This window comes from Allobosea sp. 05T433 (assembly GCF_056396065.1).
Genome location: NZ_JBFTKS010000012.1, coordinates 1 through 56,862, shown reverse-complemented (window position 1 = coordinate 56,862; position 56,862 = coordinate 1). Strand labels below are relative to the sequence as shown.

At 66.0% G+C, this 56,862-nt stretch carries 48 protein-coding genes and 1 pseudogene (1 of these 49 only partly in view); 26 read left to right on the top strand and 23 right to left on the bottom strand.

The annotated features are described in order from the left end of the window. A protein-coding gene (locus AC1DGP_RS17885) for a type 1 glutamine amidotransferase (RefSeq protein ID WP_476832369.1) crosses the window boundary here: on the top strand, window positions 1-151 show its final stretch. The gene continues 728 nt to the left of window position 1, outside the view; the window shows 151 of its 879 coding nt (coding positions 729-879); its start codon lies off the left edge, out of view; the stop codon is at window positions 149-151. Between the two features lie 100 nt (window positions 152-251). Continuing rightward, a complete protein-coding gene (locus AC1DGP_RS17880) occupies window positions 252-1,964 on the top strand; it encodes a mucoidy inhibitor MuiA family protein (protein WP_476832368.1) in 1,713 nt (570 codons plus the stop codon). A 171-nt stretch (window positions 1,965-2,135) separates the two neighbouring features. Here the strand turns inward: AC1DGP_RS17880 and AC1DGP_RS17875 are convergent, their stop codons facing one another. Both AC1DGP_RS17875 and AC1DGP_RS17870 read right to left on the bottom strand, forming a co-directional pair. Then, complete coding sequence (locus tag AC1DGP_RS17875; protein ID WP_476832367.1) at window positions 2,136-2,588, bottom strand: carboxymuconolactone decarboxylase family protein; 453 nt, start codon at window positions 2,586-2,588, stop codon at window positions 2,136-2,138. Between the two features lie 11 nt (window positions 2,589-2,599). Beyond that, window positions 2,600-3,028 carry a cupin domain-containing protein gene (locus AC1DGP_RS17870; protein WP_476825564.1) on the bottom strand — a complete coding sequence of 143 codons (429 nt, stop codon included), beginning with the start codon at window positions 3,026-3,028 and terminating at the stop codon, window positions 2,600-2,602. 95 nt (window positions 3,029-3,123) lie between these two features. Between AC1DGP_RS17870 and pdxR the strand changes: the two genes are divergently transcribed. The 4 genes from pdxR (at window position 3,124) to catB (ending at window position 8,061) form a co-directional block, all read left to right on the top strand. Beyond that, entirely contained in the window at window positions 3,124-4,542 is a 1,419-nt protein-coding gene (gene pdxR, locus AC1DGP_RS17865) for a MocR-like pyridoxine biosynthesis transcription factor PdxR (RefSeq protein ID WP_476832366.1), read from the top strand. A gap of 209 nt (window positions 4,543-4,751) precedes the next feature. After that, complete coding sequence (locus tag AC1DGP_RS17860; RefSeq protein WP_113517094.1) at window positions 4,752-6,044, top strand: adenylosuccinate synthase; 1,293 nt, start codon at window positions 4,752-4,754, stop codon at window positions 6,042-6,044. A gap of 31 nt (window positions 6,045-6,075) precedes the next feature. Continuing rightward, window positions 6,076-7,296, top strand: a complete 1,221-nt coding sequence (locus tag AC1DGP_RS17855) for a histidine kinase (protein ID WP_476832365.1) — start codon at window positions 6,076-6,078, stop codon at window positions 7,294-7,296. 132 nt (window positions 7,297-7,428) lie between these two features. Further along, window positions 7,429-8,061, top strand: coding sequence for a type B chloramphenicol O-acetyltransferase (gene catB / locus AC1DGP_RS17850; protein WP_441504381.1), 633 nt, complete (start codon window positions 7,429-7,431; stop codon window positions 8,059-8,061). Window positions 8,062-8,165: 104 nt separating this feature from the next. On the opposite strand, the gene phbB is transcribed toward catB, so the two are convergent. The 3 genes from phbB to AC1DGP_RS17835 are packed head-to-tail and all read right to left on the bottom strand — an operon-like array spanning window position 8,166 to window position 10,325. Then, window positions 8,166-8,888 carry an acetoacetyl-CoA reductase gene (phbB, locus tag AC1DGP_RS17845; RefSeq protein ID WP_441487967.1) on the bottom strand — a complete coding sequence of 241 codons (723 nt, stop codon included), beginning with the start codon at window positions 8,886-8,888 and terminating at the stop codon, window positions 8,166-8,168. 33 nt (window positions 8,889-8,921) lie between these two features. Continuing rightward, entirely contained in the window at window positions 8,922-9,137 is a 216-nt protein-coding gene (locus tag AC1DGP_RS17840; protein WP_441487966.1) for a DUF1737 domain-containing protein, read from the bottom strand. A gap of 9 nt (window positions 9,138-9,146) precedes the next feature. Beyond that, window positions 9,147-10,325 (bottom strand): acetyl-CoA C-acetyltransferase, encoded by a 1,179-nt coding sequence (locus tag AC1DGP_RS17835; RefSeq protein WP_441504380.1) that lies wholly within the window; start codon window positions 10,323-10,325, stop codon window positions 9,147-9,149. A 299-nt stretch (window positions 10,326-10,624) separates the two neighbouring features. Here AC1DGP_RS17835 and phaR point away from each other — a divergent pair, with 299 nt between their 5' ends. Then, window positions 10,625-11,221: a polyhydroxyalkanoate synthesis repressor PhaR gene (gene phaR / locus AC1DGP_RS17830; protein ID WP_476832364.1), complete on the top strand. Its 597-nt coding sequence runs from the start codon at window positions 10,625-10,627 to the stop codon at window positions 11,219-11,221. A 95-nt stretch (window positions 11,222-11,316) separates the two neighbouring features. Here phaR and AC1DGP_RS17825 read toward each other — a convergent pair whose 3' ends face one another. Then, the gene (locus tag AC1DGP_RS17825; protein WP_441487963.1) at window positions 11,317-13,008 is read right to left on the bottom strand and encodes an EAL domain-containing protein; all 1,692 of its coding nucleotides are present in this window, start codon (window positions 13,006-13,008) and stop codon (window positions 11,317-11,319) included. Between the two features lie 177 nt (window positions 13,009-13,185). On the opposite strand from AC1DGP_RS17825, the gene AC1DGP_RS17820 reads away from it, so the two are divergent. Further along, window positions 13,186-13,386 carry a hypothetical protein gene (locus AC1DGP_RS17820; protein ID WP_476832363.1) on the top strand — a complete coding sequence of 67 codons (201 nt, stop codon included), beginning with the start codon at window positions 13,186-13,188 and terminating at the stop codon, window positions 13,384-13,386. A 196-nt stretch (window positions 13,387-13,582) separates the two neighbouring features. On the opposite strand, the gene rpmF is transcribed toward AC1DGP_RS17820, so the two are convergent. Next, window positions 13,583-13,768 carry a 50S ribosomal protein L32 gene (gene rpmF, locus AC1DGP_RS17815; protein ID WP_043233137.1) on the bottom strand — a complete coding sequence of 62 codons (186 nt, stop codon included), beginning with the start codon at window positions 13,766-13,768 and terminating at the stop codon, window positions 13,583-13,585. Between the two features lie 119 nt (window positions 13,769-13,887). Beyond that, window positions 13,888-14,607: a monofunctional biosynthetic peptidoglycan transglycosylase gene (mtgA, locus tag AC1DGP_RS17810; RefSeq protein ID WP_476832362.1), complete on the bottom strand. Its 720-nt coding sequence runs from the start codon at window positions 14,605-14,607 to the stop codon at window positions 13,888-13,890. An 80-nt stretch (window positions 14,608-14,687) separates the two neighbouring features. On the opposite strand from mtgA, the gene AC1DGP_RS17805 reads away from it, so the two are divergent. Together AC1DGP_RS17805 and AC1DGP_RS17800 are read left to right on the top strand one after the other, a co-directional pair. Continuing rightward, a complete protein-coding gene (locus AC1DGP_RS17805) occupies window positions 14,688-15,623 on the top strand; it encodes a polyprenyl synthetase family protein (RefSeq protein ID WP_441504378.1) in 936 nt (311 codons plus the stop codon). A gap of 329 nt (window positions 15,624-15,952) precedes the next feature. Continuing rightward, window positions 15,953-17,065: a branched-chain amino acid ABC transporter substrate-binding protein gene (locus AC1DGP_RS17800; protein ID WP_441488337.1), complete on the top strand. Its 1,113-nt coding sequence runs from the start codon at window positions 15,953-15,955 to the stop codon at window positions 17,063-17,065. A 722-nt stretch (window positions 17,066-17,787) separates the two neighbouring features. Here AC1DGP_RS17800 and AC1DGP_RS17795 read toward each other — a convergent pair. The 3 genes from AC1DGP_RS17795 to AC1DGP_RS17785 all read right to left on the bottom strand — a co-directional run bounded on the left by AC1DGP_RS17795 (window position 17,788) and on the right by AC1DGP_RS17785 (window position 22,274). Continuing rightward, window positions 17,788-19,524, bottom strand: coding sequence for a cache domain-containing protein (locus tag AC1DGP_RS17795; RefSeq protein ID WP_441504377.1), 1,737 nt, complete (start codon window positions 19,522-19,524; stop codon window positions 17,788-17,790). 33 nt (window positions 19,525-19,557) lie between these two features. Then, entirely contained in the window at window positions 19,558-20,538 is a 981-nt protein-coding gene (locus tag AC1DGP_RS17790) for an ABC transporter substrate-binding protein (protein WP_441504510.1), read from the bottom strand. Window positions 20,539-20,783: 245 nt separating this feature from the next. Further along, entirely contained in the window at window positions 20,784-22,274 is a 1,491-nt protein-coding gene (locus tag AC1DGP_RS17785) for an amidohydrolase family protein (protein ID WP_441504376.1), read from the bottom strand. Between the two features lie 310 nt (window positions 22,275-22,584). Here AC1DGP_RS17785 and AC1DGP_RS17780 point away from each other — a divergent pair, with 310 nt between their 5' ends. The 6 genes from AC1DGP_RS17780 to yddG all read left to right on the top strand — a co-directional run bounded on the left by AC1DGP_RS17780 (window position 22,585) and on the right by yddG (window position 29,738). Beyond that, window positions 22,585-23,607 carry an amino acid ABC transporter substrate-binding protein gene (locus AC1DGP_RS17780; protein WP_441487957.1) on the top strand — a complete coding sequence of 341 codons (1,023 nt, stop codon included), beginning with the start codon at window positions 22,585-22,587 and terminating at the stop codon, window positions 23,605-23,607. Between the two features lie 85 nt (window positions 23,608-23,692). After that, window positions 23,693-24,865 carry an amino acid ABC transporter permease gene (locus tag AC1DGP_RS17775; RefSeq protein WP_441504375.1) on the top strand — a complete coding sequence of 391 codons (1,173 nt, stop codon included), beginning with the start codon at window positions 23,693-23,695 and terminating at the stop codon, window positions 24,863-24,865. Window position 24,866: 1 nt separating this feature from the next. Beyond that, window positions 24,867-25,988 carry an amino acid ABC transporter permease gene (locus AC1DGP_RS17770; protein WP_441504374.1) on the top strand — a complete coding sequence of 374 codons (1,122 nt, stop codon included), beginning with the start codon at window positions 24,867-24,869 and terminating at the stop codon, window positions 25,986-25,988. A gap of 48 nt (window positions 25,989-26,036) precedes the next feature. Beyond that, entirely contained in the window at window positions 26,037-27,311 is a 1,275-nt protein-coding gene (locus AC1DGP_RS17765) for an NAD(P)/FAD-dependent oxidoreductase (protein ID WP_441504509.1), read from the top strand. 194 nt (window positions 27,312-27,505) lie between these two features. Then, window positions 27,506-28,717 (top strand): alpha/beta hydrolase, encoded by a 1,212-nt coding sequence (locus tag AC1DGP_RS17760; RefSeq protein WP_476770478.1) that lies wholly within the window; start codon window positions 27,506-27,508, stop codon window positions 28,715-28,717. 169 nt (window positions 28,718-28,886) lie between these two features. Further along, window positions 28,887-29,738, top strand: coding sequence for an aromatic amino acid exporter YddG (gene yddG / locus AC1DGP_RS17755; RefSeq protein ID WP_441504372.1), 852 nt, complete (start codon window positions 28,887-28,889; stop codon window positions 29,736-29,738). A 6-nt stretch (window positions 29,739-29,744) separates the two neighbouring features. Here the strand turns inward: yddG and AC1DGP_RS17750 are convergent, their stop codons facing one another. From AC1DGP_RS17750 to argH, 4 genes are all read right to left on the bottom strand, one after another. Beyond that, window positions 29,745-32,423: a TIGR02302 family protein gene (locus tag AC1DGP_RS17750; protein WP_441504371.1), complete on the bottom strand. Its 2,679-nt coding sequence runs from the start codon at window positions 32,421-32,423 to the stop codon at window positions 29,745-29,747. 130 nt (window positions 32,424-32,553) lie between these two features. Then, window positions 32,554-33,846, bottom strand: a complete 1,293-nt coding sequence (lysA, locus tag AC1DGP_RS17745; RefSeq protein ID WP_476832361.1) for a diaminopimelate decarboxylase — start codon at window positions 33,844-33,846, stop codon at window positions 32,554-32,556. Window positions 33,847-33,853: 7 nt separating this feature from the next. Further along, window positions 33,854-34,114: an LPS translocon maturation chaperone LptM gene (lptM, locus tag AC1DGP_RS17740; RefSeq protein ID WP_441504369.1), complete on the bottom strand. Its 261-nt coding sequence runs from the start codon at window positions 34,112-34,114 to the stop codon at window positions 33,854-33,856. 165 nt (window positions 34,115-34,279) lie between these two features. Next, window positions 34,280-35,671 carry an argininosuccinate lyase gene (argH, locus tag AC1DGP_RS17735; protein ID WP_476832360.1) on the bottom strand — a complete coding sequence of 464 codons (1,392 nt, stop codon included), beginning with the start codon at window positions 35,669-35,671 and terminating at the stop codon, window positions 34,280-34,282. Window positions 35,672-35,700: 29 nt separating this feature from the next. Here argH and tlpA point away from each other — a divergent pair, with 29 nt between their 5' ends. The 3 genes from tlpA (at window position 35,701) to AC1DGP_RS17720 (ending at window position 38,448) form a co-directional block, all read left to right on the top strand. Then, entirely contained in the window at window positions 35,701-36,330 is a 630-nt protein-coding gene (gene tlpA, locus AC1DGP_RS17730) for a thiol:disulfide interchange protein TlpA (protein WP_476832359.1), read from the top strand. Between the two features lie 48 nt (window positions 36,331-36,378). After that, window positions 36,379-38,109: a carbamoyltransferase family protein gene (locus tag AC1DGP_RS17725; RefSeq protein ID WP_476832358.1), complete on the top strand. Its 1,731-nt coding sequence runs from the start codon at window positions 36,379-36,381 to the stop codon at window positions 38,107-38,109. A 90-nt stretch (window positions 38,110-38,199) separates the two neighbouring features. Continuing rightward, complete coding sequence (locus AC1DGP_RS17720) at window positions 38,200-38,448, top strand: DUF1272 domain-containing protein (protein WP_476832357.1); 249 nt, start codon at window positions 38,200-38,202, stop codon at window positions 38,446-38,448. A gap of 40 nt (window positions 38,449-38,488) precedes the next feature. On the opposite strand, the gene grxD is transcribed toward AC1DGP_RS17720, so the two are convergent. From grxD to AC1DGP_RS17690, 6 genes are all read right to left on the bottom strand, one after another. Beyond that, the gene (grxD, locus tag AC1DGP_RS17715) at window positions 38,489-38,824 is read right to left on the bottom strand and encodes a Grx4 family monothiol glutaredoxin (RefSeq protein ID WP_043233156.1); all 336 of its coding nucleotides are present in this window, start codon (window positions 38,822-38,824) and stop codon (window positions 38,489-38,491) included. Between the two features lie 46 nt (window positions 38,825-38,870). Beyond that, a complete protein-coding gene (locus AC1DGP_RS17710; RefSeq protein ID WP_113518613.1) occupies window positions 38,871-39,107 on the bottom strand; it encodes a BolA family protein in 237 nt (78 codons plus the stop codon). 12 nt (window positions 39,108-39,119) lie between these two features. Next, on the bottom strand, window positions 39,120-41,327 hold the full coding sequence (gene purL / locus AC1DGP_RS17705) for a phosphoribosylformylglycinamidine synthase subunit PurL (RefSeq protein WP_476832391.1): 2,208 nt from the start codon (window positions 41,325-41,327) through the stop codon (window positions 39,120-39,122). A gap of 167 nt (window positions 41,328-41,494) precedes the next feature. Then, window positions 41,495-41,947, bottom strand: a complete 453-nt coding sequence (locus AC1DGP_RS17700) for an acyl-CoA thioesterase (RefSeq protein ID WP_441487945.1) — start codon at window positions 41,945-41,947, stop codon at window positions 41,495-41,497. Window positions 41,948-41,963: 16 nt separating this feature from the next. Next, window positions 41,964-42,845 carry a methyltransferase domain-containing protein gene (locus AC1DGP_RS17695; RefSeq protein ID WP_476832356.1) on the bottom strand — a complete coding sequence of 294 codons (882 nt, stop codon included), beginning with the start codon at window positions 42,843-42,845 and terminating at the stop codon, window positions 41,964-41,966. A 26-nt stretch (window positions 42,846-42,871) separates the two neighbouring features. Then, the gene (locus AC1DGP_RS17690; RefSeq protein WP_476832355.1) at window positions 42,872-44,728 is read right to left on the bottom strand and encodes a M3 family oligoendopeptidase; all 1,857 of its coding nucleotides are present in this window, start codon (window positions 44,726-44,728) and stop codon (window positions 42,872-42,874) included. A 178-nt stretch (window positions 44,729-44,906) separates the two neighbouring features. Between AC1DGP_RS17690 and AC1DGP_RS17685 the strand changes: the two genes are divergently transcribed. The 3 genes from AC1DGP_RS17685 (at window position 44,907) to AC1DGP_RS17675 (ending at window position 50,405) form a co-directional block, all read left to right on the top strand. Then, complete coding sequence (locus AC1DGP_RS17685) at window positions 44,907-46,400, top strand: sigma-54-dependent transcriptional regulator (RefSeq protein ID WP_441504364.1); 1,494 nt, start codon at window positions 44,907-44,909, stop codon at window positions 46,398-46,400. Window positions 46,401-46,508: 108 nt separating this feature from the next. Continuing rightward, window positions 46,509-48,434: a L,D-transpeptidase family protein gene (locus AC1DGP_RS17680; protein WP_476775562.1), complete on the top strand. Its 1,926-nt coding sequence runs from the start codon at window positions 46,509-46,511 to the stop codon at window positions 48,432-48,434. A 201-nt stretch (window positions 48,435-48,635) separates the two neighbouring features. Continuing rightward, the gene (locus AC1DGP_RS17675; protein ID WP_441504362.1) at window positions 48,636-50,405 is read left to right on the top strand and encodes a peptidoglycan L,D-endopeptidase MepK; all 1,770 of its coding nucleotides are present in this window, start codon (window positions 48,636-48,638) and stop codon (window positions 50,403-50,405) included. A gap of 18 nt (window positions 50,406-50,423) precedes the next feature. On the opposite strand, the gene AC1DGP_RS17670 is transcribed toward AC1DGP_RS17675, so the two are convergent. Both AC1DGP_RS17670 and AC1DGP_RS17665 read right to left on the bottom strand, forming a co-directional pair. Next, window positions 50,424-51,032 (bottom strand): glutathione S-transferase family protein, encoded by a 609-nt coding sequence (locus AC1DGP_RS17670; protein ID WP_441487939.1) that lies wholly within the window; start codon window positions 51,030-51,032, stop codon window positions 50,424-50,426. A gap of 78 nt (window positions 51,033-51,110) precedes the next feature. Further along, window positions 51,111-52,112: a LysR family transcriptional regulator gene (locus AC1DGP_RS17665; protein ID WP_441487938.1), complete on the bottom strand. Its 1,002-nt coding sequence runs from the start codon at window positions 52,110-52,112 to the stop codon at window positions 51,111-51,113. Window positions 52,113-52,228: 116 nt separating this feature from the next. On the opposite strand from AC1DGP_RS17665, the gene AC1DGP_RS17660 reads away from it, so the two are divergent. The 4 genes and pseudogenes from AC1DGP_RS17660 to AC1DGP_RS17645 all read left to right on the top strand — a co-directional run bounded on the left by AC1DGP_RS17660 (window position 52,229) and on the right by AC1DGP_RS17645 (window position 56,726). Beyond that, window positions 52,229-52,834 (top strand): FMN-dependent NADH-azoreductase, encoded by a 606-nt coding sequence (locus AC1DGP_RS17660; RefSeq protein WP_441504361.1) that lies wholly within the window; start codon window positions 52,229-52,231, stop codon window positions 52,832-52,834. A gap of 147 nt (window positions 52,835-52,981) precedes the next feature. Next, the gene (locus AC1DGP_RS17655) at window positions 52,982-54,460 is read left to right on the top strand and encodes an SLC13 family permease (RefSeq protein ID WP_476832354.1); all 1,479 of its coding nucleotides are present in this window, start codon (window positions 52,982-52,984) and stop codon (window positions 54,458-54,460) included. A 111-nt stretch (window positions 54,461-54,571) separates the two neighbouring features. Continuing rightward, a pseudogene (locus AC1DGP_RS17650) lies at window positions 54,572-55,740 on the top strand (glycerate kinase family protein). Then, a complete protein-coding gene (locus AC1DGP_RS17645; protein WP_476775559.1) occupies window positions 55,737-56,726 on the top strand; it encodes a S8/S53 family peptidase in 990 nt (329 codons plus the stop codon). The pseudogene AC1DGP_RS17650 and the gene AC1DGP_RS17645 overlap by 4 nt, the downstream one beginning before the upstream one ends. The last annotated feature ends 136 nt before the right edge of the window (window positions 56,727-56,862 follow it).

The window sequence follows — 56,862 nt, the reverse complement described above, 5'->3', positions numbered from 1 at the left end:
CGCGCTCGATGCCGAGCCGACGCGGCATGATCTCGCCTGGGCTCACGGCCTCGATGAAGAGGTTCTGGACAGCGAGCGGCGCGTGACCGAATTGCGGAATTTCATCGCACATCGCGTCAAGCCTCACATGAGCATGCGCGCCAGGGCCTGAAAGCCAGGGCACATCCGCATTCCGGCCCAATTCCGCCTTGGCCGCGCCGAATTCCGACGCGCCAATCCGCCGCACTGATTTGCCTCGGGGGGAATGCCTGATGATGAGCCGACTTGCCGCCGCCCTGATCTTCGCGCCGAGCCTTGCAAGCGCAGCCGAGATCGAACTGCCGACGCGGATCGACCGGGTCACGGTCTATCCCGACGGCGCGGTGGTGACGCGGCTCGGCAAGGCCGAATTGCTGCAGGGGGCCTCGCAGGTCGTGCTGCGTGGCCTGCCGGCGGCGGTCGATCCCGCCTCGATCCGTGTCGAAGGCAAGGGTGACGGCGCCTTCGCGATTGGCGCGGTCGATATCCGCCCCGTTCCCGGCGATGCCAGGCAGGGCCTCGATGCGGTGATCGAGACCAAGCTCAAGGCCCTGCGCGAGCAGAAGGAGACGCTAGAAGGTCAGGTCAGCGCGATCGAAGCCAAACGCGGGACCATCGAGCGTTTCGGCCAGACGGGCCCCGACAAGCTCGGCCCCGACGGCAAGGCACTGCCGATCAGCGACTGGCCGGCCGTGTTCGACGCGATCGGCACCGCGCTGGTCAAGGTCAATGACGAGCTCCGCATCGCGCGCAGCCGCGTCTCCGATACGCAGGCTGAAATCGAAGCGCTGGAGCGCACAAGGCCGCAGGCCGGCCGCGGCAATGCACCCAAGCGCGACGTCGCGATCGCGGTCGAGGCCAAGGCCCCGCTCGCAGCCGAGTTCACCGTCAGCTACCGCGTCACCAGCGCGAACTGGCTGCCGAGCTATGAGGCCAGGCTGGCGACCGGCAGCGCCGCCGCCAAGCCCGAGATCACCTTCATTCGCCGCGCGGAGCTGCGCCAGCGCACCGGCGAGGACTGGACCGACGTCGCGCTGACCCTCTCGACCACGCGCTCGGCGGGCGGCACGCGCGCACCCGAGCTCGCCCCGGTGCAGGTCGCCTTCCTCGATGCGGCGGTTCTCTATGAGAGCCGCACACGCGTCAGTGCTGCGCCGGCGCCGATGGCGGCGGCCAAGGCGAGGGCCGAAGCCGAATTCGAGGCCGCGAAGTCGCGCAAGATGGCGGATTCGGCGCGCCCGGCAGAAGTCCAGACGGCCCAGGTCGAGACCAGCTCCTATCAGGCGAGCTTCATCGTGCCTGGCCGCGTCACAGTCCCCCAGGGCGCGACGTCCAAGGCCGTGGTGCTGAGCCAGGGCCAGGTCAGCCCGACGCTCCTGGCCCGCGCCACGCCGGAGCTTGAGGAGAAAGCCTATCTCGAAGCCACCTTCCTCCACGAGGACGAGGCACCGCTGCTTCCAGGCGAGGTCCTGCTGCACCGTGACGGCGCTTATATCGGCCGCGGCCGGCTCGGGCTGGTCGCGCCTGGCGACAAGGTCGAGCTCGGCTTCGGCGCAGATGACAAGCTCAAGGTCAGCCGCGCCCCGGTGCGCCGCCGGGAGAACGAGCCGACCTGGCTTGGCCAGACGCGCACGGATCTGCGCGAATTCAGGACTGTGGTGAAGAGCCTCCACGCTCAGCCGGTCAAGGTCACCGTCATGGAACGCGTGCCCTTCTCGGAGAACAGTTCGATCACGGTCGAGACCCTGCCGCAAACCACGCCGCCGACCGAGAAACAGGTCGGCGACAAGCGCGGCGTCTCGGCCTGGACCTTCGATCTCGCCCCCGGGACCGAGAAGGAGATCAAGCTCGCCTACCGCCTGAAATGGCCGGGGGACCGCGAGGTCACGTTCGAGTCCAGGCCAATCCAGCCGGCAGACATGCCGCGCCCGCTGGCGCAGAACTGACTGGATGATCGGAGCGGATCTCGTATCCGGCCCGATGATCTCAACGTCTGGGCTTGCATCGGCTTTCCCGAAAAACCGCAATCCACTTTTCGGGCCGATGCTCCAGCCTTCTGTGATTGCATCGGCCTTCCCGAAAACCGCCATCCACTTTTCGGGCCGATGCTCGAGGGTTCAGCGCCGCACCGCCGCAGGGACGGCGCGGAAACTGATCGCCATCCGGTTATAGGCGTTCATCAGGCCGATCGCGATCGTCAGATCGGCCAGTTCCTTCTCGCTGAACTGGGCAGCCGCGGCCGCAAACTCCGCATCGGGCACGGTGGTGTCGGCGACACGCGTCACGGTTTCGGCCCAGGCCAGGGCGGCCCGCTCCTGCTCGGAGAACAGGCTCGGCGCCTCGCGCCAGGCCGGCACCAGCACCAGCTTCTCGACGGCAAGGCCGCCCTTGAGCAGATCGCGCGAATGCATGTCGATGCAATAGGCGCAGCCGTTGATCTGCGAGATCCTGAGATAGACCAGGTCGACCAGGGATTTGGCGAGGCCGGACTGGCCGACATGAGCATAGACTCCGCCAAGAGCCTTCATGCCGGCAGGCGAAACGCTGGTGTAATCGAGACGCTGGGTCATGGGGTCGCTCCTCACTGGTGATCGGGAGTGGTCAGCACCTCTTCGGTGCTGTCGACGATGAAGACGGCGAGCAGGCGCGCCGGCTCGGTCTTGCTGGCATTCTCGCTGATTGTGTGGTGCGCGCCCGGCACCTCGAACCAGGTCTCGCCGGTCCGGTAGACCCGGGCCGGCTGGTCATCGACCCGGCTGCGGATCGCACCCGAGAGCACATGGGCGTAGATGAAGGCCGAACCGGCATGATGGTGCGGGGTCGAGGCCGCGCCGGGCTTGTAGGTCACCTCGACGCTGACCAGGCTCTTGCCGGGAATGTTGGGAATCGCCTGCCGGAATACCGGCTTGACCGTCTCTCCGCCCGGCCTGGGCGAATGAGCCGAGGCGATGGCGGGAAGGGCGAGCGCGGCAAGCAGGGCCGCGCCGGCTGCAGAGGCTCGAAAGCTCATCTCCGTTCTCCGTTCATTTCGATGGCAGGAGAATGGGCGCCGGATGATGCATGAGAAAGCACCAAGATCGACAGAAACGGCTATACCATGATGTGATGACCGCTCCGCTCCGCATCCAGATCGACCGCAGCGCCAAGGCGCCGCTCGCCTTGCAGATTCACGCCGCCATTCGCGATGCGATCCGGGAGGGCCAGCTCGCCGGCGGGGCGCGCCTGCCGTCCTGGCGCGATCTTGCCGCGCAGCTTGGCATCGCCCGCGGAACGGTCAGAGCCGCCTATGAGAGGCTGAGCGACGAGCAGTGGATCCTGTCGCAGGGCGCCGCCGGAACGCACGTCGCGGACAGGATGCCGGTGCTGGCGGCAGCCGAGCAACCCAAAGACAGGCCGCCCTTTCCTGAGCTGTTCCCCGATTTTGAGAACGCACCACTCGCCTTCCAGATGGGCGTTCCGGCGCAGGATGCCTTCCCCATCACCCTCTGGTCGCGTGTCATGGTGCGCGCTGCCCGGAAGGCCGCCGTCGCGCCGGTCGGTTATCCCGATCCACGCGGGCATCCGGACCTGCGTCGCGAGATCGCCGCCTATCTCGCCATCGCACGCGGCATTCGCTGCACGCCGGCCCAGGTCCTGGTAACCAACGGCTTTGCGGGTTCGCTCGGTCTCATCATCCGTACCTTACGCCTCGAGGGTCGCTCAGCCTGGTTCGAAGAACCCGGCTTTCCCCTGACGCGCAGCGCCCTCCAGCTTGCAGGAATGACGACCATTCCGGTGCCGGTCGATGGCGAGGGCTTGTCGGTCACCGAGGGCATACGGCGCGCTCCGAAGGCGGCGCTGGCCGTCGTCACCCCGGGGCAGCAGGCTCCGCTCGGGGTGACGCTGTCGCTGGCACGCCGGCTGGCTCTGCTCGACTGGGCTCGGCAAGCGGGGGCCTGGATCGTCGAGGACGATTATCTCAGCGAGTTGCAGCTCAAGGGACGCGCCGCGCCAGCGCTCGCCTCGCTCGATCAGGATGGCTGCGTCCTGCATGCGGGCAGCTTCAGCAAGACGATCAGCCCGGCGTTGCGGCTCGGCTTCCTGGTGGTTCCAGCCTCCGTCGCGGAGGCCTTCGGCACGATTGCCGCCTGTCTCGCGCCGGCTCCATCCGCCGCGCTTCAGCATGCCGTGGCCAGCTTCCTGGCCGAGGGCCATTATCTGCGCCACCTGCGCCGCATGAAGCGGCTCTACAGCGCACGGCGCGAGTTGCTGCTCCAGCAGTTGCAGGAGACCGCAGAAGGGGCTTTCGCCATCCATGCCACCGGTGGCCTTGCCGTGCGGATGGAGTTGTCGCCCGGCACTGACGATATCGACATCGCCTTGCGCGCCCTGCCCTTCGGGATCGCGCCGGTGCCGCTCTCGCCCTGGTATGCGGAGCCGCCCGAGCGCCGCGGCCTGTTGCTGGGCATCACCAATCTGGCGGAACGGCGGATTGCGGCCGATTGCGCCAGGCTGATCGAACTCGTGCGGCTCGATGGCAGGTGATCCGCGCGCGAGTGTCAGATGGTCGCAGGATCAGGCCCGATGCGCGCAACTCCGTGCGGACAGCCGCCTCTCCGGCACGCGGTCAATCTTGACCTTGCCGCAATGTTGGCCCATGAGGGCTTGCAAGGACTTGCCCCGAAACCCCGGCCTTGCGTCGGGGTTTTTCATGTGCGCGGCGCTTGCGGCAACGAGGCAGGGATACCAGTCCGATGGCGAATGTGGTGGTGGTCGGCGCCCAATGGGGTGACGAAGGCAAGGGCAAGATCGTCGACTGGCTGTCGAGCCAGGCCGATGTCGTGGTGCGCTTCCAGGGCGGTCACAATGCCGGCCATACGCTCGTCATCGACGGCGTCGTCTACAAGCTCTCGCTACTGCCGTCCGGCATCGTGCGCCCCGGCAAGCTTTCGGTCATCGGCAATGGCGTCGTGGTCGATCCCTGGCATCTCGTCGAGGAGATCGAGCGGCTGCGCGCCCAGGGCGTCGCGATCTCGCCCGAGAACCTGCGCGTCGCCGACAACGCGACCCTGATCCTGCCGCTGCACCGCGAGCTCGACCATTTCCGCGAGACCAGCAATGCCGGGCTGAAGATCGGCACGACCAAGCGTGGCATCGGCCCCGCCTATGAGGACAAGGTCGGCCGGCGTGCGATTCGCGTCATCGACCTCAAGGACCCCGCGATCCTGAAGGCCAAGATCGAGCGCCTGCTCGCCCATCACAACGCGCTGCGTCGCGGGCTCGGCATCGGCGAGGTCGATGCCTCCGAGCTGCTCGAGCAGCTGACCAAGGTCGCGCCGCAGGTCCTGCCCTATGCCGACACGGTCTGGGCGCTGCTCGATTCCGAGCGCCGCGCCGGCAAGCGCATCCTGTTCGAAGGCGCACAGGGCGCGCTGCTCGATGTCGACCACGGCACCTACCCGTTCGTGACCTCCTCCAACATCGTCGCCGGCCAGGCCGCGACCGGCTCCGGCTTGGGCCCCTCCGCGGTCGGCTATGTGCTCGGCATCGCCAAGGCCTACACGACCCGCGTCGGCGAAGGCCCCTTCCCGACCGAGCTCTTTGACGAGACCGGCGAACTGATCGGCCAGAAGGGCAAGGAATTCGGCGTCGTCACCGGGCGCAAGCGCCGCTGCGGCTGGTTCGACGCCTGCCTGGTGCGCCAGACCGTGAAGACCTCCGGCATCGACGGCATCGCGCTGACCAAGCTCGACATCCTCGACGGCTTCAAGGAGATCAAGGTCTGCATCGGCTATCGCCTCGACGGCGCCGTGCTCGAGCATCTGCCTGCCGGCCAGAGCGATCAGGCCCGCGTCGAGCCGATCTATGAGACGATCGAAGGCTGGGAAGGCTCGACCGCCAATGCCCGTTCATGGGCGGACCTGCCGGCCCAGGCGATCAAATATGTCCGCCGCATCGAGGAGCTGATCGGCGCCACTGTCGCCGTGCTCTCGACCAGCCCCGAGCGCGACGACACCATCCTCGTCCACAATCCTTTCGAGGGTTGACGGGCGAGCCCAACACGGACAATTGAGGCCAATGGCCGATTTCTATCCCATCCTGGCGCGCGCGATCGCCGGGCTGCCCGACAAGTCCCCGGAAGCGCGCCGCGCGGTCTATGACCGCGCCCGGACAGCTCTGGTCGCCCAGCTGCGGAGTCTCGACCCACCGGTCGGCGAGGCCGAGATCATGCGCGAGCGCTTGGCGCTCGACGAGGCGATGTCGCGTGTCGAGGCCGATTACGACGAGGCTGAGACCCAGCGCCCCGCCACGACGACGATCCGCCCCGCTCCGGAACCAGAGCCTGAGCCTGCTCTGCCGGCCGATATGGCCCATGAGGAGGTCGGGGCGAGCCCCGTCATCGACCCGTTCGAAAGCCGCCCGGTCGACAGCCAGGAGCCGGTCGACACGCAGCCGGTCCGCCCGCGCGTCGCTCCTCCGCGCGAACGCCGCGTCGATCCCGGTCATATCCGCACCGCCATCGTCGGCGGAGGCGTCGCGCTTGCCGTCGTCGCGATCGCGGCGACTGCCTTCTATGTCAACAAGGTCAATCCCTCCGACACAGCGTCGCAGCGCCCTCGGACCGAGGCGCAGGTCCAGCAGTCGCAGCCGGACAGCGCCGGCAAGCTGAACGACCGGGTCGGCGATGCCGGAGCGACAGGCGCAGGACCGGCCACACGGCCTGGTGGCGCGACAGCCTCGCAAGGCAGCGAGATCGCCGTCGCCCAGCGCGCCATTCTCTACACCGAGGTGCCGGAAACCCCGCAGCAGCCGAAAGCCGTCAATGGCCGGGTCGTCTGGCGGCTCGACAGCGAGAGCGCCGGGCAGGGTCGCCCGGTCGAGACCATCGTGCGTGCGAGTGTCGAGGTACCGGATGCCGGCCTGAGCCTCGACTTCACCATCCGCCGCAATACCGACAGCGCCTTCCCGGCCTCGCATATCATTGGCCTGCGCTTCACGCGGACAGGTGATGCCACGACCGACGCGATCCGCGAGGTCGGCGTGCCGCAGCTCAAGACCGACGAGAACGAACGGGGCGCACCGCTCTCCGCCATCGCCTCCGCGCTCGGCGACAATCTCTTCGTGGCCGCGCTCTCGAATGTGCCGGTGGAAATCGACCGCAATATCGAGCTGATGCAGACGCGCAGCTGGATCGACATCCCGCTGCGTTTCGCGTCCGGACGACGCGGCATCATCACCTTCGAGAAGGGTGTCTCGGGCAGCCAGACGCTTGACGATGCCTTCGGACGCTGGCGCTAGGCACTGAAGAAGAGACGCGGGCACCGATCGGTAAAGCCCCGGAGCGGTTCCCGGATTTCCCTTCGATCGCTCCGGGTAATCTACCCGCTTCAATCTCTCTGGATTTGCGCTGAACGACGGGAGCACGCCGGGATGGCGAACGCCTTTGAAAGCCCGTTCAAGGGCAGGCTTCTGTCGGAACAGGTGACCAACCCCAACATCATCGTCGGTCGGTACAGCTACTATTCCGGCTACTATCACGGGCATTCCTTCGACGACTGTGCCCGCTATCTGCGGCCCGACCTCGCCGATGTCGACAAGCTCATCATCGGCAGCTTCTGCTCGATCGGGACCGGCGCCTGCTTCATGATGGCCGGTAACCAGGGGCATCGGAACGACTGGGTCTCCAGCTTCCCCTTCTTCTACATGTCGGAAGAACCTGCATTCGCCAGCGCGCGCGACGCCTTCCGGCCGGCCGGCGACACCGTGGTCGGCAGCGATGTCTGGATCGGTGCGGAGGCGATGATCATGCCGGGCATCCGGATCGGCCATGGCGCCGTGATCGGCAGCCGCGCCCTCGTCACCAGGGATGTCGAGCCCTACTCGATCGTCGGCGGCAACCCGGCCAGGCCGATCCGCACGCGCTTCACCGAAGCCGACATCGCCATGCTGCTGGAGATGGCCTGGTGGGATTGGCCGCTGGAGCAGATCAGGGACGGCATGGATCTGTTCTGCTCCAACGACATCGCCGGGCTGTACCGGCGCTGGCAGGAAGCCTCAGCGTAAAGGCGCATCCCGCCTGCCCTCATCGCCAGGCCGAAGCCGCGTTTGCCGCGGGCGCCTCGACTTGAGGGCTGTCGGCGCGGCTCGCGCCGACAGCCCGAACACGCTCACGCCATATACTGCCCGCCATTGACCGCGAACGTCGCGCCGGTGGTGAAGGCACCGTGATCGGAAGCGAGGAAAGCGACCATCTGGGCGATCTCCTCGGGCTTGCCGAGCCGGCCGACGGGAATACCGGCAACAACGCGCTTCAGCGCCTCCTCCGGCATGGCAGCGACCATGTCGGTGCCGATATAGCCGGGCGTGATCGCATTGACGGTGATGCCCTTGTTGGCGTTCTCCTGGGCAAGCGCCTTGACGAAGCCGATATCGCCCGCCTTGGCCGCGGAGTAGTTCACCTGGCCCATCTGGCCCTTCTGGCCGTTGATCGACGAGATCACGATGATGCGGCCAAAGCTGCGCCCGCGCATGCCCTCGATCACCGGCCGCGTCATATTGAAGAGCGAATCGAGATTGGTGCGGATGACGGCGGACCACTGGTCCTTGGTCATCTTGTGGAAGAAACCGTCGCGGGTGATGCCGGCATTGTTGACCAGAATGTCGACCGGCCCGTTCTCCGCCTCGACGCTGGCGATGCCGGCAGTGCAGGCATCGTAATCGCCGACATCCCACTTATAGACCGGGATGCCGGTTTCCGCCTTGAACTTGGCCGCCGCCTCGTCATTGCCGGCATAGTTGGCCGCCACCTTGTAGCCTGCCGCCTGCAGGGTCCGGCTGATCGCTCCGCCGATACCCCGCGTCCCCCCCGTGACCAACGCGACCTTCGTCATCTGGTTGTCCCCTCTTCGTTTTGGTCTTTTGAGCTATTGTTCCGCGAGCTTCAGGTCGGGCGAATAGGGCCCGTCCACGTCCTTGATGATGGCCTGGCCGCAGATGACGCGCTGTTCCTTGGCGTCATAGGTCAGGGTCGGGGGGCCATAGAGCTCCCAGCCTCTGCTCAAGGCCTCCGAGACCCGATGACAGAAGGCTGCGTCATCGGGCCCCGTGAGATAGCGATAGAGCGTCGTCTGCTTCGCCATGGTGAAGGCTCAGCGTTCCACCGCCATGGCGACACCCATCCCGCCGCCGATACAGAGCGTGGCGAGCCCCTTCTTGGCGTCGCGCTTGGCCATTTCATGCAGGAGCGTGACCAGGACGCGCGCGCCGGAGGCGCCGATCGGATGGCCGATCGCGATCGCGCCGCCATTGACGTTGACGATATCGGGGTTCCAGCCGAGGTCCTTGTTGACCGCGAGCGCCTGCGCCGCGAAGGCCTCATTGGCCTCGACGAGGTCGAGATCGCCGATCTTCCAGCCGGCTTTCTCCAGTGCCTTGCGCGTCGCCGGGATCGGGCCCGTGCCCATGATGGCCGGGTCGACGCCGGCAGTGGCCCAGGAGGCGATGCGGGCGAGCGGGGTAAGACCGCGCCTGGCTGCTTCCTTGGCGGTCATCAGGACGAGAGCGGCAGCGCCGTCATTGAGGCCAGACGCGTTGCCGGCAGTCACCGTTCCGTCCTTCGAGAAGGCTGGCTTCAGCTTGGCCATGGCCTCCAGCGTCGCCCCGTGACGGGGATATTCGTCCTGATCGACGACGATATCGCCCTTGCGGGTCGAGACGGTGAAGGGAGCGATCTCGTCCTTGAGCCGGCCGGCTTTCTGCGCAGCCTCGGCCTTGTTCTGCGAGCCGACGGCGAACCTGTCCTGTTCCTCGCGGCTGATCTGCCATTTGGTCGCGACGTTCTCGGCAGTGGTGCCCATATGGTAGCCGTGGAAGGCGTCCCAGAGCCCGTCCTTGATCATCGTGTCGATGAATTTGGTGTCGCCCATCTTGGTGCCGTTACGCAGATGCGCGGCATGCTGCGACATCGACATCGATTCCTGGCCGCCGGCAACGATGATGTCGGCGTCGCCATTGACGATCTGCTGCAGGCCGATGGCGACCGCGCGCAGGCCCGAGCCGCAGAGCTGGTTGAGGCCCCAGGAGGTCGCTTCCTGCGGGATGCCGGCCTTCATCGCGGCCTGTCGGGCCGGATTCTGGCCCTGACCGGCGGTCAGGATCTGGCCCATGATGACTTCATTGACCTCACCGCCCTCGACCTTGGCGCGGGCGAGCGCCTCCTTGATCGCGGCAGCGCCGAGATCGTGTGCCGCCGTGTTGGCGAAAGCGCCGTTGAAGGCGCCGACCGCCGTGCGCGCTGCGCCGACGATTACGATGTCAGTATCGGCCATGGAGAGTTCCTCGCTGTTGTCGTGATGGCTCGCCAGGGACCGGCCACCAGGTTCGGCTCTCACCTTCGAAGGCTGTCGCGGCCGCGTCAAGCCGGCCAAGAGAGGGAGAGCGCGGATCGGGCGCCGGTGACCGTGCTGCATCGCAGCACGGGCTCGCCCCTCCCGCCGTTCCGCTTGGTAAGATTGATTCAAAAACGTTCAAAAAACTTGCAGCATGCGGCTGACAGGTTATCGTTGCCGGGAGGATCGTTCCGCTGGACCTGAAATGTCAGGCCCGGATCAACGCGATGCAGGGTATGATGGCCAGCGAAAAAGAACCGACAGTCATCAAGAAATACGCCAATCGCAGGTTGTATCACACGGGCACGAGCTCCTACGTCACCCTCGAGGATCTGGCGGGCCTGGTCCGCGGCGGAGAGGATTTCGTGGTCTACGACGCCAAGTCCGGCGAGGACATCACGCGCTCCGTGCTGGCCCAGATCATCTTCGACGAAGAGAGCAAGGACGGGCAGAATCTGCTGCCGATCACCTTCCTGCGCCAGTTGATCCGCTTCTACGGCGACAGCATGCAGGCATTGGTGCCGCGCTATCTCGAGTTCTCCATGGAGAATCTCACGAAGGACCAGAACCAGTTCCGCGACATGATGGGCAAGGCCTTTACCGGCGGCGCCTTCGGCGGCACCGGGCTGGACGCGATCCAGGCCCAGACCCGCGCCAATATGGCGATGTTCACGGAAGCCTTCCGGCTGTTCAACCCCTTTGCTGCCGCAGCAGCCTCCGGCCAGCCGAAGGGCGATGCAGCGCCAGCCGCCAGCAAGGGCGACGAACTCGGCGACCTGAAGCGGGAACTCTCCGAGATGCGCGACCGGCTGGACAAGCTCGCCAAGACGAAGTGAGCGGGCAATGCCCCAGGCCCGGGCTTGCCCCGGGCCCGTCCTGATCAAGAGTGTCTCGGGCCGATCGCTTGCCCGAGACCGCTCCCTGCCTCGGCTCAGCCCACCGCCCGATGCAGCTCTGAGGGCACCGCAGGCTGCCAGAGTTCGGCCTTGCCGACGAGATGCCCCTGCAGATAGGTCACGCCCCAATCGGTGAGCATGGTCGCCTGCAACTCGTCATCGACCCATTCGGCGACAGTGTCGACCATGAGATGGCGGGCGAGGTCGATCAGCGTGCGGACATAGAAGCGGTCATCGGTCGAACGTCGCAGGTTCTGCGTGAAGGCGCCGTCCAGCTTCAGGATGTCGATCGGGAAGGCGCGCAGATGCCGCAGCGAGGTGTGGCCGGCGCCGAAATCGTCGATCGCGATGCGTGCGCCCTGATCCTTGATCTTGCCGAGCAGGCGGGCCAGGCGGCGCGGATCCTCGATCGTCGCAGTCTCCGTGATCTCGACGATCAGCCGCCCGGCGAGGCCGCGGGATGAGCGGGTGCAGGCCAGGAAGGCGTCGAGCCATTCCGGATCGCCGAGCGAGCGCGGCGAGACGTTGATCGAGAGCGTCATGTTCGGATCGGCCGCGAGCATTTCGACGGCGAGCTCAAGCACGCGGTGATCGAAGAGCCGGACGAGCCCGCGCCGCTCGAGCAGCGGAATCAGCTCTGCCGCCGAGAAGAACAGCCCTTCCGATCCATGGCCGACCCGCAGCAGCGCTTCGTGGAAGGCAACCTCGCGCGTTCTGGCCTCCACGACGGATTGCAGCGCCAGCCGGACGCGGCGTTCGTTCAGTGCCGCGAGGGCCTGGATATCGAATCCGCTGTGGTCCGGCGCCGGCTCACGCAACTCGCGCTGACGTGCGATGACGACGGTATCGACCGCGCCCGCCTTGGCGCCGGCAAGGGCGTTCTCAGCGGCCGAGACCAGCGTACCGGCATGGCGCGAGAGATCCGGCGCGACGGCCGCCCCGACGCGCAGACGCACCAGCGCAATGCCGCGCCCGGTCTCGATCGCGGACTGTGCGACGGCCTTGATGAAGCGCCGCGCCGCCGGCTCGATCTGGTTCTGCGGACAGCCTGCGAGCAGGATGGCGAAGCGATTGCTGGAATAGCGCAGCAGATGGTCGCGTCGGCGCATCACCGAGCGCAGCCTTTCCTGGACCACGCCGATGATCTCATCGGTGGCCTCATGGCCGAAATCATCGTTGAGACGCGCGAGTTCGTCGATCGCCGCGATCAGCACGACTACCGGTCGCTCCGCCGCGAGATGCTCCTGCAGCGATGTTTCGAGGCGCTCGACCAGCGCTCCGCGGTCACAGACGTCGCGACTCTGCGCGGTAAGCTCGTCGGGCCGCACAGAGCGCTCGATGCGCAGCACGCCGCGCGCCATGGCAGGCTGACCGTCGATGCCGACGAACCAGCGGCCGGCATCCTCGATCCACATCTTGCGGCCGCCGAGATCGGCTGCGTAGCGGGTGCGGTAGATCGCACCTTCGCCATGGTCCTGTCCGCCGGTCGAGAAGATCGCGTCGTAGCGACTGCGGCCGCTACCCGGCTCCACCAGCCCGGCGAAAGCGAGACCGCGGCTCATCGCAGCTACCGGAATCGGTCCCAGAACCTCGGCGGCGTTCGGACCCCAGTTCAGCGAATCGCTGGCGATGTCCCAGCTGTAGACCACCTCGCCGATCGAGGAGAGCAGGCTGCGCGGGTCGACGATCGTTTCGTCACGGGTACTCAGGATCGATGGCGCAGGCATCGGTGCAGGGCCTTAGAGGCGCAGGCCGCGGGACACCTTTGGCGTCGTGCCGTCCTGGCCGAACGAGATCGGGAGATGTTTCGAAACGATGCAGGTTTCTGGCTTAACGCCCGGTTAAGGCCGGCCCCTGGATTGCAACTTTCCCTCCAGCGCAACCCTAGCGTTCCGGAGTGGCACATGCGGGATCAGCAATACGGGGCGAGAAGCCACCTGGCGCTTCCCGAGGCATCGACGATGCTGCTGCTGCAGATCGCGGCCAGTCACGCCGAAATCGGTCCGTTCGCGCGCCGGGCGCGCGAGACGCCGCAGGTCGCGGCGCGGCGCTACGAGGCCCAGGCACAGCACGCCGGAAGGAAGCGGCAGCGCCTGGTCGCGTGAGGCCAGGCCCTCTGCCGAGGAGCCGCATGACAGCGGTGTCCCGATGGATCATCCGGAAGCCGCACCGGAGACATCCATCGAGACGCGATCACAGATCGCTCCTCGGCAGAGGGCCTGGCAGGCGCCGGCGGAAACTGGCCAAAGAAAAAGCCGGCCTCGCGGCCGGCTCCTAGACTCGCAAGCCTACAACCGGGGCTCAGGCCTCGGTCTTGGCCTTCAGCACCTGGCGACCGCGATACATGCCGCTCTTCAGATCGACATGGTGCGGACGGCGCAGTTCGCCGGAGTTCTTGTCTTCGATATAGGTGGGCTGCTTCAGCGCGTCGGCGGATCGGCGCATGCCGCGCTTCGACGGCGAAGTCTTTCTCTTCGGAACGGCCATTGTACTCTCCATCGTGCCGCCGTCCGGAAGCGCAGGCCGCAGAGCCACGCCACCGCCACGACGACGGATCAATCTCGTGAGGCGATGGCCATACACGCTCGCAGAGGGGATGACTAGGCCTAATCGACATCTTTCATGCCGGAAGGCACGGCGCAATCCCCAAGCGATCCGAGCTGCGCCATACGGCGCTGGATTCGCCCGCTCGCCGATTGCAGGCCGCGGCTCGGCTTGGCGGGATTGCGCAGGATCGGATTCGGCAGCGCACCGGCGAGCCGTGCAGCCTCGCCAGTGTTCAGGCGGGCGGCAGGCTTGCGGAAATGGCGTTGGGCGGCGGCTTCCGCGCCGAAAACGCCATCGCCCCACTCGGCGACGTTGAGATAGACCTCGATGATCCGCGGTTTCGGCCAGGCGAAGTCGATCACGAGCGCGAGCGGAATCTCGAGCGCCTTGCGCAGATAGGAGCGCCCCGGCCAGAGAAAGACGTTCTTAGCCGTCTGCATGGTCAGCGTCGAAGCGCCGCGGCTCGGGCCATCCTCATCATCGAGCACGGCGTTGAGCTCGATCCAGTCGACGCCAGAATGGCTGCAGAAGCGCTGGTCCTCGGCGGCGATGACGGCGCGGATCAGCGAAGGCGAAATCTGCGTGAGCGGCACCCATTGCCGTTCCACCGGCTGAAAGCTCAGCCAGCGCGCGAGCATCAGCGTCGAGGGAGCGGGCATGAACCGAAAGATCAGCAGCCCGAGCGCCAGGACAACGGCGAGCCCGATGAGGATGCGAAAACACCACCCCAATGCGCGGCCGACAATTCCTCGCCGCCGCGTTTGCTCGTGACCCGCCATGACCGCCATGCCCCCGCAACTTGACGATTCCGCCCCCATCCGGCAAGCCCCCGCCACCGTTGCGAACGCGAGATCAGCGCATGAGTTCCGCCGCAGATGACGCCCTTCCGGCCCGTCTTTCACAGACGGCCGATGCGATCGAGGCCCTCCTCGACGGTCTGCTCCAGGCTGTTCCGGGAGCGGGCGAGATCGCGCGCCCCGAACGGCTGCTCGCGGCCATGCGCCATGGCGCGCTCGGCGGTGGCAAGCGCCTGCGGCCCTTCCTGACGGTCGAGACGGCACTGCTCTTCGGGGCCAGCGAAGCGCAGGCCTTGCGAGCCGGCGCAGCCGTCGAGCTGCTGCATTGCTATTCGCTCGTCCATGACGACCTGCCTTCGATGGATGATGACGATCTGCGCCGCGGACGACCGACGGTCCACAGGGCCTTCGACGAGGCAACCGCGATCCTGGCCGGGGATGCGCTGCAGACGCTCGCCTTCGAGGTCCTTGCCGACCCAGCCACCCACGAGTCGGGTGCGGTCCGCGCGGCGCTGGTGCTTTGCCTCGCCCGGGCGTCCGGGCTCGGCGGCATGGTCGGCGGCCAGATGTTCGATCTCGCGGCGGAGGGACGCTTCGACCCGGGCTCGAACGCGTTGGCCGAGAACGAAATTCGTCGACTGCAGGCGATGAAGACGGGGGCGCTGCTGGCGGCCAGCGTCGAGATCGGTGCGCGCCTCGGCGGCGCCGATGAGGCCGCCCTTGCCGCGCTTGGGCAATACGGCCGGGCAGTCGGCGCCACCTTCCAGGTGGCCGACGACGTCCTCGACGTCGAGGCGAGCCAGGAGCAGATGGGCAAGGCCACGGCCAAGGACCAGGACAAGGGCAAGGCGACCCTGATCAGCGCGCTCGGTCTCGCCGGCGCCAAGCGCGAGCGCGACCGGCTCTGCGAGGAGGCCGTCGCGGCCGTGTCGGGTTTTGGCGAGGAGGCCGCGATGCTGCGGGCTGCGGCATGGTTCGCAGCGACGCGGCAGAACTAGGGCCCGAGCTCCGCAGCGATGACATCCACGCAGTTTTGCGTGGGGCGGCAGCATGCAGCTCCGCATTAGGCATGGACTCTGCGCCGCAGGACATGCCCACGGACGGAGGGCAGCCGCTCGCCCGGCCGACCCGGCAATTTTGACACCCACCCCACCTGGCGGGCGCAGTGCCGCGGGCAGGCCTGCTGCCCTATAAAACCCGCGAGCGATCTCTATGCACGTTTCGCCCCTGCCCGGCCTCCCCGCGCAGTGGCAGGGTATTCGACCGCTTCACCACGAAGGCTCGCATCCAGGACAGGAACTGCGAGCCAGTTGAGGAGAGGATTGTGATGAGCAAGTTCAAGTTCTTCGTCAGTGCGGCGTTTGCTGCCACGCTGCTCGCCTCGGCGCCGGCCGCACGGGCCGATATCGTCATCGGCCTCATCGCACCACTGACGGGTCCGGTCGCTGCCTATGGCGACCAGGTGCGAAACGGCGCAGAGGCGGCGATCGACGCCATCAACAAGAAGGGCGGCGTGCTCGGCGAGAAGCTGGTGCTCAAGCTTGCCGATGATGCCGGTGATCCCAAGCAGGGCGTTTCGGCCGCCAATCTGCTGGTCGGGGACAAGGTGCGCTTCGTTGTCGGGCCGGTGACGTCGGGCGTCGCGATTCCCGCGTCCGATGTCTTTGCCGAGAACGGCGTGCTGATGGTCACGCCGACAGCTACGGCGCCGTCACTCACCACCCGAGGGCTGACCAATGTTCTGCGGACATGCGGCCGCGATGATCAGCAGGCCGAGGTCGCCGCCAACTATGTCCTGAAGAATCTCAGGGACAAGCGGATTGCGGTCATCCACGACAAGGGCACCTACGGCAAAGGCCTCGCGGATGCCTTCAAGAAGGGGATCAACGCCGGCGGCCTGAACGAGGCGCTCTACCTGTCGCTGACACCGGCCGAAAAGGATCTCTCGGCCATCACCACGCGTCTCAAGGCCGCCAATATCGACCTGATCTATTTCGGCGGCTACCATCCGGAAGGTGGTCTCCTCGCCCGGCAGCTTCGCGACGCCGGGCTCAAGGCCACCATCATCGGCGGCGAGGGGCTTTCCAACACGGAGTTCTGGGCGATCGCCAATGAGACGGCGGCAGGCGCACTCTTCACCAACGCGACAGATGCGCTGAAGAACCCCGACTCCGCGGAAGCGGTCAAAGTTCTCAAGGACAAGGGTATCCCGCCGGAAGCCTTCACGCTCAATGCCTATGCCGCGGTCGAAGTGCTGAAGGCCGGCATCGAGAAAGCCGGCAAGGCCACCAATGCCGCCGCAGTCGCGACAGCGCTGAAGTCCGGAGGGCCCATCACCACCGCCATCGGCAAGCTGGCCTACGACAAGAATGGCGATCTCAGCTCGCCGGCGTTCTCGATGTTCAAATGGGAGGGCGGCAAGATCGTCGCCGTGGAATAACGAGCAGGTTCGGGCGCGAAGACGGCAAACCCGTGCCTTCTTCGCGCCACCGCCTGACTTCCTCGTTGATCCCGATGCCCCTGCCAGCTCGACGCTCTGCGCCAGGCTCTTCCAGGGCCGGGGCCGCGCGCCGAACATTGCCTGCCTCAACCCATGATTGAAGGGGAGTGGGGAGTGGAGCTGGACAATCACAACAACCTCGGACTTCGTCGGCAGCAATGCGGGAGCATCCGCCTTGCGCTCGGTTCCGTCCTCCGGCAACAATGCCTCATGATCAGGACGCCATTTGCGACGCTACTCTGCGTCACCGCACTCACAGCATGCAGCCCGACGCCAGTGCGTCAGGTTATCGTGCCGGACAGCACGCCCGAGAAGCGCATCATAAGGTCGGGCAGCGACTTCGTCCTGCCTGACGGCACGCGCGTGACACCCGACCAAAGCGGCGGTTTCCAGCTGCCCAACGGCGATTATGTCCGGCGGGATCCACGCGGCGCATTGATACTGCCCACGGGCGCGCGCTGCGTCCCGGACCCAACCGGATATGTTTGTCCCTGATCAACGGCCATCGTCGCCGGCGCGCTATCAGGAGCCAATCTGCTCCACGAGCGGCGCCGCCGGCACCTAAGGCATCGGCCCGAAAGGTGGATTGCGGTTTTCGGGAAAGCCGATGCCATCCCGGATGGTTAGATCATCGGATCGGATACGATATCTGGTCCGATGATCTAATGTCCGATGCCGAAGACAACGGCGAAGACGGGAACGGGTTGGTCGAACCCTTTCAGACTCCGCGGATCCAGCTCAGCCAGCGGCACGCTGGAACCAACCGCGCGGGCCGCGACGCGATCGATCAGGATCTCGGAATCCCGGGCGCTCGCGCATAAGCGCGATGCCAGGTTCGTGACGTTGCCGATCGCAGCGTAATCGAGGCGGCCTTCCGAGCCGATCCGCCCGACCGTGGCCGGCCCCATGGCCAGCCCCACGCCAAAGCCAAGCTGGTGGCCCCGGCTGCGCCATCCGACCAGAAGTTTCTGCACGCTCATTTGCATGTCGCTCGCCATGGTGACGGCGCGCAGGGCCGGGTCAGGGCAGGAAACCGGCGCGTTGACCAGGACCATCGCTCCGTCCCCGGAAAAGCCCATCAGCGTCGCCCCATGCGCGCTGACCACCGCTTCGATGGCGCCGTAGTACTCGCCGAGCACGCCCATCACGGTTTCGGGCTCAGCCTGCGCCGAGAAGGCGGTGAAGCCGCGCAAATCGCAGAAGACCACGACGACCTCGACGCGTCGTCCGTCGAGCACGCCGTCATCCCCCGTACGGTCGACGAGTTCGGCCACTTGCGGCGCGAGAAAGCGCCGGAGCCGGCTGATGCGTTCGGAGCGTTCCTGGGACACGGCCAATTCACCGGCCATCTCATTGAACCGGGTGGCTAGCCGCTCGAACTCGTCGCCCGTGCCCAGGCTGATCCGGTGGTCGAACTGCCCTGCGCCGATCTGCGCGACGCCCTCCTCCAGGAGCCGTATCGGCCCGACCATGCGCTGCGTCAGCCAATAGGCAAGCACCGCCGCAAGGGCCGTTCCCGCAATGAGCAGCACCCCGGTGCGCCAAAGTGCGGCGTTGATCCGGCGGAATGCCTCAGTCACGGGCTGCTTTACGATGACGCTCCAATCGACGCCGGGGATCGGCGCCATGGCGGCCAGCACCGTGTTTCGCGCGATATCCAGCCCGGTGATCGCTTGGCCGGGGCGCGCCAGCATGGCGGCCCGCAAGGCCTGAAGCGGTTGCGTTGCGGCTTCGTCGGCACGCAGCACCAGGCTGATATCGGGATGAGCGACAAGGCGCCCCGGCTGGTCGAGCACGAACGCCTCGCCGGTTCGCCCCACCCTTATCGCCGAGATCACATCCCAGATGAACTTGAGATTGACCTCCGCGACCGCCACTCCGACCGCCGAGCGATTGCCGGCGACCGAGACCGTCATGAATGGTTCCGAGCCGCCATAGAACGTCACCGGCCCAAACCAGACCCGCCCCGAGCGGGCTCCCGCCACCGCCGGATTCGCCGAGTGGTCCTCGCCGCTCTCGACCCTGTTCAGGCCGATGCGCGATACGAAAAGGCGTTCCTTGCCGGCAGCGTCGATGAGGCGGAGGCTGACCACGGCGGGGACCTGGCGCAGCAGGCGCAAGGCGTCGAGCCTGCGCCGCTCGTCGGTCGCCTCCGACCACGGCAATTGCACCATCCACCCAAGCTGATCGCGAATCCCTTCCATGAAATCCTGGATCTTCGCCGCCGCCCCTCGGGCTTCTGCATCGAGCAGGTCGTTCAGCCTGGCGCGCTGGTCGTGATAGCCGAACCAGGCTTCGCTCCCACCCGCGATCAGAAGCGGCAGGGCGACCGCCGCAAACAGGGCGAGAAAATACTTCCTGAACAGCGAGGTTCGTGGGACGTCGGGCGAATGGGGCACCGTGCTAGCTCACGCGCCGGCTCACCGGCCGGGTCATTCGATCACCCCGTCGGCGCTGCTCAGTAGCGAAGGCGGGAACGATAGGCCCAGAGAATTGGCGGCCTTCAGATTGATGAACATCTCGACCTTGGTCACGCGCTGGACCGGGAGTTCGGAGGGCTTTTCGCCCTTGATGATGCGGCCGGCATAGGTTCCGGCGTGACGGTGCGATTGCTCGAAATCACCGCCATAGCTCATCAGCCCGCCGGCGATCGGAAAGTCACGGGATTGGGTCACAGCCGGCACCGCGTGCTCGACTGCGAGGACGGCAAGCCGCTGACTGCGATAGGCAAAATAGGGGTCAGAGGAGAAGACGAGACCGCCCGGCCGCATCTGAGACACGGTCCTGAACATGCCGTCGAATTCCTGTTCGGTGCTGGCCGTCAGGACACGAAGCTGCAGACCAAGACTGTCCGCCGCTGCCTGGAGGTTCTTCATTTGCGAGTTCGAAGTCGGGCTGGTCGGGTTGACGGCAACGGCAAGGCTCCCGGCACCAGGAAGCAGCTCGTGCATGAACTCCAGCCGCTTGCGCGAGACCTCCACGCTGAGGCTCGACACCCCCGTGAGATTGCCTCCCGGCCGAGACAGGCTGTCGACGACGCCCAGCGCAATGGGGTCTCCTCCCATTTCAAAGACGATCGGGATCGTCGTCGTCGCCGATTTTGCCGCGAGCGCGACCTCGGCGCCGCCGGGCGCCACGATCACCGTCACCTGACGATTGACGAGATCCATCGCGAGGGCGGGCAGTTGGCGATACTGGCCCTCCGCCCACCGATACTCGATCGCGAGATTGCGCCCCTCGACAAATCCGGCTTCTGCCAGGCCCTCACGAAAGGCCCGGAGGCGGCTGGCATAGGGCCCCGGGGATTCGGAACCGAGATACCCGATGACCGGCATAGCCGGCTGTTGCGCGCGAGCCGGGAGGGTCCAGGCCATCGCTGCACCGGCGAGCGCGACGAAATCGCGCCGCCTCATTCGGCCAGCGGCCTCGGCACAGACGGAGGGCATGAAACGCAACGCCGTCTCTCCTTCCAACCAACATCGCCAGTCGGCTTGAAGCGCTCGATGTTACCTCAATCACTCGGCCGCAGCATAGCCGCGCGACCGGGGCCGCACAGCCGGTTGAGCGACATCGAGCCGCCCAACCGAACTCACCGCCGCCGGCATGGGATGGCGGCAAGTTCGCCCTCGCCTCCCTCCCCTCCGCGATGCCTGGGAAGCTAGCCGTCCGTGCGATCGGGATGCTTGATCTTATAGACGCGCGGCGTCAGCTCCTCGATTTCCCGTCCGGCCCAATCCCGCTCGCTCGCCGTCTTGATCACGTCCCGCTGCCCTTGGCGCAGCATCTCGATATCGTTTCCGATGTCGAAGTGGAGCACCTGCCCGTTGGCGACAACCTGTCGCCCATCCACGTAAACGTCCCGGATCGCACGGTCATTCGCGGAATAGACGATGCTGCGGATCGGATCGTAGTCAGGCTGCATGTAAGGGTTCGTCATGTCGACGATCGAGAAATCGGCCTTGCAGCCGATGGCCAGGCGGCCGAGATCGGGCCTGCGAATGATGTCGGCTCCGACATTGGTGGCGGCACTGAAGGCATAGGATGTCGGCGCTGCGGTGAAGCTCCCCGCAACGATGCGCCCGGCGTAACAAGCCATCCGCAACTCATCCAGCATGTTGTGCGGAAAGCTGTCGGTGCCGATGCCGACCGGAACTCCCGCATCGACATAGCGGGCGAGCGTATTCAGCGCGATGCCCCGACGCGCGAAGACGACGGGGCAATGGGCGACCTGTGCGCCGCTCCGCACAAGCCGTTCGAAGTCGTTGCCCTGCGGCCAATGCAGCCATGGATGATCGTTGAGGAAGATGCAGTGCCCGATCACGGTGTCGGGACCAAGCGCACCGATCTTGTCGAGCCATTCGATCGGCGTGCAGCCGGTGCGACGCACGATCTCCTGGAATTCGACAATGCTCTGTGCGGCATGGATCTGGATCGGCTGGCCACGCTCGCGTGCGGCTTCAAGTGCACCGAGAATCTGCCCTTCGGTGCAGGTATCGATCTGCGCGGGCCCGAAATATCCGCTGATCCGGCCACTCGGATGCTTGTTTGCTTCGTCGGCCACCTTGATAGCCTCCAGCAGCAGCCGGTCCCCGCGTTCCGTATCCAGGTCATACTCGACGGAGTGGCCATTGCTCGTACGCCAGGCCCCCGAGCGATGCATCGCCCAGAGAACGGCGCGAATACCCGTGACCTCATAATCGCCAACCCAGTCTTCGCGGGGGGCGGCGAGATCGCAGATCGTGGTCACGCCGCTCCGCAGCAGTTCCGATGTCGCCACCCGGCAGGCATGACGGGCATATTTCGGACCGATGTTGAAGACCGGCATGAACTCGTAGAGCGAGCTTTGCCCCAGGCGCTTGCTCCCCAATTCCTCGAGCATGCCCTTCCAGCCCGGCTCATGGCCAGTATGGCTGTGAATGTCGACGAAGCCGGGCATGAGCATCACGCCGCGGCCGTCATGCTCGGTATCCGCCGATCCGAGATAGCCCGGCCCAACATGGGTGATCTCATTGCCGGCGAAGGCGAAATCCGCATTCTGCAGATAGACATGGGAAGATGTGGAAGCGTCCCACGCGACGATCCAGTCGCAGTTCCGGATAACCGTCGTCCCAACCTGCCCGTTGCCGGCCTGTCCTTTGCCGTCATTCATCCTGTGATCCCCCCTCGAATGTGTTGCGGAACGGCATTCTGCGCCGTGCCTTGCAGAAAACGCATCAGCTCACTGCGGATTCACGAAAGCCATCGCGGTCCCTTGGTCTCGCATGTTCCGGGATGGCGTCCTTCACCGGTGCCTGACGCACGCCCTGCGATTGCAGCACTCCGATGGCAGTGTTGGGAACCGGGTCCCATCGCATGACGACTGTGCTGATCAGGACACTTGAAGTTGTTTTCCAGCACAAATAGGCTCGTTACTACACGCCGGAAAAAAGGCGGGCCTAGGGGAGTGAACAATGCCGAAAATGATCAATAAAATTGCTGCGCTCGGGATCGCCGCCGCCGCACTCGCCGTATTTGCGGGTCCGGCCTCGGCACAGGCGACGCTCGATGCCGTGAAGAAGCGTGGCAAGGTCCTTTGCGGTGTTTCGCCAAGTTCCGCGGGCTACTCCTATGCTGACGACAAGGGCGTGCGTCAGGGATTCGATACGGATGTTTGTCGGGCAGTGTCCTCTGCAGTGTTCGGCGCGCCAGACAAGGTCGAATTCGTCCCGCTCAACACCAATATCCGCTTCCAGGCCCTGCAGTCCGGCGAGATCGACGTGTTGTCGCGCCAGACGACCATGACCTTCTCGCGCGACAACTCGCTCGGGCTCGATTTCGCGCCGATCGTTTTCTATGACGGCCAGGGGTTGATGGTCTCGACCAAACTCGGCGTGAAGAGCGCGTCGGAGCTTTCACAGGCAGCGATCTGCCTGCTGCCCGGCACGACGACGCTCCAGAATCTCGAGGACTATTTCAAGCCGCGGAACATCAAATACGAGGCCGTGGTCTTCGAGGACAACAATGAGTGGCGCAACGCCTTCTTCTCAGGCCGCTGCGACGTCATCACCACCGACCGCTCCGACCTTGCTTCGGTCCGCGCCGTTGCGAATGATCCCAAGCAGTTCGTCATCCTGCCCGAAACGATCTCGAAGGAGCCGCTCGCACCCGTCGTTCGCCAGAACGACAGCAACTGGAAGGACATCGTCTCCTGGTCGGTCAATACGCTGATCGCGGCTGAGGAATATGGCATCACCCAGGCCAATGTCGACGAGCAGCTGAAGAGCAAGGATCCCGAGATCCAGCGCATGCTGGGCGTCAATGGCGATCTCGGCAAGATGCTGAATCTCGACAACAAATGGGCCTATAACATCATCAAGCAGAACGGCAATTACGGCGAAATCTTCGAGCGCAGCCTCGGCGAGAAGACCGCGCTTGGCCTGAGCCGTGGCCCCAACCAGCTCTGGAACAAGGGCGGCCTGCTCTATTCGCCACCGTTCCGGTGATCACAGCCAACGTGCGTTCCCTCGATTGAACTGAGACCGCCGGCAGCGCCCTGTTGCCGGCGGCACTCCAGACCGGAACAGCTCGATGGCTTCCTCTGCATCCAGTCCGGTGCGGCTGCTCTATGACGTGCGCGTGCGCGCCGTGCTCTATCAGGTCGTCGCCGTTGCGCTCGTCGTCGGTGTCGGGCTCTATCTGTTCGGCAATGTCTCGCGCAAGTTGGCGGAACAGAACATTGCGACCGGATTTGACTATCTCTCGCGCCCGGCCGGCTTCGTCATCAGCCAGTCCTTCATCCGCTATGATTCCGGCGATACCTACGCGCGCGCCCTGCTCGTCGGCATCTTCAACACGATCTGGGTGTCGATATTCGCGGTCACCGTTTCGACGCTGCTCGGTCTGATCGTCGGGATAGCCCGGCTCTCGCGCAATCCACTTCTGGCCTTTCTGGCACTGATCTATGTCGAGGCGCTGCGCAATGTGCCGCTGCTTCTCTATCTCTTCCTCTGGTATGCACTCATCGTCGCGGTCTTCCCGCCTGTCCGCGAAGCCTGGCAGCCATTGCCCGAGGTCTTCCTCAGCAATGGCGGGCTGATCGTTCCGTCACTGCGTTGGTCTTCCGCGCATACCGGCGTCCTCGCGGCGGTGATCGCCGGTATCGTACTGGCATTCTTCGTGGCATCCAGGCTGCGCAGCAAGCGCGTCGCCTCCGGACAGAACCAGACGGGATGGCCGATCATCGTCGCCGCCCTTCTTGGTCCTCCACTGCTCGCGATCCTGCTGCTGCAGCCTGATTTCGTGATCAACTGGCCGGAGAAGGGCCGGTTCCGCATCACCGGCGGTGTTCAGGTCACCCCGGAATTCACCGCATTGCTGGTCGGGCTCGGCCTCTCCGCCTCGGCCGGAATCGCGGAGATCGTGCGCGCCGGCATCCTTTCGGTCGGGCGCGGCCAATGGGAAGCGGCGCGCGCCGTGGGTTTGCATGACCGTCAGACCATGCGGCTCGTCGTGCTGCCGCAAGCGCTACGCGTGATCGTGCCCCCGCTGACCAGTTCCTATCTGTCGACGTTCAAGAACTCATCGCTCGCCATTGCCATCGGCTACCCCGATCTCGTGATGGTTTCCAACACCACGATGAACCAGACGGGACAAGCGATCGAGGGCATCGCCATCTTCATGCTGGTCTATCTCAGCATGTCGATCACGATCTCCCTGTTCATGAACTGGTACAACGCCCGCGTCGCCCTGGTGGAGCGCTGAGATGGTCAGCGCCGCCGAAATGGAAACACTCAACCTCGCGCGGGCGGACCTGCCGCCGCCGCGCGGACGCGAATTGACCGCCCGGTTGAAGCCCTTTCTGGGCACGCCGATCAATGCCGTCATCACACTGGCCTGCCTGTGGCTGATCTATCGCCTGGTCACGGGAGCCTGGGGCTGGCTCGTGACGCGCGCGGTGCTCGAAGGCGGGCCGCAGGCGTGCAAGGTCGGGGCCGGGGCTTGCTGGCCGTTCCTGGCGGCGAAGCTGCGCTTCATGATCTTCGGCTTCTACCCCTACGACGAACATTGGCGGCCGGCCTTCGCCGTGATCCTGTTTCTCGGCGCCATGATCGTTTCGATGATTCCGCGCTTCTGGTCGCGGCGACTGCTTTGGCTCTGGCTGGCCGTGCCGGTGATCTGCGGCGTGCTGATGTATGGCGGCGTGTTCGGCCTGCCTGTCGTCAGCACCACGAACTGGGGTGGCCTGCCGCTCTCCTTCATGCTGTCTTCGGTGGGCCTGGCGTTCGGTTTCCCACTGGGTGTCGTTCTGGCGTTGGCACGCAGCTCGAAGCTGCCGGCGATTCAGGTCATCGCCATCATCTTCATCGAGGTCGTCCGCGGCGTGCCGCTGGTTTCGATCCTGTTCATGGCCTCGGTGATGCTGCCGTTGTTCATGCCGGACGGGCTCACGGTCGACAAACTGCTGCGGGCACAGGTCGCGATCATCATCTTCGCCGGAGCCTATATCGCGGAGACCGTCAGAGGCGGGTTACAGGCGGTCTCGAAGGGCCAGCACGAAGCCGCTGCGGCGCTCGGGCTCGGCTACTGGCTGTCGATGCGCAAGATCATCCTGCCGCAGGCGCTGAAGATCGTGATTCCGCCGCTCGTCAATATCTTCATCGGCTTCTTCCAGGACACCACGCTGGTCACCATCATCGGCCTCCTCGACTTTCTCGATACGGTCCGCGCCTCGCTGCGCGACCCGAACTGGCAGGGTATCGCCGTAATCGAGGGATATGTGTTTGCCGCTCTGGTCTACGCCCTGTTCAGCTATGGCATGGGGTCCTATAGCCGGTTCCTTGAGCGTCGACTCAAGACCGATCACGATCGCAGTCCGGCCCACTGACCGGACTGCCTCGCTCCTCCTGCGACAAGAGCCTTGCTGGGCATCATGCTGACCTATCCCGATACCTTCTATGCCCGCACCGCCGCGACGACGAACAAGAGGGCCCCGCTGCAGGGCCGCATCGAGGTCGATACCTGTATCATTGGCGGCGGGCTCGCCGGGCTCACCTGCGCCTATGAATTGGCCCGGGCCGGACGCTCGGTCGCGGTGCTGGAAGCCGAGGCGGTCGGCTGGGGCGCATCGGGGCGCAATGGCGGCTTCGTCAGCCCCGGCTATGCCCGCAGCCATTCTTCGATCGCAAGCGCCATTGGTGAGACTAAGGCGAACGAACTCCATGGCCTCTCGATCGAGGGCATGCGCATCGTTTCCGACAACATTCGCGACCTCGCCATCGCCGGTGCCGATCCCCGGCCGGGCAGGATCAGCGTCGTGCGCTATGACAGTGGCGACAGTCTCGCTCGGGCTCGCGACCAGTTGGCGCGAGATCACGGCTACACCGTCGACTTCTGGCCGACCGAGCAGGTTCGCGAGGTGCTTCGTTCGCCGAAGTACCACCAGGCCCTGTTTGATCCCCATTCCTTCCACATCCATCCGCTGAACTACGCACGCGCCCTGGCAGACGCCATCGAAGCGTTGGGAGGGCGAATCATCGAGGGATCGCGCGTTGTCTCGGCCGAGCTCTCCGGTCCCGAGAAACGCCTGGTCACCGCATCGGGAGAGCTGCGCGCCCGGCAGGTCGTGATCGCCTGCGGCGGCTATACCGACAACCTCGTGCCAAAGCTGCGCTCGAGCCAGTTGCCGATCGCGACCTATGTGCTGACGACCGAGGCAGCGCCGGAGCTGATCGCCAAGGCCATCGGGACGCGCGCCGCGATCAGCGATGACCGTCGTGCCGGGGATTATTATCGCATCGTCGAGGACGGCCAGCGCCTGCTGTGGGGCGGCCGCATCACCACCCGCACCAGCGAGCCGCGCGATCTCGCCGCCCTGTTGCGCCGGACCATGATCTCGACCTATCCCGAGCTCGAAGCACTGAAGGTCGAGATCGCGTGGTCGGGCCTGATGTCCTATGCGCGACATCTGATGCCGCAGATTGGCCAGCTCAGCCCGAATGTCTGGCACTGCCTCGGCTTTGGCGGACATGGGCTCAACACCACCGCGATCGGTGGCCGCGTCATTGCCGAGGCCATTCTCGGAACCAGCGAACGCCATCGCCTGTTCGCCCCCTTCGGCCTCGTCTGGAACGGCGGCGTATTCGGCACTGTCGCTGTCCAGGCGACCTATTGGCGCTATCAGATGATGGACTGGCTGCGCGAGCGCTGAGCGCGAGCGAGCTCATCCCCGGTCGCAAGCGACAGTTTTAGCGGGGGCAAGCACAGAGCTCGCAAGAATTGTGCGGCCGGAGCGCAGGCTCAACTGTATCCGGCCCCACAGAATAGGCAGCTCGAAGCAAGCGCAGACCGCTTCTTTACGGCCCGGGCTGCGCGTCATACGCTCGGCGCGCCGGGGAGCCGTACATGACCTATTCGCAAGCGGGCGTGGGATACAGGATTCGTCGTTTGGGCCGGGGCTCGCTCCTGTCGCCTCGCATGCGTTACGCGGCAATCGTCGCTGCAATCATGGCCGCTGCGCTTGCGGGCGCCTGCGCCTCGCGGCCCGAAACGGGGTTCCTGGCCCCCGTTGCAGCAGTCGAGGCCGGGTCGACCTCTCACACCATACTGGTCGCCACCACCCGCCAGCGCGACGAGCGGCCAGGGACGCTCTTCAACGGCGAGCGTGCCATGCCGCTCGATTTCGCCAAGATCGAGGTCTCGGTTCCGCCAACGCACACACCTGGCGAAATCGAATGGGCCTCGACGGCTCCAGGCGATCCGAAGGCCAATTTCGTCGTGCGCCAGGCCGGCTACCTCGACGGAGAGCAGGCCTTCATCAGGGCGCTCAACGCCCAGCTCGCCTTGCGCCCACGCGGGAGCCGCAACGTTGTGCTCTTCATCCATGGCTACAACACCATGTTCGCGGAAGGGCTCTACCGCTTCGCCCAGGTCATGCACGATTCCCAGGCCCCCGCCGTACCGGTGTTGTTCACCTGGGCATCGCGGGGGGCGCTGACACAATATGTCTATGACTCGAACAGCGCGACGGCAGCGCGCGACAACCTCGAACGGACGATCCGGCTGCTCCTGGCCAGCAACGCTGAAAAGGTCAATATCCTGGCCCATTCCATGGGCAACTGGGTGACTGTCGAAGCCCTGCGCCAGATCAAGATCTCAGGCGGGCTCGCCGGCGCCGAGAAGATCGATATTGTCATTCTGGCGGCGCCCGATATCGACATCGACGTCTTCAAGACGCAGATGCGGCGCTTCGGAAAACCAAAGAAGCCGTTCTTCATCGTGTTGTCCAAGGACGACAAGGCGCTGGGTGCATCGAGTTTCATCGCAGGAGGCCAGGGCCGCGTCGGAGATGCCCAGAATGCGGAGGAGCTGGCGCAGCTTGGCGCCGTTGTCCTCGACATGACCGACGTCAAGGCCACCGATTCGAGCAATCACGGCAAGTTCGCGCAATTGGCGGAGATCGCGCCTCAATTGAAGAGCACGCTGGAGCGCGGTGTCGGCAGGCAGGCCCGCGCGTCGGAGAATGCGCGTGAGGCTCTGGGCGACTCGCTGGAAGCGATCGTCTCGGTGCCCCTCAAGATCCTGGGCGCACCGATCAAGATCATAACCGGACGGTAAGCCCGCAGCGCCAGAAGACCTGTTCGACGCGGCCGCGGGATCAGCGCGCCACGGCTTGCGAGCATGCAAGCCGCTTTCCTCACGTCGGTTGAGCGCTGCGATCAATGGGCAGCAAGCCGTCGATCTGATAACGCCAGCAGCGTCCCGCCCCCAAGCAGCTTTCCCGCCGATGACCTCTCGCACCGCGACCTTCACCGGATTTGGCGCCATCCTGCTCTGGTCGACGCTGGCTCTGTTCACGGCCATGTCCGGTCGCGTACCGCCGTTCCAGCTCGTCGGCATGACGTTTGCCATCGGCGGCATGCTGATCCTCTGCATCACCGCCGCACGTGGGCAACTGCGCAGGGTTCGGCCGACCTGGGGCTCTTTCGCGCTTGGCCTCTACGGCCCCTTCGGCGACACCGCGCTCTACTATGCCGCGGTCAAGACCGCGCCGGCGGCCGAGGCCAATCTGATCCACTATCTCTGGCCGTTGCTGATCGTGCTCTTCGCAGCGCTGCTGCCGGGCGGCACCCTGAAGCTCCGGCATCTGATCGGGGCGCTGATCGGGCTCGCCGCGACGGCGCTGCTGATCTCGGGCGGGCTCGGCGCAGGCGGCGGGCTCTCGCTCGGACACGGACTTGCCGCGCTTGGCGCCTTCGTCTGGGCGAGCTACTCGGTTCTGTCGCGCCGGTTTGCCGAGGTGCCGTCCGAGAGCCTCGGCGTCACCCTGCTTGGCTGCGCTGTGGCCGCCCTTGCGTGCCACGCGGCCTTCGAGACGACCCTCTGGGAGCTGACGACAGTTGAATGGGCCGGCGCGCTCGGGCTCGGCCTCGGCTCGATCGGGCTGGCCTTCATCTGCTGGGATATCGGCATGAAGCGCGGCGACGTCGCCTTCCTCGGTGTCGCCTCCTATGCCGCACCGGTGCTCTCCACGCTCATCCTCGTGATCGCGGGCTATGCGGCCGCGAGCTGGCTGCTCGCGGCGTCCTGCGCGCTGATCGTGGCCGGGGCGCTGGTCGCGAGCTCCCGCAAGGCCTGAAAGCGCTCAGTTCCGCCGGAGCAACCGCTCGAGATAGTCGAGCTCTTCGAGGGGCCGCGACGGATCGCCGAGCCGACGCCGGAGCTCTTCGAGGATGCGCCGCGCCCGCTGCGTCGCACTTTCATCGGCCCCGGGCACGCGCACGCGGCCATCGGCCCAGTCGCGCTGACGCTGCGGCCGGCCGAGCGGATCGTCACGGCCTCGCTGCTGTGCAGAAGGCCGGCCGGCTGGTTGGCCATCCGGCTCGCCGAAGGCGCCTTCCGTACCGTCGCCGTCACCGGGCTGCCCCTGCATTTGCTGGGCAAGGTTCTGCCCGCCACGGCGCAAGGCATCGAGCGCCTTGCCTTGCGATTCGAGCGCACCCTCGCCCTGCCCCTGGCCGAGCTGGCCTTCGGCCTCGCGCATTGCGTCCTCGGCCTCGCCCAGCTCGCCGGACTCCGGGGCGCCCATGCCGCGCATCCGCCGCTGCAGATCCTGCAGGCGCTCGCGCAGAGCCTGCTGGCGCTGTGACAGCCCCTGCCCTTGGCCCTGCTGCTGACCCTCGGCTCCCTGCTGCCCGTCCTCGCCCTCGCCGTCTTCGCCCTCCTGGCCGGGCTGCTGCTGTCCACGCTGCCCGCGCTGGCCCTGTTGGCCCTGCTGACGCTGTCCTTGGCCAGGGCGCGCCTGCTGTTGGCCAGGGCGTCGGCCCTGCTGCGCCCGGTTCTGACGCTGCTGTTCCTGCTGATAGGTTTCGTCGCGGAGGTTCTGCTGGTCGCGGGTCATCCGGTCGAGATCGCCGAGTGCCTGGTTCATCTCGCGCTGCCGCGGATCCTGCTGGCCGGGCCGCGCCATCTGGAGATTGTTGAGGAGATTGTTCAGCTCCTCCATCAGCCGCTGAGCCTCGGCCATGTCGCCGCGCCGGGAAAGCTCTTCGATCCGGTTCAGCATGTTCTGCAGGTCTCGCGGCGTCACTGAGCGGAAATTCTCCGGCAGTTGCGCCTGGTTCTGGTCGCCATTCTGCTGCTGGCGCTGCATTTGCTGGGCGAGCTCGCGCATGAACTTGTCGAGCGCCCGCCGCATATCTTCGGTCAGCTTGCGGATCTCTTCCTCGGACGCCCCGCGCTCCAGAGCCTGCTGCAGCCGTTCCTGGGCGGCGCGCAGATCGCGCTCCGCATCGGAGAGATCGCCATCCTCGAGCTGGAGCGCCATGCCCCACATCAGGTCGGCGACATCGCGCAACTGGTCGTCATTGGTGGCGCGCCGCAGCCTTTCGCCGATCATGCGCATGCCGAGATAGACGCCGGCCTCCTTCATGAAGCGCCCAGGCTCGATCAGCAGCGCATCCATGGCGAGCTGGACGTGCTTGCGCGCGTCGACATCCATGACGAGCTTGCGTCGCTGCTCGACCAGCGCCTTGGCGAGCGGCTTGGTGAAGGTGCGCTGCGGCAAGACGACCTCGACCGTCTCGCTGCGGCCCTCCTGCCCGGCTTCGTCGCGGGCAACGAGCACCATCTTGACCTTGGCACCGGCCCAGGGATGAGCCGAGAAATCGACCGTGTTCTTCAGTTCTTCCTCGCCGGACGGGGAGGACGGAACGCTGAGCGCCTGTTTCGGCGGCTCGACCAGCGAGCGCCCGCCCGATGGCGGCCCGGTCCGCGAGACGACGACCTCGGCCGAGGCAATGCCGTAATCGTCCTTGGCGCGGAACGTCAGCCCCAGCCCGCCCTGCACCCCGCTGACCGGTTTGGGCGGCTCGACGAAGCTGATCTGGGGCGGCTGGTCCGCAACCGCGGTCAGGGTCAGTGTCGCCTGAGGCGCGCCGCTGCCGGTGATCCTGAGCGTGCCATTGCCGGCCAGCATGTAGCGCTTTTCCAGCACGGCAACAGAGGCCGGCTCGACCGGCTTGCCATCCTTCGTCTGCGGCGGCGGCAATACGTCGAGCCGGCCCGTGGTCACGACATCCATGCCGCTCTTGCCGGCAATGCGAATCACCACGGTCGATTTTTCCGGCGCGGTGAAGGCGGTGCCGTGCAGCCGGGCGAAATCGATCAGGATCGGCGGCAAGCGGGTATAGGCGGGCGGATCGATCCAGGCATCGATCCTGGCGGCGGCAACCGGCGCCGACGGACCGCGCCAGTCGAAGGCAGCCGAGATACGGGATCCGGCCTCGTGGCCAGCGACGAAAAAGGCGGTGACGGCCGCAAGCAGCGGCACGGCGCGAATGGCAAGCCGGTCGCGCATGGCCATGCGTGGCCGCGGCGGGGCGACCCGCAAACCAGCGATCTGCGCGCCCTGGCGCTCGACGTGAAGCTTCCACAGCGCCTGGGAAACCGGATCGTTCGAACCGACGGCGAGACTGTCCTCCAGCGCCGAGGCCGGGCGATGCGCCCCTTGCAGCGACTGGTCAAGCCGCGCCAGCGCATCGCGCCGTGACGGCAAGGGCGTGCGAACAACGTACCAGATGCTGGCAGCCAGCGCAGACAAGAAGAGCACGACGCCCATGGCGCGGCCCTGCCAGGGCAGGTGCGTCCACAGCCCGAGCCAGGACAGCGCCAGGAACGTGAGGATGACTGTCGCGGGCAACCAGAGCCGGGGCCAGAGGCGCTCCCAGGCAAGCGAGGCGCGGGACACCGCGGCCAGCCTGCCAAGGCGCTGGCGGATGCTCCCGATCGGATCAAGCGCCATGCGGCGCTGCGCCTCTTTCATGCCGTCGCTCCGAGCCGCCCCCGCTCCGCGTGAACCCCACCAAGTAACAGCACGCTATCACGTGAATATGGCAAGGCCAGAGTGCAGCCCTGTCACACACAGGCCGCTCCGCGTTTCGTGAACCGCAGGCTCAGGCCAGCCAGGGCGGTGCACGATCCGTGCCGATCAGGTCTTCATAGCTCTGGCGCGGGCGCGTCACGGCAAATTCGGCACCCTTGACCAGCACTTCGGCGACCAGCGGGCGCTGATTATAGGTCGAAGACATGCTGGCGCCATAGGCCCCCGCTGTCATGAAGGCGATCAGATCGTGCTGTTTCAGCTCCGACAGCAGGCGATCGGTGGTGAATGTGTCGCCCGATTCGCAGATCGGTCCGACCACGTCATAGGCAAGCTTGCGCATATCGGCAGCAGGCTCGGCCACCGGCCAGATCTCGTGATAGGCCTCGTACATCGCCGGCCGCAGCAGGTCGTTCATCGCCGCATCGACGACGAGAAACTGCTTGGTGGGCCGCGAATTGAGATGCAACACCTGCGTCAGCAGGATGCCGGCATTGCCGACGATCAGGCGGCCAGGCTCGAAGCCAAGCTCGACATCGAGCCCCTTGGTGACGCGCCCGACCATGGCCGCGTAATCCTCGATCAGGCTCGGACCGTGATCGAAATCCTTCGGAATCTCGTAGGGAATTCCAAGGCCTCCGCCGAGATCGAGCCGGTCGACCCGGTGCCCCTCCGCCCGCAGGCTGCCAACGAGGCCGACCATCTTGGCATAGGCCGCCTCAAAGGCCTCGGTCTCGCGGATCTGACTGCCGATATGAACTGCCAGCCCCATCATCCGGACACCCGGCATATTGGCGGCGCGTGCGTAGAGCCGGCTCGCCTCCTCGAAGGAAACGCCGAACTTGTTGGCGGCAGAGCCGGTGGTGATCTTGGCGTGGCCGCCGGCACCGACATCGGGATTGACGCGGAAGACAGCCTCCTGGCGCTTGCCGAGCCTTGCCGCCACCTTCGACAACAGGTCGAGCTCGCTCTCCGACTCGATATTGATCTGGAAGATGCCCGCCCCGACTGCGAAAGCGAGTTCGCTCTCACTCTTGCCGACGCCGGAAAAGACGATCTTCTCGGGAGCGAAACCGGCGGCAAGTGCCTTGCGCACTTCGCCTTCCGAGACGGTATCGGCCCCCGCGCCGAGCGCGGCCAGCGTCTTCAGGACACCGAGATTGCCGTTCGCCTTGACGGCATAGAAGACATGCGGCGCCGGCCCCGCGGGATCGATGCCACGCATTGCGCTTTCGAACAGCCTGTAGTGCCGCTCGATCGTCGCCGAGGAATAGACATAGACCGGCGTCCCGACCTCGGCCGCAATCCGGCGCAGATCGACATCCTCGGCGAAGAGCGCGCCGTCGCGATAGGCAAAGTGATGCATCGGGATCTCAGAGCAGAGGATCGAGCACGAAGCTCTTGTTCGGAATGGCGATGGCGCGGCTCGCTTTCGGCGGCTTGGCGATCGGCGAAGTCGTGGTCTCCGGCACGCGGTTCTCGACCGCGCCGATGTCCTCGTCAGGCAGGTCGAGGGCGTTGGTCGCGTTCGGCGGCGCTTCGAGCGGTCCCTTGCGGCCGCAGGCAGTCAAAGCGAGACCTAGCAGGCCGGCGACCACGATGGCGCGGCCGAGTTTCAGGCGGGGGTGCAGCACGAACGGGAATCCTCGGGCAATATGTGACGGGGACTGTAGCGAAAGGCGCGCGCGCTTGCGAGCCTTTGCAGCGACGGAGCGTCATTCCCAGGGCAGAGTGCAGGGCCGCCCCGGGAATCTCCTGCGGTCATGCCCGGGTTGTGCCCGGGCATCTCCCCCGAATTGTCACTGCTGCTCCTTGGCGAGCTGCCTCAGCCAGCGCTTGGCCTGACGACGGACATTGGCCGGCGCCGTGCCGCCATAACTGACACGGCTCTTCACCGACTGCTCGACGCCGAGCACGGCGAAGACAGTCTCGGTAATCTTCGGCTCGACGTCCTGCATCTCGGCGAGCGTCAGCTTCTCCAGCCCGACGCCCCTGGCAGAAGCGACGCCGACCAGCTTGCCAGTGACGTGATGCGCATCGCGGAACGGCATCTTCAGAACCCGAACCAGCCAGTCCGCAAGGTCGGTCGCGGTGGCGTAGCCGAGGCCCGCGGCGTTCTTCATCACCTTCAGGTTGGGCTCCATGTCGCGGACCATGCCCGACGTGGCGGCAAGGCACAGCGAGAGCGACTGCAGCGCATCGAAAGTGCCTTCCTTGTCCTCCTGCATATCCTTGGAATAGGTGAGCGGCAGCCCCTTCATCATCGTCAGCAGCGCCTGAAGATGCCCGAAGACGCGTCCCGCCTTGCCGCGCACCAGCTCGGCGGCGTCGGGATTGCGCTTCTGCGGCATGATCGAGGAGCCGGTCGAGAACTTGTCCGAGAGCTTGACGAAGCCGAACTGGGGCGTCGCCCACAGCACGATCTCCTCAGCGAAACGCGAGAGATGCATGGCGCAGATCGAGGCCGCCGCGAGTGTCTCCAGTACGAAATCGCGATCCGAAACCGAATCCAGTGAATTGGCGGTCGGCCTGGCAAAGCCGAGCGCCTTGGCCGTGTGGAAACGATCGATCGGGAAGGAGGTGCCGGCAAGCGCCGCAGCGCCGAGCGGGCATTCGTTGAGGCGCTCGCGCGCATCATGGACACGACCGCGGTCGCGCGCCAGCATCTCGACATAGGCGAGCATGTGATGCCCGAACGTCACCGGCTGCGCCGACTGCAGATGCGTGAAGCCCGGCATCACCGCACCGGCATGGGCCTCGGCCTTCTCGGCAAGAGCCAGTTGCAGGTCGGCGATCTGCCGATCGAGCGTTTCGAGCGTATCGCGCACCCACAGGCGCATATCGGTCGCGACCTGATCGTTGCGCGAGCGGGCCGTGTGCAGACGGCCCGCCGCAGCGCCGATCCGCTCCTTGAGATTGCTCTCGACATTCATGTGGATGTCTTCGAGCGCGCGCGAGAACGTGAACGTGCCGGCCTCGATCTCGGCCTCGATCGCCTTGAGCCCTGCGCTGATCACGTTCACATCTTCACGGGTCAGGATGCCGGTCTCGCCCAGCATCGCCGCATGCGCCAGCGACCCCCGGATATCCTGGCGCCACAGGCGCTGGTCGAAGTCGATGGAGGCATTGATCTCCTCCATGATGGCGTCCGGCCCCGTGGCGAAACGCCCTCCCCACATGCGATTGCTCACGACGCTCTTTCCTGCTTTTTGGACGCGCAATGACGTCTCGTTCGAAAACACTTGCCGCCTTCAGCGCTCTCGCCTTGATTGCACTCGGCGGCGTCGCGGCCTTCTACTCTGTCCAGGGCCGGGCCGGCAATTCGGGATCATGCTCGGCGGCGGCAGCGACCGCTGAAAAACTGCGACCGTTGGCACGCGGCGAACTTGCGGCCGTTGAGGTTGCAAAAGCATCGCAGCCCTTGCCAAACCTCGCCTTCAACGGCCCCGACGGCCAGCCGACAACATTGTCAGCCTTCAAGGGACGGACCGTCCTGGTCAATCTCTGGGCGACATGGTGCCTGCCCTGCCTGCATGAGATGCCGTCGCTGGACGCGCTGCAGGGCAAGATCGGCGGCCAGGATTTCGCGGTGGTGGCGATCAATATCGACACCCGGAACCTCGAGAAGCCGAAGACCTGGCTTGCCGAGCGCAAGATCGACCAGCTCGGCTATTACGCCGATCCGGAGGCCAAGGTCTTCCAGGATCTGCGCTCGGCCAAAAAGATCGAAGGCATGCCGGTCAGCTTCCTGGTCGACCCGTCGGGCTGTGAACTCGCGATGCTCCAGGGCCCTGCCGACTGGGCCAGCCAGGACGCGCTCTCCTTCATTCGCACGGCGCTCGGACGCTGAGCCGCCGCGGTTTGCCTGATCGCGCGCTCTGCTCCATATCGTTGCGGCATGAGCTACACGATCGGCCTCGCGACCACCTTCCACGATCCTGCGATCGCGATCGTTGGCCCCGATGGCGAGGTGCTCTTCGCCGAGGCGACCGAGCGCTACCTGCAACATAAGCGCGCACCGAACTGCGAACCCGATTCCGCACCGCGGATGGAAAGCCTGCTCAAGCGCTACATCCCGGCAGGCGCTCCGGTACAGATCGCGACGAGCTGGAGCGGGGAGTTCACCGGGTTCCTCGAGCAGATGAGCCGGACCGGCGCCTTCACGATCGATGAACTGCTCAAGCTCTCCCCCGAGCTCAACCGCTCGCTGGTGCCGGAGCGCTCCGAGCGGGCCTTGATCGCCTCGCTGCATCTCGGCCAGCAGCGCGCCGGCCTAGGCACTCTGCTCGGGCTCGACCGCGCCTTCGGCAAGGCAAATGTCACCGGGATCAAGCGCTATGGCCACCATCTCGGTCACGCGGCCTATGCCTGTTGGTCGTCGCCCTTCCGCGATGCCGCCTGCCTCGTCGTCGACGGCATGGGCGAGACAGGGGCCTCGGCCATCCTTGCGTTGCGCGATGGCGAGATCAACGAGGTGAAGCGTCACCGCGGGCGCGAGTCGATCGGCTTCTATTTCGGCCTCGTCACCGACCTGGCCGGCTTCGACCAGGCGAAGGGCGAGGAATGGAAGATCATGGGGCTCGCGCCCTATGGCAAGCAGGATGCCGGCTTGCTGGCGCTGCTGCGACGCCTCTATCGGATCGAGGAGAACAAGCTTTCCTTCGCGGATGCCGCAACCATACGCGCGGTCTCCGCCGAGATCCTGGCGCGGCGGCCCACTGATGCGCTCGACCAGGGCTGGGCCGACCTTGCCCGCTGCGGCCAGGATGTCTTCGCCGAGATGATGGCGGCTCTGCTGGCTGAAGCTGCCGCATTGGTGCCCTCCGAGAATCTGGTGCTGTCAGGCGGCTGCGCGCTCAACTCGTCGTTCAACGGCAAGATCGTCGGCCGCCACGGCTTCAGCCAGGTCTTCGTACCCTCCGCTCCCGCCGATGACGGCAATGCCATTGGCGCGGCCTGGCTCGCCCATGCCGAGGCACATCCGGGCTGGCGCGCGCCGAAGGGCCCGATGACGCCCTATCTCGGCTCGCGCGTCTCGACCGAGCCGCTGGAGCGCATGGCAGCCTGGGAGCCTCGCCTGAAGCGTCTCGCACCCAAGGAGGTTGCCCCGGTGACGGCCCGGCTGCTTGCCGAGGGCAAGCTTGTCGGCTGGGTCCAGGGCAAGGCCGAGTTCGGCCCACGTGCGCTCGGGAACCGCTCGATCCTTGCCGATCCTCGCCCGGCCAACGCCAAGGATCTGCTCAACGCCAAGGTCAAGTATCGCGAGGCCTTCCGCCCCTTCGCCCCGTCGATTCTCGCCGAACACGGCACGGACTGGTTCGAGAACTACCAGGACTCGCCCTATATGGAGCGTACGCTGGTCTGGAAGCCGCCGGTGCGCGGACGCGTCCCCGCCGTGGTTCATGAAGATGCGACTGGCCGGCTGCAGAGCGTCACGGCCGACCGCAACGAGCGCTATCACGCGCTGATCTCAGCCTTCCATGCCATCACCGGCGTTCCGGTGATCCTCAACACCTCTTTCAACATCATGGGCAAGCCCATTCTGCACACCGCAGAGGATGCGATCCTGATGTTCTATACCAGCGGCCTCGATGCGCTGGTCGTCGAGGACTGGCTTTTGGTGAAGTAATCGCCTGGGCTGATTGATCTCATCAGCAAGTCGCGCTGGCGGCGCAGCGTCCCCGGTCGCATGATCTCTCCGCCGCGTCTGGAGAATGCCATGCTGCAACTTCGCCCGAACTGTGAATGCTGCGACCGCGACCTGCCGCCCGAGACGCGCGACGCGATGATCTGCACCTTCGAATGCACCTTCTGCGCCGACTGCACCGAGACGCGCTTCAACGGCGCCTGCCCGAATTGCGGCGGCGAACTGGTGCGCAGGCCGATCAGGCCCGCCGACAAGCTGGAAAAATACCCGCCCTCACAGGAACGGATCCGCAAGCCCCACCCGGAATGCGCCGCGGCCTGAAGGCTACGACGCAGCTCCGCGGACAGGTGTAGGGCGAGCCTCAGCTCGCCTGCTTGACGGTGATGCCCTTTTCTTCGAACAGCGCCTGCAGCTCGCCGGCCTGGAACATCTCGCGGGTGATATCGCAACCGCCGATGAACTCGCCCTTGACGTAGAGCTGCGGGATGGTCGGCCAGTTGGAATAGGCCTTGATGCCCTCGCGGATCTCCTGGTCTTCCAGCACGTTCACGCCCTTGTAGGGCACGCCGAGATAACCGAGGATCTGGGCGACCTGCCCGGAGAAACCGCACATCGGGAACTGGGGCGTGCCCTTCATGAAGAGCACGACGTCGCTGGACTTCACTTCGGCGTCGATACGGGCGTTGACGTCGCTCATCGGTCTTCTCTCCTGAGGCGGGGTCAAGGCCCGCTGGTCATCTCTACTAATTCTGGGGAACCGTCGTCGTCAGCGCAAGGGCATGCAGCACGCCGCCCATGCGGCCTTGCAGCGCGGCATAGACCATCTGGTGCTGCTGAACCCGGCTCTTGCCCTTGAAGGCAGCCGAGGTCACGGTCGCCGCGTAGTGGTCGCCATCCCCGGCGAGATCCTTGATCTCGATTACCGCGTCCGGCAGCGCCGCCTTGATCATCGCCTCGATATCGTGCGCGTCCATCGCCATGATCGTGTCTCCTTACGCGCCCTTGGCCGACATATAGGTCGGGAACCAGTCCTCATGCGCCTTGTCGAGCGCGGTCAGCGCCACCGGCGCCTCGCCCGGCAGCGCAAGGGCGTTTCCGCCGGTCCGGCCGATGAGAGCGGCAGGCACGCCAGCCGCCCTGGCCTCGGTCAGCAGCCCCTCGACGGCGCTCGACGGCAGGGTGACGAGATACCGCGCCTGATCTTCACCAAACAGCACGGCATGGACCGGCCCCGCGGGGAGCTGCGTCACGGTCGCGCCGACGCCGCCGGCAAGCGCCATCTCGGTCAGGGCAACCGCGAGGCCGCCATCCGACAGATCATGGCAGGCGCTGACGCGGCCGGCCGTGATCAGCGCGCGCACGAATTCGCCATTGCGGCGCTCGATCGCGAGATCGACCGGCGGCGGCGCGCCTTCTTCCCGGCCGCAGATGGTCGCGAGATAGGCCGACTGGCCGAGCCAGCCGGAGGTCTCGCCGATCAGGATGATGCTCTCGCCTTCGGCCTTGAAGCCGACAGTCGCATGCTTCGTCACATCAGCCAGAACTCCGACGCCACCGATCGTCGGGGTCGGCAGGATCGAGACGCCATTGGTCTCGTTGTAGAGCGAGACGTTGCCGGAGACGACCGGGAAGTCGAGCACCTTGCAGGCCTCGCCGATACCCTTGATGCAGCCGACGAGCTGGCCCATCACCTCAGGGCGCTCGGGATTGCCGAAATTCAGGTTGTCGGTGATGGCGAGCGGCGTCGCACCGACGGCGGTAAGGTTGCGCCAGGCTTCGGCGACCGCCTGCTTGCCGCCTTCGAACGGGTCAGCTTCGCAATAGCGGGGCGTCACGTCGGCGGTCATGGCAAGGCCCTTCGGCCCCTCTTCGATGCGAACGATGCCGGCATCGCCGCCGGGCGTGACCACCGAGTTTCCGAGGATCAGTGTGTCGTACTGCTCATAGACCCAGCGCTTCGAGCAGAGATCCGGCGAGCCGACGAGCTTCAGCAAGGCATCCGCGTTCGACATGGGTGGCTTCACCACAGCCGCCTCGATGATCGCCAGCTTCGGTGTCTCGATCCAGGGCCGATCATATTCGGGAGCCTCGTCGCCGAGTTCCTTGATCGGCAGATCGGCCATGGTCTCACCCTGGTGCTTCACGACGAAGCGCAAGGTGTCGGTGGTCTTGCCGACCACAGCGAAATCCAGACCCCATTTCCTGAAGATCGCCTCGGCCGGCTCCTCATGACCCGGCTTGATCACCATGAGCATGCGCTCCTGGCTCTCCGAGAGCATCATCTCATAGGCGCTCATCTGGTCTTCGCGGCAGGGCACCGCGTCGAGATCGAGTTCGACGCCGAGGTCGCCCTTGGCGCCCATCTCGACGGCCGAGCAGGTCAGTCCGGCTGCGCCCATGTCCTGGATGGCGTCGACATGGCCTGCCGCCATGATCTCGAGGCAGGCTTCCAGCAGCAGCTTCTCGGCGAAGGGATCGCCGACCTGCACGGTCGGGCGGCGTTCCTCGCCGCCATCGCCGAAGGCGGCCGACGCCATGGTCGCGCCGTGAATGCCGTCGCGACCGGTCTTGGATCCGAGATAGACGATCGCCTTACCGACACCCGACGCCTTGGCGTAGAAAATCTCGTCGGTCTTGGCGAGGCCGACCGCCATCGCGTTGACCAGGATGTTGCCGTCATAGCGCGTGTGGAAGCCGACCGCGCCGCCGACCGTCGGGACGCCGAAGGAATTGCCGTAGCCGCCGATGCCGGCAACGACGCCCGAGACAAGATGCCGGGTCTTGGGATGCGAAGGATCGCCGAAGCGCAGCGCATTCAAGGCCGCGATCGGGCGTGCGCCCATGGTGAAGACGTCGCGCAGGATGCCCCCGACACCGGTCGTCGCGCCCTGATAGGGCTCGATGAACGAAGGGTGGTTGTGGCTCTCCATCTTGAAGACCACCGCAAGTCCGTCGCCGATATCGATGACACCGGCATTCTCGCCCGGGCCCTGGATCACCCAGGGCGCCTTGGTCGGCAGCGTCTTCAGATGGATCTTCGAGGATTTATAGGAGCAATGCTCGTTCCACATCGCCGAGACGATGCCGAGCTCCGTGATCGTCGGTTCGCGACCGATCAGGTGGAGGAAACGCTGATATTCGTCCGGCTTGAGGCCGTGCTCGGCCACGAGTTGCGGAGTGATCTTGATCTCGTTGGGAATCACGGCTCGCCTGGTCCCTGATCGCGGACGCCCGGCCCGCCTCTGATGCGCGGGGCATAACCTGCTTGTCCGCCGGAGACAACGCATTCCCGCCGATCAATGCCATGCAGGCGTGCATTCGCGCCTATTCCGCCCGCGAAAGCACCAACCGGTGTCCCGAACTGAGATCAGCCCGGCGCGTCCGATACGGCGAGCGCCTGGAGCGCATCGCGCAATCCGTCCGGGATCGGGGCCGGCTTCTGGCTGGCGCGCCCGACATAGACATGGGTGAAGCGGCCCTGCGCCGCCGCCTGCTCGCCACCGCGCCGGAAGATGCCGATCCGATAGGTCACCGAACTGCGGCCCAGTTTCTCGACCGCAATTCCAGCCTCGATCGTCTCGGGGAAGGCGACGCTTTCGAAATAGGTGCAGGCCGTCTCGACCACGAGGCCGACAATCTCGCTTCCGGCAAGATCGAGATGCCCCTGCTCGATCAGCCAGGCATTCACCGCCGTGTCGAACCAGGAGTAATAGACCACGTTGTTGACGTGACCATAGGCGTCATTATCGGCCCAACGCGTCGGAATCGCGCGAAACAGCCTGAAATGGGAGCGACCAAGCCGCGCCGCGCGTTCGCTCATCGGCTGCTGCTCCCTGTCATTGCCCCGGCTTCTCGCCTGTCCCGATCTCGGGCACGCCGAGCGCATCCGCCAGCCTCGCCTTGGCCGAGCCCGGCCTGAGCGGCTTCTGCTGACTCTCATGCGGCGCCCAGCCGGAAAGCCAGACGATCTCGAACGTGGCGCGCACCCGGCTGTCGGGATCGGCAAAACGCTCGGCATAGAGCGCAGCTGCACGCATCAGCGTGTCGCGACGGAGCGGCGCCTTGCGCCGGTCAGTCAGCGCATTGGCCCAGCCCATCGCGCGTAGATCACGCAGCAGGCCGAACAGGTCGCGATAGCGCACCGTGACGAGTTCGCTGTCGACCACCGGAAGTGCGAATCCCGCGCGCTGCAGCAGGCTGCCCATGTCACGCAGATCGGCGAAGGGCGCGACACGCGGGCTCACGCCGCCGGTCGTCTCGGCTTCTGCGGCAAGCAGGACTTCGCGCAATTCCTGAAGCGTGCGACCGCCCAGCAGKCAGCCGATGAAGAGGCCATCGGGCCTGAGAGCCCGCCTGATCTGAATCAGCGCGCCCGGCAGGTCGTTGACGCCGTGCAGGGCGAGCAGCGAGGCGGCAAGGTCGATCGAAGCCGCTGCGAGCGGTAGGCGCTCGAGATCGCCGACGACATCGCCCCTCGCCCCCTCGGTCTCCGCCATTCGCCAGAGCGCCTCGGCCTTGGCACGCAGCACGGGTGCTGCAACCGGCAGCGGCGTGCCGAGATCGGCCGCCAAGGTGAAGCGGCGCAGCACCGCAGCGAGCCTCTCGTCGAGATCCTCGCTGGCGCGGGCCAGCAGGAAATCGGGATAGCCTCCCGCCACCGCCCGTGCCTGGCGGCGGCGGACGAGATCACGATCGAAAACCAGGGGACCCTCAGCCATGCCCGCGCTCCAGCGCTATTGCGGCCTCACGCCATTCCTTCCAGCTCGATGATCAGCCCCTCGATCATGGTGAGGCCGATCTGCCAGAAAGCGGGATCGCGCGCATCGAGACCAAACGGCTTCAGCAGCTCGGAATGGTGCTTGGTTCCACCGGCCGAGAGCAAGGCGAAATAGCGCTCCTGAAAGCCCCCGGCCGAGTTCTGATAGACGCCGTAAAGCGAGTTCACCAGGCAATCCCCGAAGGCATAGGCATAGACGTAGAAGGGCGAATGAATGAAATGCGGGATATAGGCCCAGAACGGCTCATAGCCCGGTCCAAGCGTGATCGCCGGCCCGAGACTTTCCGCCTGCACGCTCATCCAGAGTTCGCAAAGCTGGTCCGCCGTCAGCTCGCCTGCCTTGCGCGCTTCATGCACCTTGCGCTCGAAGGAGTAGAACGCGATCTGGCGCACGACCGTATTGATCATGTCCTCGACCTTGGCCGCCAGCATCGCCTTGCGCTGCTTCGGATCGGTGGTTCCGTCGAGCAGCTTGCGGAACGTGAGCATCTCCCCGAAGACGCTCGCCGTCTCTGCCAGGGTCAGCGGTGTCGGCGCCATCAGCGCCCCGTTCGGCGCCGCCAGAACCTGATGCACGCCATGCCCGAGCTCATGGGCGAGTGTCATCACGTCGCGCGGCTTGCCCTGGTAGTTCAGCAGGACATAGGGGTGGACCGACGGCACGGTCGGGTGCGCGAAGGCGCCGGGCGCCTTGCCCGGCCGGGCGGGCGCATCAATCCAGCCCTCGTCAAAGAAGCGCCGGGCAATGCCGGCCATCTCGGGCGAAAAGGCGCCATAGGCGTCGAGAACGGTGTCGCGCGCCTCGGTCCAGGGAATCGTGCGCTGCTCGACCTTGGGCAACGGCGCGTTGCGGTCCCAGTAATCGAGGGCCTCGCGGCCAAACCAGCGGGCCTTCAGCTTGTAGTAGCGGTGCGACAGGCGCGGATAGGCCTCGCGCACGGCCGCAACGAGAGCATCGACGACCTCGCGCTCGACCCGATTCGCCAGGTGCCGCGAATCGGCGACATCCTCGAATTTGCGCCAGCGGTCGGAGATTTCCTTGTCCTTGGCGAGGGTGTTGGTGATCAGCGAGAACGTGCGCAGATTGCCGCGCAGCACCGTGCCCAGCGCTTCGGCCGCAGCCTTCCGCACCGCGCCGTCGGCATCCTGCAGCTTGTTCAGGGTGAGCTCGAGCGTCAGCTCCTCGCCATTCACCGTGAAGCGCAGCGAGGCGACGGTCTCGTCGAAGAGCCGGTTCCAGGCACCACGCCCAGTCACCGACTTCTCGTGGAACAGTTCCTCGATCCGGTCTTCGAGCTGGTGCGGCTTGTCCTTGGCGAGATCCTCGATCCAGGGTTGCCAATGGCTCAGCGGCGACTCGGCCGCGATCTTGGCCAGCAGCGCCTCGTCGAGGCGGTTGAGTTCGAGCCCGAAGAACAGCAATTCGGTCGAGGCGGTCGTCATCCGGTCCTGGGTGTCGCCATAGAATTTGGCGCGCTTCGGATCGGTGGTGTCGCCGGAGTAGATGAGGCCGGCATAGGACATGATCTTGCCGAGCAGGTCTTCCAGCCGCTCGTAGGCACGCACGGCTTCAGCGAGTGTCGCGCTCGCGTCGTCACGGGCGGCGAGCTCCGCCAGCTTGCCGCGATAGAGTGCGGCGAAGCGCTGCGAGTCGGTCAGCGCGCGGTCGAGATCGGCGGTGAACTCGGGCGAATCCATCGACGCATAGAGATGGCTGAGATCCCATTCCGGCAGCTTGCCCAGCGCCTTCGCGGTCTTGGCGGCGCTGCTCGCCGCGCTTTTTGCGACGTTGGCGGAGATCGTCCCGTCGAAAGCAATCGTCATGTCAAAGGCACCTCGCTGGCGAAACCATCCTTACCCATATGCGCGGACAAGGCCGCGCGATCAACGCCGCCGCCCGACGCCGCCGCCCGACGCCGGCGCTTAAGAGCGGCTTAACCGTTCTGGATGACAGTGCCCCGAAACGGAACACTGATTCTGCAGCGACCGGCATCGAGGTGACATGACAACCACCGTTCTCGTCGTTGATGACGATCCCGTTCAGCGCCGACTGCTCGACGCCATGCTGAAGCGCTTCGGCTACGACGTCGTCGTGACTGAGAGCGGCGACGAGGCGCTTGCCCTGCTTGGCAATGGCGAGACCGGAGCCTTCGACGCTGTGGTCCTCGACCTGGTCATGCCCAATCTCGATGGCATGGGCGTGCTCTCCCGGCTGCGTGAGCGCGGCATCGACACGCCGGTGATCGTGCAGACCGCGAACGGCTCGATCGAAACCGTGGTCTCGGCGATGCGCGCCGGCGCCGTCGACTTCGTGGTCAAGCCGGTCGGCGCCGAGCGGCTGCAGATATCGATCAAGAACGCGCTGAAGCTCGGCGCGCTCGAACATGAACTGCGCTATCTCAAGCGCCGCGCCTCCGGGCAGCTCGGCTTCCGCGACCTCGCCACCAAGAGCCCGGACATGGGCCGTGTCATCGGACTGGCCGAACGCGCCGCGAAATCGAACATCCCGATCCTGATCGAGGGCGAATCCGGCGTCGGCAAGGAGGTGCTGGCGCGCGCCATCCAGGGCTCCAGCGACCGCAAGGGCAAGCCCTTCGTCACGGTGAACTGCGGCGCAATCCCGCATAATCTCGTTGAATCCATCCTGTTCGGCCATGAGAAGGGCGCGTTCACCGGCGCCACCGAACGCCATATCGGCAAGTTCGTCGAAGCCAATGGCGGCACGCTCTTCCTCGACGAAGTCGGTGAATTGCCGCTCGATGCCCAGGTCAAGCTCCTGCGCGCGATCCAGGAGGGCGAGGTCGACCCTGTCGGCGGCAAGAAATCGGTGCGCGTCGACATCCGGATCATTTCAGCCACCAACAAAAGCCTGCTCGATCAGGTGAAGCGCGGCGAATTCCGCGAGGATCTCTACTATCGCCTGAATGTCTTCCCGATCACGCTGCCGCCACTGCGGCAGCGCTGGGAGGACATCGCCGATCTGGCCCGCGGCTTCCTCGTCCGGTTCGCTGCCGAAGAGGGCAAGAAGCTGCGAGCGATCTCGCCCGAGGCTCTCAACCTGATCAACGGCTATGACTGGCCGGGCAATGTCCGCCAGCTCGAGAATGCGATGTTCCGGGCGGTCGTGCTCGCGGATGGCGATGAGCTGACCGTCGCCGAATTCCCCCAGATCGCGGCGCAGATGGAAGGCTTTGAAGTCCGTATCCCGGCCGCGCCGACCGCAACCGCTCGCCCCGAGCCGCGCGACGAGGCGCCGCGCATCATTCAGGTGCCGGTGCGCGATCCCAATGCGCTCGATTTGGTCGCCGGCTCCGACATCCGCAGGCTCGAAGAGCTCGAGCGCGAGATCATCAAATTCGCCCTGGCGCATTATCGCGGACACATGTCCGAGGTCTCGCGCAAACTCGGCATCGGTCGCTCGACGCTCTATCGCAAACTCAAGGATTACGGGCTGATCGAGGGCGATGACGCCTCTGCGAACTCGGATGCGGCATAGGCGTTGTAGAGCTGAAAGATGCCCGCTGTTGCACCCCCGCATCTTGTCGAAACAGGCCGAGTCACGCAGGTATCGCGGATATCGGGCAGAGCTATAGGGAATTGGACCATGCGTCGTCGCCACTGGGCGAGCTTTGCTTCTGCATCGGTCCTGGCCTTGGCCCTTGGTACCGGATATGCGCTTGCGCAGGCTACCCTTGAGCCTCAACTCGGCATCCCCCTGCCCGAGCAGCCGGCACTGCTGATACTGAATGGCGACAAGCCGCCCGAGAGCCTGACGCCGCCGGTCTTGCCGGAGGTTGTCGTCACGATCGAGACCGCCCCCAAGGCCGCGAACGCCGAGCCGGAGATGGTGACCGGCACGGTTGCCCCCTCGGCCCAGCCACAGGGCGGGCTTGCTCCGCTCGAGGTGCCCCCGACGCCTGCCACGACGCCCGGCGTCGACCTCGACGAGCCTGTGGTGCTCGACATCCCGGCCATCGATCTGCCGCCTTCCGACCCAGCGCTTGTCCCCGCCGCCAGGCCTGCGCCTCTGCGCTCCGCCGAACCCGTGATTGCGCCGCCGGACCTGCCCAAGGTCGTGGTCGAGCTTCCCGCCGGACCGGCGCTCGCCGCCGAAATCACCGAGCGCGCGCCGGAAGCGCTGGCATTGCCGCGCCTCGCGGAACGCGAGCGCAGCGAGATCCTCGCCGCCTATCAGGCTTTCGAGAACCGTCCCTTCTGGATCGACGGCAAGGGCTGGAGCGCGGCGGCCAAGCTGCTCGTGGCGCAGCTAAGCCGCGCCGGCGAGGATGGCCTGCGACCGACCGACTATCCGCTGCCCGTTTTCGAGGCCAGCGACAAGGGCAGCCTCGCCGAGGCCGATGTCCGGCTTTCCGCGCTCGCCGTGCTCTATGCCCGCGACGCGCGCGGCGCCCGCGTCGACCCGCGCCGGCTTTCCAAGCTGCTCACGCCGACACTGTATCTGCCCTCCGCCACCGAGGTTCTCTCCGAGATCGCGGCCGTTCCAGATCCGGGCAAGGTGCTGGCGGCCTACAACCCGCCGCATGAGGGCTATCGCCGCCTGAAGGCCAAGCTCGCCGAGCTGCGCCACCACCAGGACGATACGCCCATGGTGCGCATTCCCGCCGGCCCTCCGCTCAAGCTCGGCATGCGTGACGAGCGCGTACACCTGATCCGCGCCCGGCTCGGCCTCGGCCCGTCCGATGAGGCTGTGTTCGATCGCTCGACCGCCACTGCAGTCGCCGAGTTCCAGAAACAGGCTGGCCTGCGCGCCAACGGCATCCTCAGCGCCCAGACGATTGCGGCGCTCGGCACGCCGGCGACCAACCGCGCCCAGCAGGACATCGTCGCGCAGATGGAGCGCTGGCGCTGGCTGCCCGCCGATCTCGGCCAGACCCATATCATGGTCAATGTGCCGGAATTCCAGATGCGGGTAATCCGCGACGGCAAGGTGGTGCACCACGCCCGCACCATCGTCGGCAAACCTGAATCGGCGACGCCGATTTTCTCGCACCGGATGGACCATGTCGTGGTCAACCCATCCTGGTTTGTGCCGCCATCGATCCTGAAGAAGGAATTCCTGCCCGGCCTCGCCGCCGATCCGGACTATGCCGCCAAGCGCGGCTATGTCGTGACCCGCCGCGGCAACAACATCTCGGTGCGCCAGCCGCCGGGCGAGCGCAACGCGCTCGGCTGGATCAAGTTCATGTTCCCGAACGACCATGCCGTCTACCTGCATGACACGCCGAACCGCCGGCTCTTCGCGACGGAACGCCGGGCCTACAGCCATGGCTGCGTGCGCGTCGACAATCCTTTCCTGCTTGCCGACCAGGTGCTCGGCCCGGAATGGACGACAGAGCGTCTGAAGCGTCTGATCGGCTCCGGTGAGCGCACCATCCGGCTGCCGCAGCCGCTGCAGATCCACCTTGTCTACAACACTCATGTCGTCCAGCCGGACGGCAAGCTGGTGACCTTCGACGATATCTACGGCTTCCACCGCATGGTGAGGCAGGCTCTGGAGCAGCGGGGCTGAGATCGTGGCGAAATGTGGGATCGAGCACCTTTTCGCCACGATCCACAGCTAGCCAGCTTCGGTGGAAAGAATCGTAGCGTACAGGTTACCTGCTTGTTAACCTGCTGTTAACGCATCTCCGCAACTGTTCGTTGACGTTTGCCGAGCTCCTTGCCGGCGCATCGAGACGGGTCGAGTAGCTTGAGCAGATCCTCAGCCACCATGCCGAGACGGCTTCTGCTGCGCGTTACGCCGGGTTTCCGTGGCGGACTGACGATGGCCATTGCATTCGCGGCCCTCGTCTGCGGCATCCGCGGCACGCAGAACGCCGTCGCCAATGGCGACACGCGCACGATCTCCATCCGGCACATGCACACCAAGGAAGAGATCACCGTAACCTTCAAGCGTGACGGACGTTATGTCGCCGAAGGCCTGGAGAAGCTGAACTGGGCCCTGCGCGACTGGCGCATCGACGAACCGATCAAGATGGACCCGCGCCTGTTCGACGTCGCCTGGGAGGTTCAGCGCACCGTCGGCTCCGAGCAGCCCTTCCACGTCGTCTCAGCCTATCGCTCGCCCGGTACCAATTCGATGCTGCGCCGACGCTCGCGCGGCGTCGCCAAGCACAGCCAGCACACGCTTGGCAAGGCGATGGACTTCTACCTGCCGGATACCCCGACAGCCAGGATTCGCGAAGCCGGCATGCGGCTGCAACGCGGCGGCGTCGGCTTCTATCCGGGCGCGCATACGCCATTCGTCCATCTCGATGCCGGTTCGGTCCGCTCCTGGCCGCGCATGACGCGCGACCAGCTGGTGCGCCTCTTCCCGGACGAGAAGACCGTGCATCTGCCGGCCGATGGCCAGCCGCTTGCCGGATACGAGCTGGCCAAAGCCGATGTCCTGGCGCGCGGCGGTGCCGTGGCTGGTTATGCCGCCGCCGATCTCGATGAAGGCGCGGTGATTTCATCCGGTCGCAAGAGCCTGTGGGCCGCCCTCTTCGGCGGCGATGACGAGGAGGCGGATGCACGGCCACAGCGCGGGCGCGCCCCCGCGCCGAAGCCGCAGCCGGTCGTCATGGCCTATGCCCGCCAGAATTACGCCGACAGCAGCTCGGAGGATGGCGGCACGCGCTTCGGCGCATCGCTCGTCGCGGTCCCGGCTCCGGAGCCGGCTCCGCGCGTGACCCGCCCCATCCGTCAGGCCCCCGTCCCGGCCGAGCCGCCGGTTCAGGTCGCGGCGCTCGCACCAGCGCCCGCTCCCGAAGAGGTCAGGCCGAAGCTGATCGACGCGCCGCTTCCCATCGCACGCCCTGGCGGCCTCACTCCGCCGGCTGGGCAGCAGGGCGTTGTCCAGGTTGCTGCACTGCCGCAGCAAGGCGGAGCACTTGCCTTCGCACCTCAGCTTGCGCCCGGCGGCCGCCCCGGCGAGGAGCAGAAATTGATCTTGGCCTCGCTGCCGCCGCGCCGTCCCGGCGAAATGACGGCACTGGTCGAGACGGTCGTCGCCGGCAAGCCGATGGCCGCCCCGCTGCCGCCTTCGCGTCCGGTCGCCTTTGCGAACCTGGCCACGGCCTCGTTGCGCGGCAGCGATGCCGACCCGGTGCCGGCCGTCCAGCAGGAAGGCAGGCTGGTCACGATCACTCATCCGATGCCGCCGAGCCGGCCGCAACTCGGCAGCACCGTGATTGCCCGGACCGAGCGGAACAACGGTGGCAGCCCTGCACCCACGCCGATCGTTGCGCAATATGACGCCGACCGTTCGAACCTGGACTCGCTCTTCGCCGCCGTTAGCCGTCCCGCGCCCGAAGGTCGCAAGGTGACGGTTGCGACCGCACGCGCCAAGGCCGCCTCGGCCCCGCCACCCGGCTGGGTCCAGGGCCCCGGTCCGGCCGCCTCGCTCGGCTTCAGCCATGCCGATCCGAGCGACGCCAAGACCGGCAGCTTCAGCGGCCCTGCGGTGAAACCACTGCCGACGAACTTCGTCCAGAACTGAGCAGGCTGAACCGGGGGCTCACTCCCGGTCGATTGGCCAGGCCTTGAACACGGCCAGCTCCTCGCAGGCGCGCGCCTGAGCAGCAAGAGCCGGCCAGCGGCTCTCCTCGACATAGTCCGGGATCACGAAGCGGCAGAACCCCCAGGCGATGGCAGCTGCGATATCGGCAGGCTCGAGCTCCGGCCCCGAGCCCAGTTCACCGCGCTGGGCCGCCTGATCCAGCAGATCGAGCGCAGTGTGCAACTGCGTCACGATGCGCTCCTGCCAGGGTGCATAGCGCTGGGCTTCGGGACGCTTGCGCTCATATTCCACCGAGACGGCCTTGTCCGCCGCGACGATGCCAATGCCGGTCAGGCTGAGATCGCGGACCCGGGCAGTGTCTTCGATCGGTCGCAGGGAACGGCCGGCGACATCCTCGAAATGCTGGATGATCAGCAGCGACTCGCTGATTACCGTGCCATCCTCGCAAACCAGCGAGGGTGCCTTGATCAATGGATTGATCGCCCGGAACGCATCCATGTGGCGGAACACGGAGACCGAGCGATGCTCGAATTCGACCTCGAGCAAGGTTCCGGTAATGGCGGCGCGCCGCACATAGGGACTGTCCAGCATTCCAACGAGCAGCATCGCAATCTCCGTTTGTGAGCGCGTGCAGACTGGCCGCTCGTTCAGGGAATGCAACGCCAAATCATGTGATGCCGAAGATCACGCCAATTGATGTGCAGGCAGCCCGGCCTCCGACGCGACGGCATCATCGGAAACCGGCTCCGCGCCGAAGGACAATCCGCGCGCCTTCGCCGCCATCTGGCAGCGATCCCAGCTCGGCTCGCCTCCGAAATGCTCGACCAGGAGATCGATCAGAACGCGCACTTTGCCGGGAACATAGGCGCCTGGCGGGCGCACGACAAAGAGCCCCTGCTCCTTCATCGGATAGTCCAGCAACAAATGCTCGAGCGCGCCTCTGCTGATCGCGTCCGTGAGCATGAAGGTCGGCAGCACGGCGAGCCCGAGCCCCGCCTCCGCCCATTCCGCCAGGGTTTCGCCACTGTCCGAGCGCATCCGGCCGGTCGGCCTGACCGAAACCCAGCGCTTGCTCATCCGAAAGGTCCAGTCTGTCGTCGCTGTACCGGTATAGATGAGGCAGTCGTGCTCGGTCAGGTCGAGCGGCGAGATCGGGCGGCCCCTGCGATCGAGATAGCCCGGGCTTGCGACCACGGCTCCGTAGACCGGCGCGATGCGCCGCGCGACCAGGCTGGAATCCTTGAGCGTGCCGATCCGGATCGCCGCATCGAAACGTTCGCCGATCAGATCGACATAGCGGTCGCTGGCCTCGACATCGAGCTCCAGCTTGGGGTGACGATGCGCCAGCTCGGCGAGGACCGGCGCGACATGGCGCACGCCGAAGGTCAGCGGCATCGACAGGCGCAGCCTCCCGGCAACGCCACCGGTCTGCTGCGCCACCGATTCACGCGCCTCCGCGAGATCCGCAAGGATGCGTTCGCCGCGCGCCTTGAACTCGATCCCGGCCTCCGTGGGGCTGATGCCGCGGGTCGTGCGGCTGAGCAGCCGGGTACCGAGATCGGCCTCGAGTCGAGCGATGCGACGGCTGACGATAGACTTCGACAGACCCAGCACCTTGCTCGCGCGCCCGAAGCCACCGGTCTCGACCACGGCGATGAAGCTGCGGATGTCATCGAGCTCCGACATGAGAGTGTTCCCCTGAGAGCAACAGTATGGTTCCCACTATGGGCGTTCTGGTGCGTGAAGTGAACCGCTATGTTGCACTGCATCGAGGCCATTCCCTCCGTTTCAGGATCGCAACCATGTCCAACCTTCTCGTTCTCAACAGCAGCGCCCTCGGCTCGGCTTCCGTTTCGAAGCAGCTCGTCCAGGATACCGTCACCCGACTCACCGCCCAGAACCCTGGCCTGAAGGTCGTCGAACGTGACATCGGCCTGGCCCCGGTTCCGCATCTGACCCTCGATTCCGCGACCGCCATTCGCGGCGGCGAGCCGGCCAATCCGGCTCAGGTAGAAGCCCGCACGCTGTCCGATGCGCTCGTAGAGGAACTGAAGGCGGCCGATATCATCGTGGTCGGCGCGCCGATGTACAATTTCGGCATCTCGTCGACGCTGAAGGCCTGGTTCGACTATGTGCTGCGCGCCGGCGTGACCTTCCGCTACACCGAGTCTGGCCCGGAAGGCCTGATGACCGGCAAGCGTGCGATCGTGGTCGAGAGCCGCGGCGGTCTCTACAGCAGCGGCCCCGCCCAGATCATGGACTCGCAGGAGCCGCATCTGCGCACCCTGTTCGGGTTCATGGGCATCACCGATGTCACGTTCATTCGCGTCGAGAAGCTCGCTTTCGGTCCCGAGGCACGCGAGCAGGCGATCAACGCCGCCCAGGCCGAACTTAAGCTGGTTGCCTGAGCCTGATATTTCGCCAGGACAGGGCCGGCGTCGGGAAACTGACGCCGGCCTTGTCTATGCAGGGTCAACTCCGCCACGCCGGGCGGACTGAGCAACTGCTGCGCCGAGCCGAGGGAATAAGACGCGTTCTCGCTCGTTTCTCTCGACATGAGCAGCGTCCTCCCCCCTCCTCCCGTCGTGATCGCGCCGGTGCAGCCGTCCCGACATGCCGGTGCGCCTCTGGCGCCGCCCGGCGCGCCCGGCACATTCATCCGTTTCGCCGCCATAGCCCTCGCGTCGGCTGCGGCATCGTCGATCTGGTTCGGGGCCCCACTGGCACCGGATGCCAGGATCGTGCTGATCGTCTTCTCCCTCGCCACCATCGGCTGGACGATGACGGCGATCGACGACACGCTGATCGCCCTTGCGGCCGCAGCGGCCCTGGTCGCAACCCGCACGGTGCCGACCGAACAGCTCTATCTCGCACTTGGCAGCGAGTTGATCTGGCTGTTGATCGGTTCCTTCGTGATCGCGGCCGCACTGCGCGCTTCCGGCCTCGCCGAACGCCTGGCCCTGTCGGCGCTGCAGCCCTTCTCGCGCGTATCCTCGCTCTTCTTCTCCGTGACCTTCGTCATCATTGCCACCGCCTTCCTCGTCCCCTCGACCTCCGGACGCGCCGCATTGCTGTTGCCGGTCTATCTGGCGCTGGCCGAGGCGATCGATGACCGCCGTATCAACCGGGCATTGGCGCTGCTGTTTCCCTCCGTCATCCTGCTATCGGCGGGCGGATCGCTGATCGGAGCCGGCGCGCATCTGATCGCGGTCGAGATGATGACAAGGGCAGGCCGCCCGGGGCTGGACTATCTCGACTGGATCGTCCTCGGCCTGCCCTTCGCGGTGCTGTGCAGCCTCGCCGCCACGATCGCCATTCTCACGCTGTTCCTGTCTCGCGCTGAGCGCAGCCGCTCTCTGGAGCGACGCTCGCCTGAGCGAACGCCTTTGACCCGACCACAAATCCATGTGCTCGCGGTCGCTGTCACAGTGATGATCGGCTGGAGCACGCAGAGCTGGCACGGCATCGACATCGCGATCGTGACATTGCTCGGCGCTGTCGCGGTCACTCTGCAACCGCTCGCTCCAGTCTCGATGAAACAGGCCGTGAAAGCGACGGAATGGCAGCTCATCCTGTTCCTCGCGGCGACGACACTGATGGGTGGCGCGCTGATCGAAACCGGAGCGGCGGGCGCGATCGTCAAGGGCCTGCTCGGCCTTCTGCCCCGTGAAGCGCTGACAACGCCATGGCTGCTGGTCGGGGTGATCTGTGCCATCGCGCTGCTCTCGCACCTGGTCATCACCTCACGCTCGGCCCGCGCCGCGGTGCTGATTCCGATGCTCGCCTTGCCGTTCGCGGCGCAGGGTTACGATCTCCGCGCGCTGGCTTTCGTCATCGTGATGGGAACCGGCTTCTGCCAGACCTTGCCGGTCAGCGCCAAGCCGGTTGCACTCTTTGCCGGGCTCGACCGGCCGACCTATCAGCCGCGCGACCTCGTACTGCTATCGGCGGTATTGCTACCCCTGATCTTCGCCCTGCTCATGGGCTTCGCGACCTACATCTGGCCGCTGATGGGCCTGCCGCTGCTGCGTTGACCGGCCCTTCGCGGGTGGCCGCAGAAATTATTGAGCCGGCATGGAATAAGCGCGCACAGGCTTCGTTTGGCACAGGGAGGCACGAGCCTCCCTGCGTTCGAGGAGCCCAACATGACCCTCAAGATCCTGATCGCCCCCTCAGGTTTCAAGGAAAGCCTGGATGCGAGCGCTGTCGCAGCGGCCATCGCGCTAGGCGTGAAGACTGGCATGCCCGACGCTGACACCCTGCTTGCCCCCCTCGTCGATGGAGGAGAAGGTTTCACCAAGGCGCTCGTCGCCGCGACCGGAGGCCGTCTCCATCGCCTCACCGTGACGGGGCCGGTCGGCGAGCCGGTCGAGGCCTTCTTCGGCTTCCTCGGGCGGTCCGGACCAAGGACGGCTGTCGTCGAGATGGCCGCCGCCGCCGGGCTCGCACTTGTTCCTCGTGATCGGCGCAATCCGATGCTGGCTACGGTGTCGGTGAACTGATCCGTGCCGCACTCGACGCCGGCGCCGAGCGCATTCTGGTCGGCTGCGGCGACAGCGGCATCAATGACGGCGGCGCCGGAATGGCAGATGCCCTCGGCATCAGGCTGCTCGACGCTTCAGGCCGGCGCATCGGCCGGGGCGGCGGCGCACTTGCCACTCTCGCCCAGATCGACCTGAGCGGCCGGGATCCCCGCCTTGCGACCACCCGGATCGATGCTGCGGTCAACTGGCACAATGTCCTGCTCGGCCGCAACGGAGTCGCCCGGGTCTTTGCTCCCCAGAAGGGCGCAACGCCGGAGCAGGTGGTCGCGCTCGAGCAGGCGCTGCATGTCTATGCGGCTCAACTCCAGGCTGCGACGGGCGACGATACGAGCACAGCGCCCGGTTGTGGTGCCTCTGGCGGGCTGGGCGCCGGTCTCCAGGCGCTCCTAGGCGCGAGGCTGCATCCGCGGTACAACATCGTCATGCAATATCTGGCTTTTGATGACTTGCTGGGTCAGGCCGACCTGGTCATTACGGCCGAAGGCTGCCTCGACGCGCAGACACCATTCGGCAAGATTCCCGCCGAGGTTGCGCGCCGGGCCAAGAAGCGGGGCATCCCGGTCATCGCGCTCGCCGGAACCATCGGCCGCGGCCGTGTCCGCATCAATTTCGAGCATGGGATCGATGCCTTCGCGAGCATCTTGAAGCGTCCCTGCACGCTGGAAGAGGCCATCGCCGAAACCGAGAAGCTGCTGCGCCGTGCGGCCGAAGACGCGATCCGGATGATCGGCGTCGGCATCAGGCTGCAGCATGAAGGGCACGCCGCGTGAGCGACCTGCGTGGCCCCCAGGCCAGGGCGCTCGCGCTCGGCCTCGTGCTGGCTCTGTCGCCGCTGCCCGGCCCGGGCAACGCGCCATGGCAGGCGCCTGCGGCATTTGCCGATGACGATGGTGGGGACGGTGGCGGCGGTGGAGCCGGCGGCGGCGCAGGCGGTGGCAACGCAGGCGGCGGCGGAGGCGGTGACGGCGTCGACCCCGCGCGCTATCGCGGCACCGGGACCGGCCCCTTCAACCTGCTCAGGCTCTTCGGCATTGAAAGCCGTGCCCCGCAGCGTCCACGGCGGGCGGGGCCGCCCACGCCACAAGCGTCTCCGCGCGAGCTTGTCGCCAGCGGGCTCGTCGAAGCCGATTTCGACAAGCTTCGCCGCGACGGCTTTCGGATCATGGCACAGCGGCAACTCGCCTTGCTGCCCGGTCTGTCGGCCCGGCTGCGCGTTCCGCGTGGCCTCTCAACCGCGCGTGCGCTGCAGCGGGTGCGCTCGCTCGCGCCTTCAGCGCTGGTCGATCTCAACCATCTCTATCGCAGTCTGGCCGCCCCCTGTTCCGAGGCACGCTGCTTCTCCTTGACGACGCCGGAAGCACGGATCGAGGGCACCTGTCGCGCCCATGGCACGATCGGCATGGTCGACACCGCAGTCGATGCCGAGCACCCGTTCCTGTCGCACAGCGGCATTGTCACCGAGGTGGTGCGAGCCCCGTACTACCGGCCAGCTCGCGACACGCACGGCACCGATATCGCGATCCTGCTGACCCGGAACGGACCGGGCCCGGCCGGGGCGCGGGTGATCGCGGTCGACGCCTTCCATCGGCGCGCGGGTGGCGCCAGCACAGACAGCCTCGACCTCGTAACGGCCCTCGACCGTCTGGCGGAACGTTCCGTACCCGTGGTCAATCTCAGCCTCGCGGGGCCGGCCAACGCATTGCTCGACCATGCCGGCCGGGCGATGCAGCAGCGCGGTACAGTCCTAGATGTGTAGTCCCGAAATCTGATGGTGCATCATCGATCCTGAGTCGTCAGGAGGAGGATGCATTATGGGAAGCGTTCTTCATGGCAGCGCCCGCACGACGGCGCGTGTTCGAGCCGAGCTCCAAGGGTCGAAAGAGAGCAGCCGG

What these genes read in the sequence shown, in the direction of transcription:
- AC1DGP_RS17880 (WP_476832368.1), top strand. Translation starts at nt 252, where the DNA reads ATGATGAGCCGACTTGCCGCCGCCCTGATCTTCGCGCCGAGCCTTGCA.
- AC1DGP_RS17875 (WP_476832367.1), bottom strand. Translation starts at nt 2,588, where the DNA reads ATGACCCAGCGTCTCGATTACACCAGCGTTTCGCCTGCCGGCATGAAG.
- AC1DGP_RS17870 (WP_476825564.1), bottom strand. Translation starts at nt 3,028, where the DNA reads ATGAGCTTTCGAGCCTCTGCAGCCGGCGCGGCCCTGCTTGCCGCGCTC.
- pdxR (WP_476832366.1), top strand. Translation starts at nt 3,124, where the DNA reads ATGACCGCTCCGCTCCGCATCCAGATCGACCGCAGCGCCAAGGCGCCG.
- AC1DGP_RS17860 (WP_113517094.1), top strand. Translation starts at nt 4,752, where the DNA reads ATGGCGAATGTGGTGGTGGTCGGCGCCCAATGGGGTGACGAAGGCAAG.
- AC1DGP_RS17855 (WP_476832365.1), top strand. Translation starts at nt 6,076, where the DNA reads ATGGCCGATTTCTATCCCATCCTGGCGCGCGCGATCGCCGGGCTGCCC.
- catB (WP_441504381.1), top strand. Translation starts at nt 7,429, where the DNA reads ATGGCGAACGCCTTTGAAAGCCCGTTCAAGGGCAGGCTTCTGTCGGAA.
- phbB (WP_441487967.1), bottom strand. Translation starts at nt 8,888, where the DNA reads ATGACGAAGGTCGCGTTGGTCACGGGGGGGACGCGGGGTATCGGCGGA.
- AC1DGP_RS17840 (WP_441487966.1), bottom strand. Translation starts at nt 9,137, where the DNA reads ATGGCGAAGCAGACGACGCTCTATCGCTATCTCACGGGGCCCGATGAC.
- AC1DGP_RS17835 (WP_441504380.1), bottom strand. Translation starts at nt 10,325, where the DNA reads ATGGCCGATACTGACATCGTAATCGTCGGCGCAGCGCGCACGGCGGTC.
- phaR (WP_476832364.1), top strand. Translation starts at nt 10,625, where the DNA reads ATGGCCAGCGAAAAAGAACCGACAGTCATCAAGAAATACGCCAATCGC.
- AC1DGP_RS17825 (WP_441487963.1), bottom strand. Translation starts at nt 13,008, where the DNA reads ATGCCTGCGCCATCGATCCTGAGTACCCGTGACGAAACGATCGTCGAC.
- AC1DGP_RS17820 (WP_476832363.1), top strand. Translation starts at nt 13,186, where the DNA reads ATGCGGGATCAGCAATACGGGGCGAGAAGCCACCTGGCGCTTCCCGAG.
- rpmF (WP_043233137.1), bottom strand. Translation starts at nt 13,768, where the DNA reads ATGGCCGTTCCGAAGAGAAAGACTTCGCCGTCGAAGCGCGGCATGCGC.
- mtgA (WP_476832362.1), bottom strand. Translation starts at nt 14,607, where the DNA reads ATGGCGGGTCACGAGCAAACGCGGCGGCGAGGAATTGTCGGCCGCGCA.
- AC1DGP_RS17805 (WP_441504378.1), top strand. Translation starts at nt 14,688, where the DNA reads ATGAGTTCCGCCGCAGATGACGCCCTTCCGGCCCGTCTTTCACAGACG.
- AC1DGP_RS17800 (WP_441488337.1), top strand. Translation starts at nt 15,953, where the DNA reads ATGAGCAAGTTCAAGTTCTTCGTCAGTGCGGCGTTTGCTGCCACGCTG.
- AC1DGP_RS17790 (WP_441504510.1), bottom strand. Translation starts at nt 20,538, where the DNA reads ATGAGGCGGCGCGATTTCGTCGCGCTCGCCGGTGCAGCGATGGCCTGG.
- AC1DGP_RS17785 (WP_441504376.1), bottom strand. Translation starts at nt 22,274, where the DNA reads ATGAATGACGGCAAAGGACAGGCCGGCAACGGGCAGGTTGGGACGACG.
- AC1DGP_RS17780 (WP_441487957.1), top strand. Translation starts at nt 22,585, where the DNA reads ATGATCAATAAAATTGCTGCGCTCGGGATCGCCGCCGCCGCACTCGCC.
- AC1DGP_RS17775 (WP_441504375.1), top strand. Translation starts at nt 23,693, where the DNA reads ATGGCTTCCTCTGCATCCAGTCCGGTGCGGCTGCTCTATGACGTGCGC.
- AC1DGP_RS17770 (WP_441504374.1), top strand. Translation starts at nt 24,867, where the DNA reads ATGGTCAGCGCCGCCGAAATGGAAACACTCAACCTCGCGCGGGCGGAC.
- AC1DGP_RS17760 (WP_476770478.1), top strand. Translation starts at nt 27,506, where the DNA reads ATGACCTATTCGCAAGCGGGCGTGGGATACAGGATTCGTCGTTTGGGC.
- yddG (WP_441504372.1), top strand. Translation starts at nt 28,887, where the DNA reads ATGACCTCTCGCACCGCGACCTTCACCGGATTTGGCGCCATCCTGCTC.
- AC1DGP_RS17750 (WP_441504371.1), bottom strand. Translation starts at nt 32,423, where the DNA reads ATGAAAGAGGCGCAGCGCCGCATGGCGCTTGATCCGATCGGGAGCATC.
- lysA (WP_476832361.1), bottom strand. Translation starts at nt 33,846, where the DNA reads ATGCATCACTTTGCCTATCGCGACGGCGCGCTCTTCGCCGAGGATGTC.
- tlpA (WP_476832359.1), top strand. Translation starts at nt 35,701, where the DNA reads ATGACGTCTCGTTCGAAAACACTTGCCGCCTTCAGCGCTCTCGCCTTG.
- AC1DGP_RS17725 (WP_476832358.1), top strand. Translation starts at nt 36,379, where the DNA reads ATGAGCTACACGATCGGCCTCGCGACCACCTTCCACGATCCTGCGATC.
- AC1DGP_RS17720 (WP_476832357.1), top strand. Translation starts at nt 38,200, where the DNA reads ATGCTGCAACTTCGCCCGAACTGTGAATGCTGCGACCGCGACCTGCCG.
- grxD (WP_043233156.1), bottom strand. Translation starts at nt 38,824, where the DNA reads ATGAGCGACGTCAACGCCCGTATCGACGCCGAAGTGAAGTCCAGCGAC.
- AC1DGP_RS17710 (WP_113518613.1), bottom strand. Translation starts at nt 39,107, where the DNA reads ATGGCGATGGACGCGCACGATATCGAGGCGATGATCAAGGCGGCGCTG.
- AC1DGP_RS17700 (WP_441487945.1), bottom strand. Translation starts at nt 41,947, where the DNA reads ATGAGCGAACGCGCGGCGCGGCTTGGTCGCTCCCATTTCAGGCTGTTT.
- AC1DGP_RS17690 (WP_476832355.1), bottom strand. Translation starts at nt 44,728, where the DNA reads ATGACGATTGCTTTCGACGGGACGATCTCCGCCAACGTCGCAAAAAGC.
- AC1DGP_RS17685 (WP_441504364.1), top strand. Translation starts at nt 44,907, where the DNA reads ATGACAACCACCGTTCTCGTCGTTGATGACGATCCCGTTCAGCGCCGA.
- AC1DGP_RS17680 (WP_476775562.1), top strand. Translation starts at nt 46,509, where the DNA reads ATGCGTCGTCGCCACTGGGCGAGCTTTGCTTCTGCATCGGTCCTGGCC.
- AC1DGP_RS17675 (WP_441504362.1), top strand. Translation starts at nt 48,636, where the DNA reads ATGCCGAGACGGCTTCTGCTGCGCGTTACGCCGGGTTTCCGTGGCGGA.
- AC1DGP_RS17670 (WP_441487939.1), bottom strand. Translation starts at nt 51,032, where the DNA reads ATGCTGCTCGTTGGAATGCTGGACAGTCCCTATGTGCGGCGCGCCGCC.
- AC1DGP_RS17665 (WP_441487938.1), bottom strand. Translation starts at nt 52,112, where the DNA reads ATGTCGGAGCTCGATGACATCCGCAGCTTCATCGCCGTGGTCGAGACC.
- AC1DGP_RS17660 (WP_441504361.1), top strand. Translation starts at nt 52,229, where the DNA reads ATGTCCAACCTTCTCGTTCTCAACAGCAGCGCCCTCGGCTCGGCTTCC.
- AC1DGP_RS17655 (WP_476832354.1), top strand. Translation starts at nt 52,982, where the DNA reads ATGAGCAGCGTCCTCCCCCCTCCTCCCGTCGTGATCGCGCCGGTGCAG.